At 68.8% G+C, this 57,229-nt stretch carries 43 protein-coding genes and 1 tRNA gene; 20 read left to right on the top strand and 24 right to left on the bottom strand.

Annotated elements, in window-relative coordinates:
* Window positions 1-647 precede the first annotated feature (647 nt).
* The 4 genes from ACXJY8_RS07730 (at window position 648) to ACXJY8_RS07715 (ending at window position 3,277) form a co-directional block, all read left to right on the top strand.
* Window positions 648-827: a hypothetical protein gene (locus ACXJY8_RS07730; RefSeq protein WP_463778329.1), complete on the top strand. Its 180-nt coding sequence runs from the start codon at window positions 648-650 to the stop codon at window positions 825-827.
* 193 nt (window positions 828-1,020) lie between these two features.
* On the top strand, window positions 1,021-1,449 hold the full coding sequence (locus tag ACXJY8_RS07725; RefSeq protein WP_463778327.1) for a MarR family winged helix-turn-helix transcriptional regulator: 429 nt from the start codon (window positions 1,021-1,023) through the stop codon (window positions 1,447-1,449).
* A gap of 758 nt (window positions 1,450-2,207) precedes the next feature.
* Complete coding sequence (locus ACXJY8_RS07720) at window positions 2,208-2,528, top strand: hypothetical protein (protein WP_463778325.1); 321 nt, start codon at window positions 2,208-2,210, stop codon at window positions 2,526-2,528.
* Window positions 2,529-2,665: 137 nt separating this feature from the next.
* Window positions 2,666-3,277 (top strand): recombinase family protein, encoded by a 612-nt coding sequence (locus tag ACXJY8_RS07715; RefSeq protein WP_463778322.1) that lies wholly within the window; start codon window positions 2,666-2,668, stop codon window positions 3,275-3,277.
* Window positions 3,278-3,482: 205 nt separating this feature from the next.
* Here the strand turns inward: ACXJY8_RS07715 and ACXJY8_RS07710 are convergent, their stop codons facing one another.
* Complete coding sequence (locus ACXJY8_RS07710) at window positions 3,483-3,725, bottom strand: hypothetical protein (RefSeq protein WP_463778318.1); 243 nt, start codon at window positions 3,723-3,725, stop codon at window positions 3,483-3,485.
* A 542-nt stretch (window positions 3,726-4,267) separates the two neighbouring features.
* Between ACXJY8_RS07710 and ACXJY8_RS07705 the strand changes: the two genes are divergently transcribed.
* The 5 genes from ACXJY8_RS07705 (at window position 4,268) to ACXJY8_RS07685 (ending at window position 11,531) form a co-directional block, all read left to right on the top strand.
* Window positions 4,268-4,714 (top strand): hypothetical protein, encoded by a 447-nt coding sequence (locus tag ACXJY8_RS07705; protein ID WP_463778315.1) that lies wholly within the window; start codon window positions 4,268-4,270, stop codon window positions 4,712-4,714.
* Window positions 4,715-4,803: 89 nt separating this feature from the next.
* Window positions 4,804-5,508, top strand: a complete 705-nt coding sequence (locus ACXJY8_RS07700; RefSeq protein WP_463778311.1) for a hypothetical protein — start codon at window positions 4,804-4,806, stop codon at window positions 5,506-5,508.
* Between the two features lie 43 nt (window positions 5,509-5,551).
* Window positions 5,552-9,982 carry a D-alanyl-D-alanine carboxypeptidase family protein gene (locus ACXJY8_RS07695; RefSeq protein WP_463778308.1) on the top strand — a complete coding sequence of 1,477 codons (4,431 nt, stop codon included), beginning with the start codon at window positions 5,552-5,554 and terminating at the stop codon, window positions 9,980-9,982.
* An 85-nt stretch (window positions 9,983-10,067) separates the two neighbouring features.
* Window positions 10,068-10,535, top strand: a complete 468-nt coding sequence (rnhA, locus tag ACXJY8_RS07690) for a ribonuclease HI (protein WP_463778305.1) — start codon at window positions 10,068-10,070, stop codon at window positions 10,533-10,535.
* Window positions 10,536-10,562: 27 nt separating this feature from the next.
* Window positions 10,563-11,531, top strand: a complete 969-nt coding sequence (locus ACXJY8_RS07685) for a DUF4238 domain-containing protein (protein ID WP_463778302.1) — start codon at window positions 10,563-10,565, stop codon at window positions 11,529-11,531.
* A 272-nt stretch (window positions 11,532-11,803) separates the two neighbouring features.
* Here the strand turns inward: ACXJY8_RS07685 and ACXJY8_RS07680 are convergent, their stop codons facing one another.
* The 6 genes from ACXJY8_RS07680 to ACXJY8_RS07655 all read right to left on the bottom strand — a co-directional run bounded on the left by ACXJY8_RS07680 (window position 11,804) and on the right by ACXJY8_RS07655 (window position 19,569).
* Window positions 11,804-13,135, bottom strand: a complete 1,332-nt coding sequence (locus tag ACXJY8_RS07680; protein ID WP_463778299.1) for a hypothetical protein — start codon at window positions 13,133-13,135, stop codon at window positions 11,804-11,806.
* A gap of 78 nt (window positions 13,136-13,213) precedes the next feature.
* A complete protein-coding gene (locus ACXJY8_RS07675) occupies window positions 13,214-13,522 on the bottom strand; it encodes a hypothetical protein (protein ID WP_463778297.1) in 309 nt (102 codons plus the stop codon).
* 170 nt (window positions 13,523-13,692) lie between these two features.
* Window positions 13,693-15,402 (bottom strand): DUF6538 domain-containing protein, encoded by a 1,710-nt coding sequence (locus ACXJY8_RS07670; RefSeq protein ID WP_463778292.1) that lies wholly within the window; start codon window positions 15,400-15,402, stop codon window positions 13,693-13,695.
* 97 nt (window positions 15,403-15,499) lie between these two features.
* Window positions 15,500-15,589: transfer RNA gene (locus ACXJY8_RS07665), tRNA-Ser, on the bottom strand.
* Between the two features lie 210 nt (window positions 15,590-15,799).
* The gene (gene mdoH / locus ACXJY8_RS07660; protein WP_463780468.1) at window positions 15,800-17,947 is read right to left on the bottom strand and encodes a glucans biosynthesis glucosyltransferase MdoH; all 2,148 of its coding nucleotides are present in this window, start codon (window positions 17,945-17,947) and stop codon (window positions 15,800-15,802) included.
* A gap of 44 nt (window positions 17,948-17,991) precedes the next feature.
* Window positions 17,992-19,569: an OpgD/OpgG family glucan biosynthesis protein gene (locus ACXJY8_RS07655; RefSeq protein ID WP_463778290.1), complete on the bottom strand. Its 1,578-nt coding sequence runs from the start codon at window positions 19,567-19,569 to the stop codon at window positions 17,992-17,994.
* Window positions 19,570-19,818: 249 nt separating this feature from the next.
* On the opposite strand from ACXJY8_RS07655, the gene glmU reads away from it, so the two are divergent.
* Together glmU and glmS are read left to right on the top strand one after the other, a co-directional pair.
* Window positions 19,819-21,213: a bifunctional UDP-N-acetylglucosamine diphosphorylase/glucosamine-1-phosphate N-acetyltransferase GlmU gene (gene glmU / locus ACXJY8_RS07650; protein WP_463778288.1), complete on the top strand. Its 1,395-nt coding sequence runs from the start codon at window positions 19,819-19,821 to the stop codon at window positions 21,211-21,213.
* A gap of 232 nt (window positions 21,214-21,445) precedes the next feature.
* Complete coding sequence (gene glmS / locus ACXJY8_RS07645; protein WP_463778286.1) at window positions 21,446-23,272, top strand: glutamine--fructose-6-phosphate transaminase (isomerizing); 1,827 nt, start codon at window positions 21,446-21,448, stop codon at window positions 23,270-23,272.
* 142 nt (window positions 23,273-23,414) lie between these two features.
* On the opposite strand, the gene ACXJY8_RS07640 is transcribed toward glmS, so the two are convergent.
* Complete coding sequence (locus tag ACXJY8_RS07640) at window positions 23,415-24,758, bottom strand: dicarboxylate/amino acid:cation symporter (RefSeq protein ID WP_463778284.1); 1,344 nt, start codon at window positions 24,756-24,758, stop codon at window positions 23,415-23,417.
* A 359-nt stretch (window positions 24,759-25,117) separates the two neighbouring features.
* Here ACXJY8_RS07640 and ACXJY8_RS07635 point away from each other — a divergent pair, with 359 nt between their 5' ends.
* Both ACXJY8_RS07635 and ACXJY8_RS07630 read left to right on the top strand, forming a co-directional pair.
* Window positions 25,118-26,992 carry a sensor histidine kinase gene (locus ACXJY8_RS07635; protein ID WP_463778282.1) on the top strand — a complete coding sequence of 625 codons (1,875 nt, stop codon included), beginning with the start codon at window positions 25,118-25,120 and terminating at the stop codon, window positions 26,990-26,992.
* The gene (locus ACXJY8_RS07630; protein ID WP_463778280.1) at window positions 26,989-28,347 is read left to right on the top strand and encodes a sigma-54-dependent transcriptional regulator; all 1,359 of its coding nucleotides are present in this window, start codon (window positions 26,989-26,991) and stop codon (window positions 28,345-28,347) included. Before ACXJY8_RS07635 ends, ACXJY8_RS07630 begins: the two co-directional genes overlap by 4 nt.
* A 28-nt stretch (window positions 28,348-28,375) precedes the next feature.
* On the opposite strand, the gene ACXJY8_RS07625 is transcribed toward ACXJY8_RS07630, so the two are convergent.
* Both ACXJY8_RS07625 and ACXJY8_RS07620 read right to left on the bottom strand, forming a co-directional pair.
* Window positions 28,376-29,980, bottom strand: coding sequence for a PepSY-associated TM helix domain-containing protein (locus ACXJY8_RS07625; RefSeq protein ID WP_463778278.1), 1,605 nt, complete (start codon window positions 29,978-29,980; stop codon window positions 28,376-28,378).
* Between the two features lie 46 nt (window positions 29,981-30,026).
* Window positions 30,027-32,333 (bottom strand): TonB-dependent siderophore receptor, encoded by a 2,307-nt coding sequence (locus ACXJY8_RS07620; protein WP_463778275.1) that lies wholly within the window; start codon window positions 32,331-32,333, stop codon window positions 30,027-30,029.
* Window positions 32,334-32,863: 530 nt separating this feature from the next.
* On the opposite strand from ACXJY8_RS07620, the gene ACXJY8_RS07615 reads away from it, so the two are divergent.
* Window positions 32,864-33,610, top strand: coding sequence for a Crp/Fnr family transcriptional regulator (locus ACXJY8_RS07615; protein WP_463778273.1), 747 nt, complete (start codon window positions 32,864-32,866; stop codon window positions 33,608-33,610).
* Window positions 33,611-33,632: 22 nt separating this feature from the next.
* On the opposite strand, the gene ACXJY8_RS07610 is transcribed toward ACXJY8_RS07615, so the two are convergent.
* From ACXJY8_RS07610 to ACXJY8_RS07595, 4 genes are all read right to left on the bottom strand, one after another.
* The gene (locus tag ACXJY8_RS07610) at window positions 33,633-33,935 is read right to left on the bottom strand and encodes a hypothetical protein (protein ID WP_463778269.1); all 303 of its coding nucleotides are present in this window, start codon (window positions 33,933-33,935) and stop codon (window positions 33,633-33,635) included.
* Window positions 33,936-34,001: 66 nt separating this feature from the next.
* Window positions 34,002-34,265, bottom strand: coding sequence for a DUF6894 family protein (locus ACXJY8_RS07605; protein WP_463778267.1), 264 nt, complete (start codon window positions 34,263-34,265; stop codon window positions 34,002-34,004).
* A 260-nt stretch (window positions 34,266-34,525) separates the two neighbouring features.
* A complete protein-coding gene (recD2, locus tag ACXJY8_RS07600) occupies window positions 34,526-36,838 on the bottom strand; it encodes an SF1B family DNA helicase RecD2 (protein WP_463778263.1) in 2,313 nt (770 codons plus the stop codon).
* A 58-nt stretch (window positions 36,839-36,896) separates the two neighbouring features.
* A complete protein-coding gene (locus ACXJY8_RS07595) occupies window positions 36,897-37,589 on the bottom strand; it encodes a trna delta -isopentenylpyrophosphate transferase (protein WP_463778261.1) in 693 nt (230 codons plus the stop codon).
* 207 nt (window positions 37,590-37,796) lie between these two features.
* On the opposite strand from ACXJY8_RS07595, the gene ACXJY8_RS07590 reads away from it, so the two are divergent.
* Window positions 37,797-38,132 (top strand): hypothetical protein, encoded by a 336-nt coding sequence (locus ACXJY8_RS07590; RefSeq protein WP_463778259.1) that lies wholly within the window; start codon window positions 37,797-37,799, stop codon window positions 38,130-38,132.
* 53 nt (window positions 38,133-38,185) lie between these two features.
* Here ACXJY8_RS07590 and ACXJY8_RS07585 read toward each other — a convergent pair whose 3' ends face one another.
* Entirely contained in the window at window positions 38,186-38,449 is a 264-nt protein-coding gene (locus tag ACXJY8_RS07585; protein ID WP_463778257.1) for a hypothetical protein, read from the bottom strand.
* A gap of 208 nt (window positions 38,450-38,657) precedes the next feature.
* Here ACXJY8_RS07585 and ACXJY8_RS07580 point away from each other — a divergent pair, with 208 nt between their 5' ends.
* Window positions 38,658-39,428, top strand: a complete 771-nt coding sequence (locus ACXJY8_RS07580; protein ID WP_463778254.1) for a DUF502 domain-containing protein — start codon at window positions 38,658-38,660, stop codon at window positions 39,426-39,428.
* A 13-nt stretch (window positions 39,429-39,441) separates the two neighbouring features.
* Here ACXJY8_RS07580 and ACXJY8_RS07575 read toward each other — a convergent pair whose 3' ends face one another.
* Together ACXJY8_RS07575 and recG are read right to left on the bottom strand one after the other, a co-directional pair.
* Window positions 39,442-41,955 (bottom strand): putative bifunctional diguanylate cyclase/phosphodiesterase, encoded by a 2,514-nt coding sequence (locus tag ACXJY8_RS07575; protein WP_463778251.1) that lies wholly within the window; start codon window positions 41,953-41,955, stop codon window positions 39,442-39,444.
* Window positions 41,956-42,103: 148 nt separating this feature from the next.
* Window positions 42,104-44,251, bottom strand: a complete 2,148-nt coding sequence (recG, locus tag ACXJY8_RS07570) for an ATP-dependent DNA helicase RecG (protein ID WP_463778248.1) — start codon at window positions 44,249-44,251, stop codon at window positions 42,104-42,106.
* A gap of 214 nt (window positions 44,252-44,465) precedes the next feature.
* Here recG and ACXJY8_RS07565 point away from each other — a divergent pair, with 214 nt between their 5' ends.
* Window positions 44,466-44,729, top strand: a complete 264-nt coding sequence (locus tag ACXJY8_RS07565) for a CCDC90 family protein (protein ID WP_463778245.1) — start codon at window positions 44,466-44,468, stop codon at window positions 44,727-44,729.
* A 100-nt stretch (window positions 44,730-44,829) separates the two neighbouring features.
* Window positions 44,830-45,123, top strand: coding sequence for an FAD assembly factor SdhE (locus ACXJY8_RS07560; RefSeq protein ID WP_463778243.1), 294 nt, complete (start codon window positions 44,830-44,832; stop codon window positions 45,121-45,123).
* 122 nt (window positions 45,124-45,245) lie between these two features.
* Here ACXJY8_RS07560 and ACXJY8_RS07555 read toward each other — a convergent pair whose 3' ends face one another.
* The 4 genes from ACXJY8_RS07555 to ACXJY8_RS07540 all read right to left on the bottom strand — a co-directional run bounded on the left by ACXJY8_RS07555 (window position 45,246) and on the right by ACXJY8_RS07540 (window position 48,554).
* On the bottom strand, window positions 45,246-46,655 hold the full coding sequence (locus ACXJY8_RS07555) for an amidase (protein ID WP_463778241.1): 1,410 nt from the start codon (window positions 46,653-46,655) through the stop codon (window positions 45,246-45,248).
* Window positions 46,656-46,781: 126 nt separating this feature from the next.
* On the bottom strand, window positions 46,782-47,465 hold the full coding sequence (locus ACXJY8_RS07550; protein WP_463778239.1) for a type 1 glutamine amidotransferase domain-containing protein: 684 nt from the start codon (window positions 47,463-47,465) through the stop codon (window positions 46,782-46,784).
* A 107-nt stretch (window positions 47,466-47,572) separates the two neighbouring features.
* Window positions 47,573-47,815, bottom strand: a complete 243-nt coding sequence (locus ACXJY8_RS07545; RefSeq protein ID WP_463778236.1) for a hypothetical protein — start codon at window positions 47,813-47,815, stop codon at window positions 47,573-47,575.
* Between the two features lie 124 nt (window positions 47,816-47,939).
* A complete protein-coding gene (locus ACXJY8_RS07540) occupies window positions 47,940-48,554 on the bottom strand; it encodes a TetR/AcrR family transcriptional regulator (protein ID WP_463778234.1) in 615 nt (204 codons plus the stop codon).
* A gap of 1,109 nt (window positions 48,555-49,663) precedes the next feature.
* Here ACXJY8_RS07540 and mfd point away from each other — a divergent pair.
* The gene (gene mfd, locus ACXJY8_RS07535; protein ID WP_463778231.1) at window positions 49,664-53,272 is read left to right on the top strand and encodes a transcription-repair coupling factor; all 3,609 of its coding nucleotides are present in this window, start codon (window positions 49,664-49,666) and stop codon (window positions 53,270-53,272) included.
* Window positions 53,273-53,407: 135 nt separating this feature from the next.
* Here mfd and ACXJY8_RS07530 read toward each other — a convergent pair whose 3' ends face one another.
* Together ACXJY8_RS07530 and ACXJY8_RS07525 are read right to left on the bottom strand one after the other, a co-directional pair.
* Window positions 53,408-53,752 (bottom strand): hypothetical protein, encoded by a 345-nt coding sequence (locus ACXJY8_RS07530; RefSeq protein WP_463780466.1) that lies wholly within the window; start codon window positions 53,750-53,752, stop codon window positions 53,408-53,410.
* A 306-nt stretch (window positions 53,753-54,058) separates the two neighbouring features.
* Entirely contained in the window at window positions 54,059-55,369 is a 1,311-nt protein-coding gene (locus ACXJY8_RS07525) for an AMP-binding protein (protein ID WP_463778227.1), read from the bottom strand.
* Between the two features lie 540 nt (window positions 55,370-55,909).
* On the opposite strand from ACXJY8_RS07525, the gene ACXJY8_RS07520 reads away from it, so the two are divergent.
* A complete protein-coding gene (locus tag ACXJY8_RS07520; RefSeq protein ID WP_463778223.1) occupies window positions 55,910-56,701 on the top strand; it encodes an invasion associated locus B family protein in 792 nt (263 codons plus the stop codon).
* 124 nt (window positions 56,702-56,825) lie between these two features.
* Here the strand turns inward: ACXJY8_RS07520 and hspQ are convergent, their stop codons facing one another.
* Window positions 56,826-57,152 carry a heat shock protein HspQ gene (hspQ, locus tag ACXJY8_RS07515; RefSeq protein WP_463778219.1) on the bottom strand — a complete coding sequence of 109 codons (327 nt, stop codon included), beginning with the start codon at window positions 57,150-57,152 and terminating at the stop codon, window positions 56,826-56,828.
* Between the last annotated feature and the right edge of the window lie 77 nt (window positions 57,153-57,229).

The following is a 57,229-nucleotide window of genomic DNA, read 5'->3' as shown; positions in this document are numbered from 1 at the left end:
GGAGGTCTTGCAGCTCATCGCCCTGGACTGCCCGCACCGGGACCACCCAGGGAGGCGGAAGGGGAACCAGTACGTGCCCCGCTGCCATGCCCACTTCCCGGACTTAGAGCGAGCACCCACACCGCCAGATTTGCCGCCGAGCTTGATGGGGCTTCGAGTTATCCAGGGCGGGAAACGGTGAGGAGACCGGCTTACAGGTCCCATGGGTGGGCGGTGAGGGGCTCTAGATCACTACCGAAGCGCTGGGCTGGGGATCGGCGTAGCTGAATCGTTCGGCTGTGGTGATGGCGCCCTGGGTGCCTGCGGAGCGGGATTGGAAGGCACCTGTTGCTGCGGAGTTTGAGGCTGCACGCCCTGATCCTCCGCTATGGCTTGATTGGCCTTGTCCTGAAGGCCGTCAGCGGTCTGTTGGGTGATGAGCCCGTAAGACACCGCGATTGCCAACGCGATGGCGATGACCGCCCCGAGTATCGTCCTCTTGAGCTTGTCCGTCATCGGTGCAGCCTTTCGGGTTCGATACGTGCCGAAGCGACCAACGAGCCGCACCAGCAACAAGTGGCGTCCTTCGTCTCAGGATTACCTAGGTCGCGGAGTTGCATGTGGCGAGGCCGCTCCAGGGCGCGTTAGGCGACCCTCAGGAGCACATCATGAACATGCTGACCACCATTCCGAACGCGCTCACGATGTCGAGCCTGGAGATCGCAAACCGCACCGAGAAGAAGCACTTCAACGTCCTCAATCAGACATCCAGCTTGGTTAGAGATAAGCCGAGCGATTCTTACGCGAATTATTTTCGACAGCCACACGCACCGCCACACGGCCGATAATGGCCGCGAGTAGGCATCTCATGGTTCAGGTAAATCAGTGAGTTAAGTGTGATCGACTCGTATGCACACAGGGACTTAAAGTCTTGTGTAGTGAGTTAGAGGCGCATTCGTCCTGCTTAGCGCGCTTGACGTTGTTGTAAGTTGCTGCGACAGATGCGCCTATCCGAGGCATTTTATGCATAGTTGCGCCAGCGTGAACCAACCGACTCCATCCCAAGAGATTGCAAAGCTCATCAAAATCATCCGGCTTTCACGGCATGTTGGCAACGTTAAGCGGCCAGATGGCAAGTGGGTTGATCTGATGACTCCTCAGGCGCTCCAAATCCTCTTCGAGATAGCTGTGCATCCCGGCATAACTATGAAAGAGCTTGAGACCGCATCTGGTGTCGCTCTTGGTTCAGTATCGCGGAACCTCATGGCACTCGGTAAATGGCATCGCCTACAAACGCCGGGTTTGGAGTTGATCGAGACGATAGATGATCCGCGTGAGTACCGCAGGAAGGTGGCGTTTCTCACGGTCAAAGGGCGCAAGTTTGTTTCTGACGTGCTGACGATCCATTCAGGCGCAAAAGCTTCATTTTCTGTGCCAACAGCTAAGGAATTTTTATCTCACTCTCGGTAATAAAACCGGGGGTGGATAGTATTTGCTGATAATCGCACTGATTATCTTCGCTATCAAGACTGGCATCTAGCCGCGTAGACGCTATGGAACTTATCTAGGATAAGCGTCGCCGTTCGCAAGAAACCAATTCCGGTGAGCGACTGAGACCACAACAATGACGCGCGTTAAATTTCCCGGCTGTGAAATCGATCTAAGCCTGACCTACTTTTATGGAAGCTTTTGCCTAATAGGCGAGGTGTGCGTTGAGACGCGGTCGGTGGTGAAGGGTCGTTGGTGGCTCGACTACATGTACGAGAAGGGCTGCCTAGAGCTGTTCGTTGGGCGAACCCACATTATTCTTTGTCGTCCGTATCAGCCTACCAGCAACCGGAATGACCTCTCTGCTGCCTGACTATTTTAGCGCATAGAAGGACGGCTAGAAGTCGCTACGTTAATGGTGGGACTGGGTTATTTGCGTTGGTTGCCCAGGCCCACCAGCTAATTACCCGACACACAGGCTAAACTCGCACTCACAGCGAAAGGCTCAGACTGGTCGCTGACGCCTGCAAAGCAAACTCCACGAGAGGCAGAATGTTTATTGAGAATTTGCGAGACGGCATCGACTAATTCGAGTTCGCCAGTTTCCCCCTCGGCACCCCTCGCGCGGTATGGCGTGGTATCGCCCACAAGTATCGCGCCCAAGCGCACGAGAGAAGCACGCTCGCGTTGCAGTCGCCCACGATCCCTGACAGCATAGCTTTACGTTGGAGAGTGAGCCGATGGGTTTCGTGGGCTTCGTGCTTTGGCTGGTGTTCGCGGTCGCCCAGTTCTTCGCCTTCGGTGATGGGGCCAGAGACTGGTGGCACTTCGGTGGCCTCGGAATCGGCATCACATTCGTTGTGTGTCTCGTCCTGGGGCCGTTGGGTGGACTGGTGATGGCTGTTGTCGGCTTCCACGGTGCGACTGCTGTCTGGGGGTGGCCCTGGTGGCAAGCTCTGCTGCTGGTCGCTCCTGGGCTGGTCTTTTCGGTGATCGCTACGGGCGCAAGTGGTCTCGGTGCCCTCATCTCGATGGTATCGAGGCCTAGCAGACGCCGTTGATAGAGCAGTTCAATTTGGGTGTGCTCCTAGCAGACTGGTTCAGCATGCCCTTGGGAGTGGTTCAGTAAACCTTCTTGACTAACCAAAATAGACTGTCGTACTGTGAACCATCCAAAGCAGACTGGATGGGGTTTCCGATGTTCGTTAGAGCCTACCTTCGCGCCAGCACCACCGAACAAGATGCAGAGCGTGCAAGAGGGCAGCTCGAAGCCTTCGCAGCCGAACGCAGTCTCACTATCGCAGCTTGGTACGTCGAGAACGAGAGCGGCTCAAAGCTGACCCGTCCAGAGCTGTTCAGGCTTCTGAAGGATGCCCGTCCGGGCGACATGCTCTTGGTCGAACAGGTAGACCGGCTGTCTCGGCTGACCTCCGCTGACTGGGAGAAGCTGAAAGCTGAGATCGCATCTCGCTCCATCCGTGTCGTTGCACTCGACCTACCCACATCATGGATGATGGCGACCACCAACCCTGACGAGTTCACCGGGCGCATGTTCGCTGCCATTAACGGCATGATGCTCGACATGCTCGCTGCCGTGGCTCGCAAGGACTATGAGGATCGCCGCAGACGACAGACTGAAGGCCAGCTCAAGGCGAAGGAAGCAGGCGTCTACAAGGGCCGTCCTGAGGACAAGGAGCGCAACGCTGGTATCGCTGACCTCCTCGCCAAGGGCGTGTCGTGGTCTCAGATACAGGCTGCCACCGGATGCAGCCGTGCGACCATCGCAAAGGTCGCCAAGCGGGCCGCGTGACCGCACCATCACCAAGGCTCCTGGGAAACCTTGCTGCCGCTCAGGCGCTTGTCAGGCATGTTCTTTTTCTTTTCCAACCGCCTGGGCTGCCTGGGCTCTATCATTATCTCGGCGGTGCTTACGCTGATCGTGCTCGCGCTCATTCGAGGGTTCTAGGCGGCAGCTCTCTAGGTTTACCCCGCACACAGGCTAGAGGACGTCGTTTTCAGACGGCTGCTTGTGCACCCAGTTCGGCCTGCACCTGTCTGTACGCCTGCTCCAGCACGCCGCAGGGGTACTTGCCGACCTTATTGCGATGCGCACCTTCGACGTTCGGTCGGACCTTCTTCGGCTTCGTTCCGAGGATTTCCTGATGAAGGGCTGAGGCTCTCAATCCAACGCGGATGATGAAGCCTCGCTCCCAGTTCTCACCGCCCAAGCGCATGAACTGCCGGGTGGTCAGCAGCATCACTCGACAGGGTTTGCACGCCGTGCAGTCGGCAGGTGATGTGGTCACGACAAGGCCCTTGAACGTACCTACCAACTATACGCACGGACCTGCGTCCGCAAGCGCGTAAAAATCCAACTAGCTCAGTGCCTTGAGTGAAATTCGGCTTATTACCCCACTCTCTCGGAGAAACGGGCATCATCCGTCGTTGGTCGTTCACCTCTCGCACTCGTCTTCCGTCTCAGCGTCTGTCCCTCAGAGGACGGGCTCAGTTCCCCTTCTAGGCCAACCTAACGCCGCCTCTCGCGGCCCTTACGGCCTCCTACCCAGGATCATCACACATGACAGTCCGATCTTGCCGTGCGCCCGGCTGTGGCGCGCGAACGTCCCGCTATGGGGCGTTCTGCCAGACCCATCGTTCCCGCTCTCGTCGTCACGGTCACCCGGAGCAAGAGAGCGTCACCAAGGCCGACCTCACCCAACACCTAAAGCTCGTCCGAGCACGCATCGCGAGGAACGAGACAAGCCCGCTATGGGCTGAGTGCGAGGCTCGATGGAACGCGGTGCTGGAACACGCTCGCCGCGTCCTGGCAGCCTTCCAACGTGGTCAGGCAGGCTATCGCCCTGACCGGATCGCAGCCCAGGAGGTGGTCCAGCTCGCAAGCAACGTGGAGCCATCGACGGTGGTCGAGACGACCTTCGCCATGTTCCTCCTGCAGGATCGTCAGCCTCGACGGTTCCGCTCGGACCAAGCCTTCCGCTTCCAGCTCGTTAGACGCTTGCGCGGGCTGACAGAGCTGAACGCGGGCTCTTGGTACAACCACAAGACCGGGAAGACCCACAAAGCCTATCGGGAGCTGACACCGCGTGCGGTGATGGTGTTCGGTCAATGGGTGGCCGATGCCCTTGGGGGTGTCGGCTTGTACCTCGCCAAGCTCGAACGAGAGCAGGAGGAGGCGAAGCACCAGAGCATGAGGTCTTTGGCGGGAGCCCTGGAGGCGCTTCAGTGAAGTCTATGCCTGCTCATAAAGCCTGCCTTGTCATCCCTCCGGGGGAGCAAGGTCTATTACCCACGTTCACAACACGCTCGAAAACATAAATGGAATACACCGACACCGTTCTCGACCGGAGAACCGGCGAACTCGTAACCGTAAGCGCAGGAGACTGGATCACCCTCACAGAGCTAGGAGACCGATACAGCGTCAGTAAGATCAAGGTGCGCGCTGTTTTACGGAAGATGGGTTTTCTCTACGTCACGGGAGGAAGATCACATAACCGTCATCACCTCATGCCTTGGGTCATCACACAGGGTCTCGGTAAACACGTCCCCGCAAAGCGCAAGGGCCAATACCCCTTCGATGTCGTAGGCCCTGAGGGCCAAGAATGGGTTTCCAGCCGGTGGTCTGCGACCATCGAGACTATGGAGGCCGAGCAAGGTAGCTCCGCTGTCATGGACGCCCGTCTGGCACTTCAGGCTTTCAAAGACAATCGTGGTCGGCATGACCTGAACATCCAAGGAAGTGTTCTCTGGCTTCTCGATCACTGTCCTGCTCTCACACACACAGAGATCGCAACGGCACTCGGGGTGACCCAGCAACTTATCAGTCGCTATGTGAGCCTTCGCAGTCGGCAGCTACAAGGTGCCAGACTTCGCCGTGACATGTCGCCCGATGTGTTCACCAAGGATCTAGTTTCACTAAATCATCCAGCTGACTTGATGCCTTTGATACCCTCCGGGGGAGCAAGGTCTATTACCCACGTCCACAACACGCTCGAAAACGTACCCACGCATCGCCCAAGCTGAACGCTAGGGCTTTCTCCGTTTCATCCAACATCACGAGAACCACATGAACGATCCCGTCCCGTCACAGGGCGCGAGCGAAGGCACACCTGTGTCCGCTCCCCAGAGCATCACACCTACGTCACAGGAAGCCACCTCAGGGGCCGTTACGCTTCCAGAGCAGAACGTAACGGTTCCTTCCGCGCCACCTACAGCCCCACAGACGGGCACCAAGCCTGCCCCGGTAGTTGCCCAGCCTCCGGCTCCCATGCCCGCTCCTGAGGCTCCTACGGGCATCCAACCGCCCCGCATCACCCAGCCCATCGTGGCCCCGGTATCGAACGGCCCATGGGAGCCCGAGCTGGAGCGTTCATCCGCCTCAGCGGGTGTTGACGTGAACCTCATGCGCCGCGTGGCGACCACTGAGAGCACCGATAACCCCGGCGCTCGTGCCCGTACCTCCAGCGCCAAGGGCCTGTTCCAGATCGTGGACGGGACGTGGAACGACCTCTCGGCCCGCTACCCCCAGCTCGGCCTGAACAACCGGTTGGACCCCATCCAGCAGGCCCGTGTCGCCCCGTACTACATGCGGGAGATCAACGAGAACCTGACGCGCGTCCTTGGGCGTGCGCCTACGGCCTCTGAGAGCAAGTTAGGGTGGGTCTTCGGTCCCACGGGTGGTGCCATGATCCTGAAGGCGTCCCCTGACACTCCGGTGGATCGCGTCCTCGACACGGCAGCCATCGCCTCCAACCCCGGCATCTTCAAGAACGTGCGGACGGTCGGTGACCTCTACACCTGGGCCGGTGGGAAGATGGGCGAGGAAGGGGCTCACCCGAAGCCCCGTATCGACCTCAAGCCCTTCCTGGCTCCCGGTCACGATGCCGAGCACCTCGACAAGATGGACTGGGACCTCAAGTCCCGCCTCGCGAACATGGTCGCGGACATGCCTGAGAACCTTCGGGCCAAGTTCCAGATCAACTCTGGCTTCCGTTCCCCGGAGCGTCAGGCCGAGCTGTTCGATGCTGCCGTGAAGAAGTACGGCTCGGAGGAGGCTGCCCGTAAGTGGGTCGCTCCTCCCGGCAACTCGATGCACAACCACGGCAAGGCTGCCGACCTCAACATGAACGGCGACCCTGCCGTGAAGGAGTGGCTCCACGCCAACGCAGCCAAGTACGGCCTTGGGTTCCCCATGAGCCACGAGCCGTGGCACATCGAGGCCCTGGACGCGCGCGCCTCCAAGATCGCCCGCATGGGCATGACCAGTGACCCGGCCAGCACCTCTCAGCGCATCCCCTTCTCCCGTGAGGATGACCGTCAGCGGGTGAAAGCCGAGGAGGACCGGAGCTACTCCCTCGTCCAGGCTGCCCAGGCTTCGGCCACGCAGGACTGGATGATCGCCAATGCCCTGAAGTCCAACAACAAGGCCGTCTACGATCCCGCGTTCAAGGTCACAAAACAGCTCCTTCAGCAGGACGAGATCAAGGCGCTGGACGCCCGCTATCTGCCTTACCTTTCGATAGCGTCGTCTGAACAGGACTGGGACTTCCGCGTAAGGCAGGCTCAGGCCGATGCGGAACGAGAGCGTAGGCTTGCCGCCACGAAGTATGGCTCTCTCGTCCGCATGGCAGTCGGACTGGCTGATCCTGCGGGCCTCGCCATCTCCTTCCTGGCACCTGTGGGTGCTGTGGCGAAGCTCGCTGGTGCAGGTCGTGTGGCCCGCTTTGGCGCAGCGGCTGCTGATGGTGCTCTGGGAGCGGTCGCCTCGGACATTCCCGCGATGCTCAACAAGCCCGGTTACGAGACGCAGGACGCCCTCTGGGCTGGCGTGATGGGCACTGCGGGATACCTGGCTCTCAACCGTCATGCCTGGAAGGGCACCCACATCGAGGAGACGGCAGAGCAGGCCGTGAAGTCCATGCACACCCTCCGCACCGAGCTGGAGAGTGGAACAGCGTTCGACAACAAATCTGCCGGTGCTGCCTCAGTGCCCTGGCAGCGGGATGCCGTCCGCTCTGACACCTACGAGATGAGCTTCCTTGAGACGGAAGCCACGGGAGACGCCTTCGTGAACCCGATGCGGTTCGACATGGCCCGTCACAAGAACTCAAAGAACCCTCTCGTTGCCGCTCTGACCGACACCCTGGTGCAGGATACAGTGGGCAACAAGAACACCTCGAAGGCTGTCTCGATCCCCGTGGAGGCCCAGGCACGGCAACTTCAGGAGCAGGCCAACACGGCTTGGTCGCGTGAGTACGAGGCCGCTACGGGCGACTACCGGAAGCGGAACAACATCTCATGGTACGACTGGGAGTTCGGGGGCAAGGAAGTGGAGTTCCAACGCTCCATCTCCTACGCCGTCCGCAACTCTGACCCTCTGGCCCAGGTCGATCCTGCTGTGAAGCAGATGGCGACCGCGTGGCAGAAGCAGTCCGAGAGCTGGCGCGAGTACGCCCGTAACCCTGGCTACAAGCGCGGTGAGACCATGCGTCCCTTACCGGGTGCCGAGGACTGGGCCGACAACCCGAACTACCTCCCTCGGTACACCAACTGGGGCCGCTTCAACGAGCTGAACATGGAGCACGGGAACGAGCTTCGCAGGCTCATCGGCACGGCCATCGAGCGGAAGAACCCTGACCTCGATCCGAAGTTCGCCGCCAAGTTGGGCTCCTACTACTACGACCGCCTCGCAAAGGTGGATGCAGGGCAGGAGATGACCACCATGAAGGCCCTCTCAGGGTCTGACGTGGAGACCTTACGGGCTGATCTGGTGCGCTACGGGCTCGATGAGGTGGAGGTGAACAAGGCCCTCTACCAGCTCGATGAGAAGGCCAGTGCTGAAGGGAGCAAGTCGATGACGAGCCGTCAGAAGCGCCGGACGGTCATGGACGAGAACTTCTCAATGACCCTGGAGGGACGCAACGGGGCCCGTGAGGTCGCCATAGCAGACCTCTGGGAGGACAACATGCACGCCATCGTCCACGCCTACAACAAGCAGATGTCGGGGGCTGTGGCCTTCGGTCAGATGCGGATCGAGAACCCGAAGTGGCACCCTGACGGGGACGCTCCGAAGTACCTCGTGGACGGCATCCATTCCGATGGCGACTGGCAGAAGCTCATGGCCCAGGCACGCGCTCTGGACAGTGACCTTCGCCCCCAGGATCGCGCCAAGACCCTGGAGCGGGAACTGAACGACCTCCAGTTTGCCTACGACACGATCCGTGGAGTGCCACAGAGCGTGGACCGGACGCGGCTCGGCCAGGCCATGAGGGTGGTCCAGAACGTCAACTTCGTGCGCCTGATGTCCCAGGCCGGATGGTCGTCGGTGGCTGAGTTCGGTCGCATCCTGGGTGAGTTCGGCGTGAAGCACATGCTCCAGACCATCCCTGGCTTCCGTGACTTCATGCGAGACGCCAAGACCGGCAAGCTCCTTCGGGACGAGCTGGAGGACTGGGAGTACGCCTTCACCAGCGGCACGGACCATCTCCGTGGCTCTGGGATCACTTGGCAGGGCAACGACGTGGCCTCTCAGATGGCTGACGGTGCCTCCAGAAGCTCCCGTCTCGATGCCGCTGAACAGATCACCAAGAAGGCTTCACGCTACACCTCGATGGTCTCCCTGGCCCCCATCACCACGTTCCAAGAGCGTTGGGCGATGAAGGCTGCGGTGTCGAAGTTCCGTGCGGCTGCCCTGGAGGATGGTGCCCTCTCCGAGAAGCGGATGCGCCTTATCGGCCTCGATCAGGACATGCAGAAGCGGGTGCTGAAGGAGATCAAGACGCACAGCGCTACCATCAAGGGTGAGAGGGGACGCGACATTCAAATCCTCGGTCTGGAGCAGTGGGAGCCCCAGGCTCGCTCTGCCTTCGAGCACGCGATCACAACGTGGACCCGCAGGACCATTCAGCAGAATGACCTGGGGCAGATGAACGCGATGCTGGGTTCGCCCTTCGCCAAGATACTGTTCCAGTTCAGGAACTTCGTTATCGGCGCTTGGTCGAAGCAAACGCTCTCAGCGGTTCATAATCACGAGCTGAACGACCTGTTCGGGTTCATGGCTTCGATGATGTTCGGGGCCATGGCGTACACCGTCCAGACCAACCTCAACCTCCTTGGCATGTCCGAGGAGGACAAGAAGAAGGCTGCGAGCGACCGCCTGTCGGATGCCAAGATCGCTATGGCGGGGTTCCAGAGAGCGGGTGCTTCGTCCCTCATCCCTGGTGCCTTCGACTTCGGAGCGGGGATCGCGGGCTTCGACCCGTGGTTCAACACCCGATCCACTCAGAACCCTTCAGCAGGCTTGCTCGCCAACCCCACTGCCGGGCTAGTGGACGACTTCATGAAGGGGGTCGGCGGGGTCACCAGCTCCTTCCACGAGGGCGGCAAGCTGGTCAGCGGGGACGTTCGCAACCTCTCCAGGGCACTGAACGTGCTGCATAACTACCCGCTGATGCTCCAGACCATCAACGCCACATCATCGCTCCTCCCGGCCAAGTAACCGGGAAGGGCACATCACAGACAAACAACCGGGAGGGGCTCGCAAGGGCGCCTCCCTTTTTCGTTTCAGAACAGGATCACGAACGATGTCAGACGAGACCATCAAGAGCACACCACGCGAGATCACCATTGCCTTCGACGGGGCCTGTAAGGGCAACCCTGGACGGGGTGGCTACGGGGCCATTCTTGTGAACACCCGCACGGGCGCGGAGAAGATCGTGAAGGGCCGCGAGGCCAGCACCACGAACAACAAGATGGAGCTGACGGCAGCCATCGCGGGCCTCGGTGCCCTCAGCCCTGGCGCTGTGGTCACCATGCTGGGTGACAGCAAGTACGTCATCCAGGGGATCACCGAGTGGCTTCCCGGCTGGAAGGCCAAGGGATGGAAGGCAGCCGGGGGGAAACCTGTGGCAAACAAGGAGCTATGGCAGAACCTGGAGATGGCCGTAGCGCGGCACGAGAGCGTCACCTGGGTGTGGGTGAAGGGGCACGCTGGACACGAGCTGAACGAGCGCGTGGACGGGATCGCGAGCGGGGAAGCCGTGATGTGCTAAGATCAATCACCGAATGAAGGAGAGTGCATGAGTACGGCTCGGCGGCACCACTACGTGGCGCAGTGCTACTTGAGGGCTTTTGCTGTTTCGCGTGGCAAAAAGCAGCAAACGCTTGTCTTTGATGCCAGGACAAGAAAGTCATACCCAACATCATTAGCAAACGTTGCCGTCGAACAGGATTTCAACCGCATCGACGTTGATGGTCATCCACCGGATGCTCTTGAGAATGCCCTAGCAGATTTCGAGTCCGAAGCTGCGCAGGCTTTGAGAAGTATCATCGCTGCGCGTTCGCTGAGCAACGAGAGCGATCGTGCTACGCTCTTGAACTTCATGTGCCTCCTCGCGATAAGAAACCCCCGTTTTCGAGAAAACTTCCGTCAATTTCACTCGCGTGTCGCACAGGCAATCATGGGCACCTCGCTTGCTACACCGCAAAGGTGGGCTGGGCAGATTGCAAAAGCTCGCGGTGCCGGCTTTATTACTGGGTCGGATGTCGCTTACGATGAAATAAAAAACTTCGTAGCAAGCGGGGCATATGAATTCAAAACGACAACAAGCTATCACTCTGAATTAGAGTTTTCGGCATTCGATAGTACACTTGCTACGTTCTTCCGAAGACGATGGATGCTGGTTCAAGCACCGTCCAAATCAGGTGGTTTTGTAACAAGCGACCATCCCGTCTGTCTCCTTGCGACAGAACAACTGCCGCAACCTATGCGCTTGGGGTACGGGATGACAGGCACCGAGGTGCTATTTCCAATTTCGCCTGAGTTGGGCTTAATAGGCGCGTTTGACAATGCCGATTCAAATCGTGAGCCTACAGAACATAATGTGAGCGAGGCATTCGTTGCGAACTTCAATCGTGCTGTTATTCGAGGTTCGGAGTGGCATGTTTACGCACGAGATCACCATTTTGTGTTTGTTGGACAGTCTGGCTTGGCGCGTAAAGCTAGTCGCCTTTTGGATGACCCCCTATTCAAGCGGCCTCGCAGATAGAGATAGGCAATTATCTCGGTTTGAACAAAGGCATAATAATATTCCTATTAGTGCCGAGCCCTGAGAATCGGGTGAGGAGCGTCACCGCTAGGGTGAGGATAAATGCTGCGCTTGTCAGTAGAGCTGCAGGATGCGCTGTCGGGCACAGCAGGGCCAACAGGAAGTGGTAGCCAATGACCGGTGGGCACATCGCAAACGACTAACCGGAGTGGCTTGCAAGGGCTCATCCCTTTTTGTTTCTCTTGCCGCAGCAATACAGACATAGAAAGGGGTTAGGCTGGTTTGTCTCCGGCTGGTTTAGTATCAAATCTCGCGGCTGAAAAATCGAAATCCAGATTAAAAACTACATAATCGTCATCTTTGTCTAAGCCGCAACTTTCTACCTCGGTACTTTTGATTGTCAATCCGCTATTAAGCGCATTTTCAAACAAATTCTTTTCGCCAGAAAACGCGCTTTCTTTGAAATCAGCAGCTGACATGCGGCCAGCAAGCAGCTCTTGGAGCATCCTTGCTGAGATTTTTACTTGTGTCATAACGCCGTACTCCGATTTCCACTTTGTGCCTAACCATCCACCTGACGCTTGTGGATCGAAATGTCCGTCTTTGTGCCGCGCACGTGCGTTGTAACCCTCAGCACGAGGAGGAGGTAATACAGAGGCGATCTCTAATAGTTTACTCAAATCAGCCGCGCTAATGCTTTCTTGATGGTAGAAGGAGATGGTCCAGTTAAGTGGATTATGCATAGGAACAAAGCCGTGCCAATCTCTTTTGCATGAGAAGATGACCACAACTTCTATTTTTGATTTACGCAAGAAATGAAGAATAATTTCTTGGCCTGAGTATGAATATGCATCCTTATTAGTAATATTTCGCAGTAAGCCTGATCCAACGTCCATAATAAAAATACACGGACATACCTCTGTAGATTTTGTCGGTAGTTGCCCCTCTTTGTTCCGAAGGGCTTTGTAAAGGCTATTATCCTCTAGGGAGCCTGCAACTGGCGGCATGCTTGAAAAAAAGTTATGTCCGACGTAGGTGCGTTCACGGTATTCTACAACGACGTCAATCTCCTTATTAGACAAGCGAACGGACTGTGATTGGCTTGCGGGCCAACCTTTGATCCACGCAGTTAACTTGGCTTTCACGTCCGCGTCTGGTTGGAAGTCTCTGCTGATACATCTACGCCTAAAATGACCTTCTGCTCCCCATCCAGAAACTTCTTGAAATCTAAAGAACAAGTTGAAGCGTGCGCGTTTTCGCGTTTGGTCGGCAACCGCAGACAGAAGCTCGACAGCCCGCTTCATTTCTGGCTCACCGGACATCCCCTCATCTGATAGAGCGGTTACCTCGATTACTGAGACGCGCCCAGGTATGACATTCCGAGCGAGCGCTTCGGGTTTCCTACCGTTAAATTCAGGCTCTATTTCGATATCGTCCAGTTTTGACAAGGCCCATAGCAGGCTTAGTTCTGCTTCGGCGGCTAAGGCCTGATCGGTTTTTCTGTGATCTAATCGGGCGATCAGGTCTCTGCGTTTCTGGTTATTCAGCTTGCTATCAATTTCTGAGAGCATGGCTGCCAATCGCCGCCGAGTAAAAATGGGCATTTAAACTCTATCCAGTCCTGCCGTTGTATCAGAAAGTTTGCTTTAGGTGATCTTGCCGGATAGCAGACCCCAGTGAAGCTAAGTCTCCACGCCACCCTTCCAGGCGAACTTGATCTGCCCTCCAGGTCGCCGTCTGCACGCGCTTCGGTCAAACAGGATCACGCAGTGATCCACCAATTGGCGCAGCAGGACGTTCGATCTGCCAACGTCAGTGGCTCCTTCAGCTTTCAGAGCGGCTTCCAGATCATCCAGCCTCTTGGACACCACTGGCTTGGCAGTATCGCGTAGAGCCGTCCCCACAGCCTCTTGTTGCTGGGCCAGCTCCGCAAGTGACACCTCCATCTCACTGAACGTCGTGATGAGGCTCGGCAGGGGCTTGCTGGCCATGGCTCTCACAAGGGCCTCTACCTGGTTCCGTCGGTGGCGCTGAAACAGTGCTGTAGATTGTAAGCCACTACAAAGGCCGCTACAAAGCCCTCCGAAGTCGCCTGAAAAACGTCAACACTTATAATCATCTGGAGTGGTACGGAGGGTCTCCCGCCGTCCGCACTAGAGGCTCACTCAAGGCTGGCGGCATGAAGGTGTGTCAGATCGAGTTCCGCATACCGGACCTTCTCAATCTCTCGATACAGCGTCGCAGCCTTCAAGCCCTTCCCGTAGATCGACTCTTCCCCATCGCTGTCTCTTCGCCAGCCACCCAGCGCACGGACCCGCTCAAGACCAATCTCAGCCTCCCGAAGCGCGTCCCGATAGTTGTGCCTGAAGCTGTGGAACGAGACCCCCGTTACGGCCATGTCGAGCTTCCCTAGGAAGCGGCGCTTGTCGTTGAACCACTTCGAGAACGGCCCTGAGAGGTAGCCCAGCGCATCTGGCTTTAGCTCTGGGAAGAGACGCCTCTCGCCCTTCGCGCGCATCCTCGCGGTAAACTCCAGGAACCCGATACGCTGAAGCTCGGGGTGGACCGGCACGAACCGCTTACCGGCCTCGGTCTTCACCCGCTTCTTGTCAGCCTCATCGGCCCCAGGCTCCCCAGCATCGTCAATGAGGATGACTGGGATGCCCTCCAGCTCCGTAACGTCCTCCACCCGGAGCTGGCAGCATTCGCCCAGACGCATGCCCGTCCAGAGTGATAAGAGGGGCACCCAGAAGCGGCCCCTACGAATCACGTTCGGTCCCGGCTTGGCGTAGCCCTCCTCATCGTCCTGGCAGCCCGTGTAGAGCGGGGAGTTGAAGATGGCCTGGAGCTGCGCCGTGCTGAACGGCTGACGGAGGTCCCGCTGGTCTCGATCATCAGGCAGCGCGAGGCCCTCGGCTGGGTTACGGACCACACGCCAGTTCTTCACGCCCCACTTGAACAGGGCCGAGAGGTTGTGGAGGTAGTTGTTGACTGCCGCGACACCCAGGCGCTCCAGCTTCTCCGCATCAGCCACCTTGGCAGCATCCTCCAGGGACAGCTTCGGGAACCGCTGCGTGGCATTCCTGGGCAGGCGCATGACGACGTTTCGGATGCGCTCACAGTCCACCCGGTGAACGCTGTCCACGGGCGTGTCAGGGCCTAGCAGCTCCCGCATAGCCCGGAACACGGTCTGATAGGTCTTCAGTGTGCCCGCTGTGCGGCTCCTCGTGGGGTCCGCGAGGTAGGCGGTAATCAGCTCCTCAACGGTGCAGGAACGGGGCGCTGAGGCTGCCTTGGGCGGGGCAGGGGTGTCCACCACCTCGCCTTGGTTCCGCTGGAGCATGGCGTCTGCCCAACGTTTCTGAGCCTTCAGCATCGCAAACCCGAGACGCCTCCAGTCCTCCGAGCCCTCAGGCGCAGCCAGACCATTGGCCTTTAGGACGCCTTCGACCTCCATCCAGATCGTGTCCATGCTGCCGGTGGCAAGTTCCTTAGCAACGAGGGGAGCCACGTACTCGGCTGCCTCCACCATCCGCTCAAAGCGGTCGGAGGGGACTCCCTGTTCGCGGTTCTTCTCGTCCTCCTTCAGGAGCTTCGAGAGCCACGCAGCAGCCAGCCTATCGGCCTCCGCTTGTGAGATGGGGTCAACGGCACCAGACAGGCGACGACGGGCAGCTTCCAGCTCCCGGTCGAACTCCACGGACCTGAGGCGTGCCCTACGCACCGCTTCAGCCCTGTCCGAGGTCCCTAGGGCGATCCACTTCTGACCGCTACGGCCACCAGGGATCACCTCACGAAGCTCAGGGGGCACCCAAGCGCGGAACGAGTAGGTGCCGGTCTTGCGTCGAACGAGGCGGGTCTCAAGCCCCATCTGGGAGGGTCACCTGTAGCAACAACCTGTAGCAGGGATGCCGCCTAACCCTCTGAAAGTCAACGCTTCTGGCCCTATCAAGGGCTTAGGAATATACTGGCGGAAGGGGTGGGATTCGAACCCACGGTGGGCTTGCACCCACGGCGGTTTTCAAGACCGCTGCCTTAAACCACTCGGCCACCCTTCCAAGCCCTTGCAGAGGCAGGCGGATCTGCCTCTGCCGAAGCGCCGGGCCGGGACCCGCCGCTTCCGGTCGACAGCGCGACCGGCGGATCCTGTCTATGGCTGCCCGGAGGGCGGCGTCAACCGCCGCGGCAAAGTCCGGGCAAAGGCCTCGGGCAAAGGCCGAGCCCGCGCCGGGTCCGGTCGCCGAGGCGGCGCGTCGGCGGCGCGGGGTTCAGGGCGCGAGGCGGCCGAGCCGGTCGAGGAGGGCGCGGTCGTGGAGGAGGGCCATGCGCTCCTTCGGGGTCAGCCAGGCCCGGGCCTCGGCGATGCCCTCCGCCTCCACCACCTTGGCCTGGGCGAGCGCCCGGTCGGGGTCGATGACCCCGCGCGGGCGCGGGGCGGTCTCGGGCAGCATCGCCGCATGGGCCGCGGCGAGGCCGGCATCGGCGTGCAGGGCGCCGAGCGCGTCCGCGTCGTCGAGGCCGGCCTCGGCGTTGCGGCGGGCGAGCACCCCGGCCTGCGCCGCGATGGCGGGGGGGGCCCGCTCCTCCGGGGTCATCAGCAGGCCGAGGCGCTTCAGGGCCAGCCCGAGGCCGAGCTGGCCGCTGGCCCAGGAGATCGGAATCGCGAGCACGAGGCCCAGGATGGTGGGCGACATCCAGAGGAACAGCGAGGTGGCGATGGCGAAGGCCGCCACGCCCGTCACCAGCCCCAGCGCCATGTGCCAGCGGTGGCGGCGCACGATGTCGGACCAGGGGATCGAGCCGTCGTCGCGCCGCTGCGGGTTCCAGCCGGTGTCGCGCCCGAGCAGGATCTGGAAGACCGAGCCCGACTGTATCAGCATCGCGATGGGGGCGATCAGCGCCGAGAGCAGGATCTCGATCAGGCTCGACAGGACGAGGCGGACCGCGCCCCCGCAGGCCCGGCGCACGGGGCCGTCGATCAGCGCCAGGATCAGGCCGAGGAATTTCGGGGCGAGCAGGATGCCCATGGTCAGGCCGAAGAGCTGGAGCGCGCGCACGGGATCGAAGCGCGGCCAGACCGGGTAGAGCCCGAACTCGGAGGTGAAGTATTCCGGCCGCACATAGGCGGTCTGGAGCACCAGGGCGATGCCGACCACGAGCTGGGCGAGCCAGAGGGGCGAGGCGACGTAGCCGGCGATGCCGGTGGCGAAGTGCTGGCGGGAGGCGAGGGCCAGCCCCGCCGTGCCGATGATGCGGCTGTGCTGGAGGTTGCCCTGCGCCCAGCGCCGGTCGCGCACGGCGACGTCGATGAGCGAGGGCGGGCTCTCCTCGTAGGAGCCGGGCAGGGCCGGCAGCATGGTCACGCTCCAGCCGGCCCGCCGGATCAGGGCCGCCTCCACGAAGTCGTGGCTGAGCACGTGGCCGCCGAAGGGCGGCTTGCCCTTAAGGTCGGGCAGCCCGCAGGACGCCGCGAAGGCGCGGGTGCGGATGATGGCGTTGTGGCCCCAGTAATTGCCGTCGCGGCCCGACCAGACGGACAGGCCCGTGGCGATGACCGGCCCGTAGATCCGCGCGGCGAATTGCTGGACCCGGGCGAACAGGGTGTTGCGGTTGATGATCAGCGGCAGCGACTGGATGATGCCGGCATCCGGGTCCGCCTCCATGGCGGCGGCGAGATGCACCACGCAGGCGCCGGTCATCAGGCTGTCGGCGTCGAGCACCAGCATGTGGTCGTAGGCCCCGCCCCAGCGCGAGACGAAGTCGCCGATGTTGCCGGCCTTGCGGTGGTGGTTCTTCGGCCGGTGCCGGTAGTAGAGCCGGCCCTGCGCCCCCCAGCGGGCGCGCAGGGCCAGGAAGGCGCGCTCCTCGGCGATCCAGGCATCCCCTTGGGTCGAATCCGACAGGACGAAGTAGTCGAAGGCCGCGCCGTGGCCGGTGGCGTCGATCTCGGCCCGCATCGCCTCGACGCCCGCGAAGGTGCGGGCGGTGGCCTCGTTGTAGACCGGCATCACCACCGCGGTGCGGGTGGTGAGCCGCGCCGGCAGGGCCGGGGTCTTCAATCCGCGCAGGAGCACGAGGAACCCGAGGATCGCGCCCGTGAAGGCGAGCGCGATCCAGGAGAAGTTCAGGGTGAAGAGGGCGAGGAGCACGTATTGCAGCGCCGTGGTGCCGCCGGAGACCGCCACCACCTCGTACATCTGCAGGGCGCCGTAGGCGGTGAGCAGGGCCGCCCCGCCGAAGACGAAGGCGCGGGCGAGCCACGGCTTTCCGTGGCGCGCGGCCGGCCGGTGGCCCTCGGCCGGGTCCCAGCGCTCCAGGTCCTGCACCGGCATCGGCAGCGGCGCCTCGGGGGGCATCGCGGCGGCGAAGGGCCCGGGGGCCGGCCCGGCCGCGGGCGCGGTCCCGGCCGGGGGCATGATCTCGGCCGGGGGAGCGATGTCGGGGGAGAGCGGGGATGCGGTCACGGGGTCCAACGGTAGAGCCAGGTTTCGGTGAGCGGGGCGCCGGCGCGCTGCAGGTTGAGCCGCAATTCGCAGGATTTCTCGCCCTTCGGATCGAGCTCGAAGGCCACCCGCAGGGTGTCGCGCTCGGGGTAGCGGTAGAGGGTGCTCGACGGGATCGCCCCGGAGGCGGCGCTGAGCTGGGTCTGGAGGTCCCCGGGGGCGGCGATGCCCTCGCCGGTGAAGTCCACCAGGAACAGGCGGCGGTTGTCGGGCCCGCGCCCGCTGCGCGTGCCCGAGACCTGGGCCACCTTCGGCGGCTCGGGGGGCTGCCAGCACCAGTGCTGGCGGTAGCTGAAGGGCATCTCGGCCCCGGCCGCCAGGGTCGCCTTCGGGCGCCAATAGGCCAGCACGTTCTCGTTGAACTCGGAATCGCTCGGGATCTCCAGCAAGGTCACCGCCCCCGGTCCCCAGGCGCCCAGGGGCTCGAGCCAGAGGGAGGGGCGCCACTCCCAGTGCTGCACGTCGTCCTGGAAGGCGGCGTAGTCCCGCGCCCGCTGCATCAGGCCGAAGCCCTTCGGGTTCTCGTCCACGAAGGAGGAGATCTGCAGGGTCTGGGGGTTGCGCACCGGGCGCCAGATCGCCTCGCCGAACCCGGTCCGGATCTGCAGGCCGCCGCTGGCGAAGGCGCCCGCGCGGGCGTCGTCGGCCCCGCGCCGGTCGTGGGGGCCGAACAGGTAGCTCGTAGTCATGCCGCCGAGGCCGAGATGGTCGATGGCCGCGCGGGCGAAGACCGTGCCCTCGACGTCGCAGAGGGAGGCGTCGCCGGGGCGCAGGCTCATGCGCAGGGCCGCCGCGGCGGAGGGCGAATCGACCAGGGCGTGCAGGACGAGGGGGCCGCCGGGGCCGGGCCGCTCGATCCAGATCGCGCGGAACTCGGGGAATTCCTCGCCCTTGGCGTCGGCCGGGCGCAGGGTCAGCGCCCGGGCCGTCACGCCGAAGCCCTGGCCGGTGGCCAGGAGGCGGAAGAACGACGCCCCCTGAAACATCGCGAAGTCGCTGAGTTCGCCCCCGCGGAAGCGGGCGCGGACGCGAAAGCCCGAATAGCCGGGGTCGTCCTTCAGGGTGGGGAGAGCGATCCCGTCCGTCTCGAACCGGGCCGGGTCGTAGGGCAGGGCGCGCACGACGCCCTCCTCCACCAGGGCGAGCGCCACGCGGGAGCGGAACACCGAGCCGCGATGCAGGGGCTCGAGGGTGAAGCCGAGGCCGGCCTCGGCCCAGACCGCGCTGCCGGGCCGGGTCCGGATCGCGGCGTATTGCTCGCGGTTGAGGCCGGTCAGGGCGTCGGGCAGGTCGTCGGTGCGGGGCGCCGCGTAGGGGCGCTTGGCCAGGGCCCGGGCGAGGTCGGTGACGAGGCCGGGCTGGAACGGCGTGCCGTCGGCGGGCAGGGCCGGGGCCTCGTCGGCGGCGGCGGCGGCGCGGGGCAGGGCGGCGAGGCCGACGGCCAAGGTGGCGAGGCCGGCCTGCCGCAGCACGGTGCGGCGGCTGGGATCGCCGGCGGTCGGGTCGTCGGGGAAATCCGGGTTCGGCGGCGTCATCGGGTCCGTCTGGTCGGCGCGGGCTGCGCGGAGAAGGCGAGGGGCTGCGGGCGGTCTACCATGCGGAGCCCTGAACCGGTGCTTAAGCCGTCCCGGACCACGGTGGTCAACGCCGGAGGGTTCCGGACCGTTCGTTCGGGGCGCGGTCGAAGCGCGGAAACGTGTCCGGCGCGGGATCCGGACTTGAAACGGCCCCGTCCGCGCTTTAGCCGGCGGGAAGCAACAGCTTGGGCAGCGGCGGAACGCGCGATGACGGACCAGACGACCGGGAAGACGGGGCGCAGCCTCACCGCCATCGTGCTCGCCGCCGGCAAGGGCACGCGGATGCGCTCGGACCTGCCGAAGGTGCTGCACCGGGTCGCCGGCCGGACCATGCTGGGGCACGTGCTCGCCGCGGCGCAGGGTGCCGGGGCCGGCCGCATCGCCGTGGTGGTGGAGCCGGGCCAGGAGGCGGTCGCCCGCGAGGTCGCCGCCCTGGCGCCCGGCGCCGCGACCTACCCGCAGGCCGAGCGCCTCGGCACCGCGCACGCGGTGCTGGCCGCCCGCGCGGCCCTGGAGGCGGGCGACGACGACGTGGTGATCGCCTTCGGCGACACGCCGCTGATCACCGCCGCGACCCTGTCGCGCCTGCGGGCCCCGCTGGCGGAGGGGGCGGCCGTCGCGGTGCTGGCGTTCCGGACGCCGAACCCGGCCGGCTACGGCCGGGTGCTGACGGACGGGGACCGCGTGCTGGCGATCCGCGAGGAGAAGGATGCGAGCGCGGCGGAGCGCGCCGTCACCCTGTGCAATGCCGGCCTGATGGCCCTGTCGGGTACCCGCGCGCTCGCCCTCCTGACCCGCATCGGCAACGCCAACGCGGCGGGCGAATACTACCTGCCCGACGCCGTCGGCCTCGCGGTGGCGGACGGGCTGCCCGTGGCGGTGGTGCCGGTGTCGGAGGCCGAGGCGCAGGGGGTCAACGACCGGATCCAGCTCGCGGTCGCCGAGGCCGAGATCCAGGGGCGCCTGCGCCGGGCGGCCCAGACGGCGGGCGCGACCCTGATCGCGCCGGAGACGGTTTTCTTCCATGTCGACACGGTGTTGGGGCGGGATGTTCTGGTGGAACCTCACGTGGTGTTCGGGCCCGGCGTGACGGTGGGCGACGGCTGCGTGGTGCATGCCTTCTCGCATCTGGAGGGCGCCACCCTGGCGGCCGGCGTCCAGATCGGCCCCTATGCCCGCCTGCGCCCCGGCGCCGTGCTGGAGACGGGCGCGCGCATCGGCAACTTCGTCGAGGTCAAGAACGCCCGGATGGGGGCGGGCGCCAAGGCCAACCACCTGACCTATGTGGGCGATGCCGAGGTCGGGGCGGGCGCCAATCTCGGGGCCGGCACCATCACCTGCAACTACGACGGGGTGAACAAGCACCGGACGCGGATCGGGGCGGGGGCCTTCATCGGCTCCAACACCGCCCTGGTGGCCCCCGTCAACGTCGGGGCGGGGGCCATCGTGGGCGCCGGCTCGGTGATCGCCGGCGACGTGCCGGAGGACGCCCTGGCGGTCACGCGGGCCCGCCAGCGCACCCTGCCCGGCTGGGCGCCGGGCAAGCGCGCGGCCCTGCAGGCGGAGAAGGCGGCGCGGGCCAAGAAAACGCAGGACCTGTAAGCGCAGGACCTGTCGGCACAGGACGTGGGGGCGCTCGCCGGAAGGTCGGGGCGTCCCGGCGCCGCAAGCCCGTGTTCAGGATTGCCGGGGCAGACTGGCCATGGGGGCGGATGTCGCCCCCGGCCGGCCTTCGGGCCGGGTGGCTGGCGCCTGCCCGTCCCGATCCGGTACAAGCCCGGATGGGCCCGTGCGTGCCCGACCCCAGTGCCGGACTCCTGAGAGACCCAGACCCATGTGCGGAATCGTTGGTATCGTCGGACGGGACGCCGTGGCCGGGCAGCTGGTGGAAGCCCTGCGCCGGCTCGAATATCGCGGCTACGACTCGGCCGGCATCGCCACCCTGACGCGGGGGCACCTGGAGCGCCGGCGGGCCGAGGGCAAGCTCGGAAACCTCGAGATGCGCCTGCGCGACGCGCCGCTCGGCGGCAGCATCGGCATCGGCCACACCCGCTGGGCGACGCACGGGCGCCCCAACGAGACCAACGCCCACCCGCACGCCACCGCCCGGCTCGCGGTGGTCCATAACGGCATCATCGAGAATTTCCGCGCGCTGAAGGCCGAGCTCCAGGCGCAGGGCGTGCGCTTCGAGAGCGAGACCGACACCGAGGTGGTGGCCCAGCTCGTCAGCCACGCCATGGACCAGGGCCTCGGCCCCGTCGAGGCGGTGGCCGCCTGCCTGCCGCGCCTGCACGGGGCGTTCGCGCTGGGCTTCGTCTTCGCCGGGCACGACGACCTCCTGATCGGCGCCCGCCACGGGGCGCCGCTGGCCATCGGCTACGGCGAGGGCGAGACCTATCTCGGCTCGGACGCCCTGGCGCTGGCGCCCTTCACCCAGGAGATCACCTATCTCGACGAGGGCGACTGGGCGGTCCTGTCGCGCGACGGCGCCGAGATCCGCGACCAGGCCGGCCGGCCGGTCACCCGCGAGCGCCAGCGCATCGTCGCCCAGGCCTTCCGGGTGGAGAAGGGCAACCACCGCCACTTCATGGCCAAGGAGATCCACGAGCAGCCCGAGGTGGTGGGCCGCACGCTGGCCCACTACGTCGACCTCGCCCAGGGGCGCGTCGCCCTGCCCGAGGCCCTGCCCTTCGACTTCGCCACGCTCTCGCGGATCTCGATCACCGCCTGCGGCACCGCCTATTACGCCGGGCTCGTGGCCAAGTACTGGTTCGAGAGCCTGGCGCGCCTGCCCGTCGAGATCGACGTCGCCTCGGAGGCGCGCTACCGCGAGCCGCCGCTGGACCGGGACGGGCTCACCCTGGTGATCTCGCAATCCGGCGAGACCGCCGACACCCTGGCGTCGCTCCGCTACGCCAGGGCGCAGGGCCAGCACACCCTGGCGGTGGTGAACGTGCCGACCTCCACCATCGCGCGGGAGGCCTCCGCCACCGTGCCGACCCTGGCCGGCCCCGAGATCGGGGTCGCCTCCACCAAGGCGTTCTCGTGCCAGCTCACCGTGCTGCTGTGCCTCGCCATCCATGCGGGCCGGGCGCGCGGCACCCTGAGCCCGGAGGCGGAGCGCCGCCTCGTCGACGCGCTGATCACCGTGCCGGGCCTGATGGCCGATGCGACCAAGCTCGAAGGGTCGATCGAGATCCTGGCCCGCGAGGTCGCCAAGGCCCGCGACGTGCTCTATCTGGGGCGCGGCACCAGCTACCCGATGGCGCTGGAGGGCGCCCTGAAGCTCAAGGAAATCAGCTACATCCACGCGGAAGGTTATGCGGCGGGTGAACTCAAGCACGGCCCCATCGCCCTCATCGACGAGAGCGTGCCGGTGATCGTGATCGCCCCCCACGACGCGATCTTCGAGAAGACGGTCTCGAACATGCAGGAGGTGGCGGCGCGCGGCGGGCGCATCATCCTGATCGGCGACGCCAAGGGCGCGGCCGCGGCCGGCCTCGACACCATGGCCACCGTGACGATGCCGGACCTCGACCCGGTGGTGGCGCCCATCGTCTACGCGGTGCCGATCCAGCTGATCGCCTACCACACCGCCGTCTTCATGGGCAAAGACGTCGACCAGCCGCGCAACCTCGCCAAGTCCGTCACGGTGGAATAGGCGCCCAACCCTCCGGGCCTCGAACGAAAAGGGGGCGCGGACCGGCCGGTCCGCGCCCCCTTTTCGTCGTTCGCAGGTTCGTCGTTCGCAGGGATATGTCGTTCGCAGGGACCGGGCGCGGCGCGCCCGGTCCGGTGTCGGCTCACTCGGCCGGCTGCAGGGCCGGGAGCTCCGAGTCGAGGGGCATCGGCTTGCCGCCGAGGGCGGCGGCGAGCTTGACCTCGTCGACCTCGCCCTCCCAGCGGGCGACCACGATGCAGGCCACCGCGTTGCCGATGAAGTTGGTGAGCGCGCGGCACTCGGACATGAAGCGGTCGACGCCGAGGATCAGCGCCATGCCGACGACCGGCACCGAGGGGACCACCGCCAGCGTCGCCGCCAGGGTGATGAAGCCCGAACCGGTGACGCCGGCCGCCCCCTTCGAGGACAGCATCGCCACGAGGAGCAGCAGGCCCTGCTCGCCGTAGGTGAGCGGGGTGTCCGTCGCCTGGGCGATGAAGAGGGCCGCCATCGTCATGTAGATGTTGGTGCCGTCGAGGTTGAACGAGTACCCGGTGGGGACCACGAGGCCGACGACGGGCTTGGAGCAGCCGGCGCGCTCCATCTTCTCGAGCAGCGAGGGCAGGGCGGACTCGGACGACGAGGTGCCGAGCACCAGCAGCAGCTCCTCCTTGATGTAGCGGATGAGCTTGAGGATCGAGAAGCCGTTGTAGCGGGCGACCGCGCCGAGGACGCCCAGCACAAAGATCGCCGAGGTCAGGTAGAAGGCGCCGACGAGGTAGGCGAGATTGGCCAGCGAGGCGATGCCGTACTTGCCGATGGTGAAGGCCATGGCGCCGAAGGCGCCGATGGGGGCGACCTTCATGATGATGTTGACGACGCCGAAGATGGCTTCCGACAGCACCTTGATGATGTCGAGCACCGGCTTGCCGCGGTCGCCCAGGAAGGCGAGGCCGAAGCCGAACAGCACCGAGAAGAACAGGACCTGGAGGATCTCGCCGCCCGCGAACGCGCCCACCGCCGTGGACGGGATGATGTTCATCAGGAAGTCGGTGATCGTCTGCGTCTTCGCCTTGTCGGCGTACATCGCGATCGACTTCGGATCGAGGGACTTCGGATCGATGTGCATGCCCGAGCCCGGCTGGACCAGGTTCGCCACGATCAGGCCCACGATCAGGGCCAGCGTCGAGAAGGTGATGAAGTAGATCAGCGCCTTGCCGCCGACGCGGCCGACCTTCTCGAGATTGGTCATGCCGGCGATGCCGGAGACCACGGTGAGGAAGATCACCGGCGCGATGATCATCTTGACGAGCTTGATGAAGGCGTCGCCGAGCGGCTTCATGTCCGCGCCGACCTGCGGATAGAAGTGGCCGAGGGTGATGCCGATCGCCACCGCGACCAGGACCTGGAAATACAGGGTCCGGTAGATGGGCTTGGGCTTGGGCGGCGCGTGCGGCGCGGTGAGGGGCAGTGGTACAGCGGCCATGGTGGCGTTCTCCCGATGGATCTCTCGAAGGGTGTCGGTTCGGCCCCGGGGCGTCGCCCCGGTCTCCGTCCGCTCTTGGTCTCGCGTCCGTCGGCCTCCGCCCTCCCGTCCGTGCCCGGCAGGGGCGCGGAGGCGGGGCGTCGGCCCTTCGGCGGTCAGACCTGCGATGGGTGCAGGGCTGCCTTACCCCCTCGGAATGGCAACCGGCGTGCCAGCGCCGGAACGATCGAAACTTTTCGTTAAACACCTGAAATCAGGATCGTTTTTCCGATGAGCGCGCGGCCTCCGGCGCGGCGCCGGGCGAAAACCCGGACCTGGCCGGGAAATCCTTTCCGGAAATTCGCAGAGGCGCGGAGGGTATGAGGCCGGTGTCCCGACCGATCGAGGCGCATCGCGCGCGAGTGCACGTGCCGAGCCCCCGGAGCCTGGCGCTGCTCGCCAGCGTGGTGGCGATCCTGCTCGCCGCCTGGGTCGCCGGCGGCGTCGCCGAGCGCTGGGCCCTGGCCGACCTGCGCCGCACGGCCGAGGCGACCCTGGGGCTGCAGGTCGGGGTCCTGGCGGCCGAGATGCAGAAGCAGACCTCGCTGCCCCTGGCCCTGGCGGCCGACCCGGAGATCGCCGCCGCGGCCGAGCCCGCGCCCTCGGAGGCCCTGATCGGCCGGGTGAACCGGCGCCTCGCCGCGGTCGCCGAGGCGACGGGCTCGGCGGTGATCTACGTGATCCGCCCGGACGGCATCACGGCGGCGGCGAGCAACGCGCAGGGCCAGGGCAGCTTCCTCGGCCGGGACTACGCCTTCCGGCCCTATTTCCGGCAGGCGATGCGCGACGGGGCCGGCTCGCAATTCGCCCTCGGCACCGTCAGCGGCCGGGCCGGCTTCTACCTGTCCCGGCGGATCGGCGCCGCCGGCGGCGTCGTGGTGGTCAAGATCGAGTTCGACGCGGTCGAGTCCGGCTGGCGCGCGGCGGGGGGCGGGGTGTTCGTCGCCGATGCGCGCGGCATCGTCCTGGTGGCGAGCGAGCCGGCCTGGCGCTTCACCACCCTGCGGCGGATCGACGAGGCCGAGCGCCGGCGCATCCGCGAGGCCCTGGAATTCGGCGCCGCCCCCCTCGACGACATGCCGCTCTATCCCGTCGCCGGCTCGGCGGACCTCGTGCGCGTCGGCCAGGGCGCACGGCCGGCCTGGGCCGCCCTGCGCCTCGACGCGCCGATCCCCGGCACTACGTGGCGCCTCCATACCCTCACCCCCCTGGGCGGCATGGTGGAGCGCGAGCGGGTCCAGGCCTGGATCATCGCCGGCCTGGTCACGGGGCTCGCCTGCCTCGGCCTCACCGCCCTCGCGGGCCGGGGCCGGCGCAACCGCGAGCGCCTCGCCCGCGCCTCGGCCCAGCGGGACGCCCTCGAGGCCCGGGTCCGGGAACGGACCCTGGCCCTCACCGACGCCAACCGGCTGCTGCGGCTCGAGATCGACGAGCGGCAGCGGGCGGAGGCCGAGCGCGAGCGCCTCGGGCGCGAACTCGCCCAAGCGGGGCGCCTGGCCGCCCTCGGGCAGTTCGCCGCCAGCATGGCCCACGAGATCAACCAGCCCCTCGCGGCCATCCGCTCCTACGCCGACAACGCCGCCATCCTGGTCCGGCGCGGGCGGATGGAGGAGGCGGCGGAGAACGCCTTCGCCATCGGCCGCCTGACCGACCGCATCGGCGGATTGACGCGCCAGCTCAAGGGCTTCGCCCGGCGCTCCTCGGCCAAGCGGGAGCCGGTGGCCCTGGCCGAGATCCTGCGCAACGGCCTGGAGCTGGTGGAGGCCCGGGCGGCGGCGGCCGGCATCCCCCTGGCGGTGGAGGCGGGCGCCCCCGGCCTGCAGGTGCTCGGCGACGGGCCGCGCCTCGAACAGGTCGTGGTGAACCTGCTCCAGAACGCCCTCGACGCCGTGCAGGGCCGGCCCGACCCCCAGGTCGGCCTGGAGATCGTGGAGGGGCCGGAGGAGGTCGCCGTCGAGGTCCGCGACAGCGGGCCCGGCATGCCCGAGGCGGTGCGGGCGCAGGTCTTCGACGCCTTCTTCACCACCAAGTCGGACGGGCTCGGGCTCGGGCTCGCCATCGCCCGCGGAATCGTCGAGGATTGCGGCGGCAGCCTCACCGTCCGGGACGACCCGGCCGGCGGCACGATCTTCCGGATGGCGCTGGCCAAGGCCCCGGCCCGCGGGACGGCCGGGGTGGCGGAGACGACGACGTGAGCGAGAGCATGGATGGGGCAGCCTCGGCCGAGCGGGTCGTGTTCATCGACGACGAGGCGGATGTCTGCCGCGCCAACCGCCAGAGCCTGGAACTCGACGGGTTCACGGTGGAGACCTTCGGGGCGGCCGGGCCGGCCCTGGCCGCGATCCTCGCCGATCCGCCCGGCCTCGTCATCACCGACGTGCGCCTGCCCGACCTCGACGGCAACGCGCTGTTCGCGCGCCTGCGGACGATCGACCCGGACCTGCCGGTGATCCTGATCACCGGCCACGGCGACATCCGCATGGCGGTGGCGGCGATCCGCGACGGCGCCTGCGACTTCCTGGCCAAGCCCTACCCGGTGGAGGCGCTGCTGGTCTCGGCCCGGCGCGCCCTGGAGCGGCGGCGCCTCGTCCTCGAGAACCGCCAGCTGCGGGCGCGCCTCGACGCGGCCCTGGAGGAGGACCCGGCCTTCCTCGGCGTCTCGCCCGAGATCGTGCGCCTGCGCCAGCTCGTGCGCGAGGTGGCCCATGCCGACGTGGACGTGCTCGTGTTCGGCGAGACCGGCGCGGGCAAGGAGGTGGTGGCGAGCGCGCTGCACCGCTGGGGCCGGCGGGCCAAGCGCAACTTCGTGGCGATGAATTGCGGCGCGCTGCCCGACAGCGTCGCCGAGAGCGAGCTGTTCGGCCACGAGGCCGGGGCCTTCACGGGCGCCGTGAAGCGCCGGGTCGGCCGGATCGAGCACGCGCAGGGCGGCACGCTCTTCCTCGACGAGATCGAGAGCATGCCGCTCAACCTGCAGGTGAAGATGCTGCGGGTGCTGCAGGAGCGCAAGGTCGAGCCCCTGGGCAGCAACGAGACGCTGCCCATCGACATGCGGGTGGTGGCCGCCACCAAGGTCGATCTTGGCCAGGCGGCGGCGCAGGGCACCTTCCGCGACGACCTCTATCACCGGCTCAACGTGATCACGATCGCGATCCCGCCCCTGCGGAACCGGCGCGAGGACGTGATCCTGCTCTTCCAGGAATTCCTCCGGCGCGCCGCGGCCCGCTTCGGCCGCGAGGTTCCGGCCATCACCGGCCCGGTGCTGGAGCACCTGCGCCGGCACGACTGGCCCGGCAACGTGCGCGAGCTCGGCCACTTCGCCGAGCGCTACGCCCTGGGCCTGGGCGCCCTCGACCTCGCCGCGCCCGAGATCGTCACCGCCGGCACCCTGGCCGAGCAGGTCGACCGCTTCGAGCGCAGCCTCATCCGCGAGGAGCTGATCATGGCGGGCGGGGATGTGCGGGTCGCGGCGGAATCCCTGGGGACGCCGCGCAAGACCCTCTACGACAAGATCGCCCGCCACGGGCTCACGCCCACCGACTACCGCTGAGGCCCGGAAGACCTCGTCCGCACCGGGCTCAGGGGGCCGACGGCACCGCCGGCGCGAGGGGACCGAGGCCGGCCTGCGCCGCCGGGGCGGTGCGGGGCGCCCGCCGCGGCCCGGCATAGCGGGCGAGCTTGCGGGCCGCGAGGGCGAACAGGCCCGCCAGGGCGAGGAGGGTCGCGTCGAACCCGAGGAAGCGCGCCGTCCCGGCCGTCAGTCCCGCCCAGCCGTGATCGACCAGGGCGAGGTCGGCCGCCACCACCGCGAGATAGAGGCCGGCTGTCGCGGTCAGCGCCAGGCCCCAGGCCCGGCGCCCCGGGCCGGGCAGGACCGCGAGGGTGAGGAGGAGCCAGGTGCCGAAGAAGGCGCCGATCTCCCAGTCCGCCCGCCCGGGCAGGGCGAGGGGAAGGAGGCGGTTGGCCAGGAGGTAGGCCGCGATGGCCGCCGGGAGCCCGGCGACGGCGCCGATGTTCAGGGCCTGGACGAGGCGCAGGCCGAGAAAGCCCCGCTCGCCCGGCCCGGGCAGGCGCGCCACCGACCAGAGCACCAGGCCGGTGGCCACCATGGCCGAGCCCATCAGGCCGCAGAGGAAGAACAGCCCGCGCAGGGCCGACCCGGCGAAATGCGCCTCGTGCAGGCCGACCATCGTGGTGAAGGTCCGGGTCGCCGGCTTGAGGCCGCCCTGCCGGACCTCGCGCACCGCGCCCGTCACCCCGTCGAAGGCGACCTGCGGATGGGCGTGCGAGAGGCCGTGCGGCTCCTCGAACACCGCCGTCACCACGGAATGGGCGTCCCGCGGGTTGGCGATGGAGAGCCGCTCCAGGGGCTCGGGCACCCGCGCCATGGCCGCGCGCACCATCGGGCCGATGGGCGCCAGGGTGCCGGGCTGGCCGGCGGCGGCCCGGGGCGCCGGGATCTGGCCGCTCTCGGCGAAGAAGGTCTGCGCCTCGCCCCGGTAGGCCGTGGTGATGCCCCAGGGCATGTACATCACGCTCAGGGTGACGAGGCCCGTGTAGGTGATCATCAGGTGGAACGGCAGGGCGAGCACGCCGGTGACGTTGTGCGCGTCGAGCCAGCCGCGCTGGGGCGCCTTGTCCCGCCGCAGGGTGAAGAAGTCCGCGAAGAGGCGCCGGTGCGTGATCACGCCCGAGATCAGCGCCACCAGCATGATCATGGCGCAGATCCCGACGATCCAGCGGCCCCAGAGGGGCGGCATGTGGAGTTCGAAGTGGAAGCGGTAGAGGAAGTCGCCGCCCTTCGTGTCGCGGACCGCCGCCGGCGCGCCGGTCTCCGGGTCGAGGCGGGCCTGCCCCGGCGGGGTGCCCGGCCTGGTCCGCCAGAACAGGTCGACCACCGGGCTGTCGGGCGTCGGCAGGCCGATGAACCAGGTCCGCGCCCCGCCCGCGTGCCGCTGCAGGTGGGCGACGCCGAGTTCGGCCGCCCGCGCCAGGGCTTCGGGAGAAAAGGCTTCGGGCGAGAGCGCCCCGGCCTGCCGCAGTTCGGGACGCATCCAGCGCGAGACGTCGGCCCGGTAGTAGCTCGCCGTGCCGGTGACGAAGACCGCCAGCAGGACCCAGCCGACGACGAGGCCGGACCAGGTGTGGAGCCAGGCCATGGCCTGGCGGAAGCTCGTTCCCATCGCGTCCTCCGGGGGGATGTGGGCGGCGGCGCGCGAACCCCGGCGCCTACCAGCGGTAGCGCAGGGTGGCGTAGACGGTGCGGGGCAGGCCGTAATAGCAGTTCGAGTAGCTGAAGCAGCCCGTGACGGTGCGTTGGTCGAGGAGGTTCTGCGCGTTCAGCTGCATGGTGAAGCCGTTGAGCGTCGCGTCGAGGTTCTTCAAGTCGTAGGACAGCACCGCATCCACCAGGACGCTCTCCGGAACCTTGAAGGTGTTGGCCGGGTCGCCCCAGGACGAGCCGAGGTAGCGCACGCCGCCGCCGAGGCCGAGGCCCGACAGGGGGCCGCCGGTGAAGCGGTAATCGGCGAACAGCGAGATCGTGGTGTCGGGGATCTGGACCGGCACCCGTCCGAGCAGCGGCACCGGCTGGTTGGTGACCTGGTTGAGCGTCGTGGTGATGTCGCCGACGACGCGCGCGTCGATGACCGAGACGCCGCCGACGACGTTCAGGTTCTCGGCCAGGGCGACCCGCGCCTCGAATTCCAGGCCCTGCACGCCGACCGCGCCGGTCTGCACCACGAAGTTGCCGCCTCGGTTGACCGGATCGGCGTTCGTCGCGTTCGAGCGGCGGATGTCGAAGGCGGCGGCGGTCAGCAGGATGTCGGTACCGGGCGGCTGGTACTTGATGCCGGCCTCGAACTGGTCGCTGGTGATCGGATCGGGGATGCGCCCGGTCGAGCCGAAATTCGGGTCGAAGATCCGCCCCGCGGTGATCGGCTCGAAGGCTTCGCTGTAGGAGACGTAGGGCGCGAAGCCGTTGTCGAAGAGGTAGAGCAGGCTCGCCCGGCCGGTGAAGGCTTCCGACGGCACGTCCTGGTTGGTCACGACGTTCGTGGCGAGGTTGCGGGTCGGGCCGGAACTGCTGGCCCAGTCGTAGCGGCCGCCCAAAGTCAGGACGAGGCGGTCGAACTTGACCTGATCCTGGACGTAGACGCCGGTCTGCTCGGCGGTGATCCGCGAGTCCGTGGTGAAGGGCGGCGTCGGGATGGTCATGCTGTAGTTGGGCGCCAGCACGTTGAGGCTGGGGGCCGCCGGGAAGGCCGAGGACAGCGTCCGGGTCTCGAAGCTCCGGTAGTCGACGCCGACGAGCGCGGTGTGGGCGAAGAGGCCGGTGTCGAACTTGGCCGTGAGGTTGTTGTCGATGGTGTAGGCGTCGATGCCGACCCGGGTGGCGATGCGCGAGCGGTCGATCAGCGGCCCGCTGGCGAAGGGGCCGGTGCTGTCGGTGAAGGCGCCGTAGACGCTGCGGTAGCTGCCCTCGGTGCGCAGGTAGCGGGCCGCCGAGTGGATGTGCAGGGCCCCGTCGATATCGTGGTCGAAGATGTAGCCGATCGAGGCCTGGGTCCGGTCCGAGCGCTCGAAGTTGCGGTCGCCGTCGTAGAAGTCCACCGGGAAGCGGCCGGTGACGCCGTTGCCGAAGTTGCGCGGGAACACCGTGCCGACGGCCGGAAAGCCCCCGTAGAAGCCCGAGAACGGATCGCGCTGGTAGTTGCCGATGATGGTCAGCGAGGTGTCGGTCGAGGGCCGCCAGGTGATGCTGGGGTTGATGAAGAAGCGCTCGACCTGCGTGGTCACCGCCGGGCCGTCGCCCTTCCAGCCGAGGCCGATGACCCGGTAGGCGAACTGGTCGGCGAGCGGGCCCGCCTCGGCGGGCAGGGGGCCGCCCACGTCGAAGCCGCCGCGCACCTCGTTGAAGCCGCCGCCCTGGACGAAGATCTCCCCGTGCTGGACGAAGCGCGGCACCTTGGAGACGAGGTTGACGATGCCGCCCGGGCCGGACTGCCCGTAGAGCACCGAGGCCGGCCCCTTGATGACGTCGACGCGCTCCAGGCGGTAGGGATCGATGCTCGGGGCGGCGTCGCGGCTGCCCGGCAGGGCGAGCCCGTCGAGGAACAGGGGCGCGGCGAAGCCGCGGATGTAGAACTGCTCCAGCCGGGTCGCGCCCGAGCCGCCGCGCTGCTCCGTCGTGACGCTCGGCGTGTAGCGCAGGGCCTGGTTGAGGGTGAGGGCGTTCTGGTCCTCGATCTGCTGGCGGCCGATCACCGAGATCGACTGCGCGGTCTCCAGGATCGGCGTGTCGGTCTTGGTCGCGACCCGGCTCCGGGTGGCGACGTAGCCGCGCACGGGGCCGACCGCGCCGCCGGGCTGGCTTCCGGAGGCGTTCCGGCCCGTGCCGGCCCCCTCCACCGAGAGGGTGTCGAGGGTCACCGTCTCGGTGCCCGCCTGCGCCCGCGCCTCCCGGAACGGGAGACCGACGGCAGCAACGCCGGACAACAGCGTTGCAACCAGACAGCGTTGGGCTGCTCCGATCATGACACGGGACCTATCATTCAACGCAAAACGGATCGCAGCCGAAGATCACTTCAGGCAGCGTTCGGAGTCGATGCCACGAACTTGAATTGACTTACTGTCGGTGGCGCGAAAACGTCTTGGCAGAATTCATAATTCGACGGCAAGAGATATGTTTTCGACTTATTCCAGCTTAGAACTGGCATATGATCGCTATTCGCACGCAGCGCTTAATCCCGGCCCGCGCGAAAAAACCCGCCCTGCGGCCCGAAGCGCACAGGTCCGGCGTGCCGAGCGGTCGCGGGCGCCCCGGGGAGGGCGGCCGCGACCGGGACGCGTCGGTCACCCGATCGGCCCGCGGGATGATCTCGATTTCACCCCGAAAAACCGCGCCTTTTTCTCAAGTTTTGCTCATCGATCCTGCGAAGATCCCGATCACAACCTGGCGTATACTTGTTTCTTCAAGGAAAAATCCCATCTCGGGACGGTCGCCCGCGATCCCCCGCGGGCGGTGGGGTGACCGCGCACGCTCCGGCCTGTCCGGGAGGAGCGCCATGCCGAAAGCCCCACCCAGCCGCGCGCCGGCGCCCGATCCGCTCCGGCAGTCGGAGATGCGCAACCGGCTCCTCCGGGCGATGACGCCGGAGGATTTCGCGCGGCTCGCGCCGCATCTGGAACCGGTGCCGGGGGGGCTTCACCGATCCCTGATCCGGCCGCACCAGCCGGTGGAGCGGCTGTACTTTCCCGAGAGCGGGTTCGTCTCGGTCGTCACCGAGGCCTCGGCCGGCCGGGTCGAGATCGGGATCATCGGGCGGGAGGGCCTGGTCGGCGCCACGCCGGTGCTGCTCGACAGCGACCGGACGCCGGACCACGCCTACGTGCAGCATTCCGGGCACCTGCTCGCCGTCGACGCCCCGGCGCTGCGCGCGGCCGTCGCGGAGAGTCCGTCCCTGCGCAACCTGCTGCTGCGCTACGTCCAGGTCCAGATCGTCCATCGGGGCCAGACCGCCTACGCCAACGCCACCTACGTCATGGAGGTGCGCCTCGCCGCCTGGCTGCTGATGTGCCACGACCGCATCGAGGGCGACGACATCGCCATCACCCACGCGTTCCTGGCCCTGATGCTCGGCGTGCAGCGCTCGGGCGCGACCCTCGCCGTGCAGGTCCTGGAGGGCCAGCACCTGATCCGGGCGCGGCGCGGGCACATCGTCATCCTCGACCGCCCGACGCTGCGGGCCCTGGCCGACGGCAGCTACGGCATCACCGAGGCCGAGTACGCCCGGCTGATCGGCTCGGCCTGACCCCCGCCCGGGAGGTCAGGGCTCAGGCCGCCAGGGGCAGGGCCTCCGGTGCCGCCGCGCGGAGGCCCAGGAAGGTCTCCACGGCCGCCAGGGAGTCGAAGGCCATGAATTCCGGGCGCAGGGGGGCGGGCAGGCCCGCGAAAGTCAGGCTCCGGAACGTGTCCGGATGGGGATAGAGCTGGTAGGGCCCGCCCGGCTCCAGGGGCGGGAACAGGATCGCCACCTTCCGGCCGCCCAGCCGGACGAGGCGGGTGCTGCTGTAGGACAGGGTCTCGATCGTGTAGGCGGCCCGCTTGGCCGTGATCTTGGCCGTGATCTTGGTCATGATGCCTCTCGTGGTTCCTCGCCGGTTCCGTCCTCGCAGGTTCCGTCCTCCGGACCCCGCTCGACCTCAGGCCGCCCGCGCCAGGGGCATGAGCTCGCGGAAGGCGAGGAGGAGGACGCGCCGGCCCTGCGCGTCGTGGACGTCGACGATCCAGTCCGACCAGTCCAGCCCGGCCCCGACCCGCTCCATGGCGTGCAGGGCCACCTCCGCGGCGTGGAAGCGGACCTGCGCCCGGTCGGCGAGGGCGAGGCCCGTCGGGTCGATGATGGCCACGTGGCCGTCGGTGCAGTGGAACCGGTACCGGGAACGGGGATCACGCGGGACGGTCATGTCCGGGCCTCCAAGGCCCGGGACGCCCCTGTCGGACACGTCACCCGGGCGGTTGTCCGGTCTTCGATGCCGGATCGTGCAACGTCGTCCCGAGACTATAAGTTCTTCTTTTGTTCTCATCAAGATTCCGGCGGCGCGCGTTCTGACGCGGGCGCGCGGCAAAGCTTGGTCCGGGGTGTCCGGGGGGCGGGCGTTGCTGGTGAATCGCTCCGCCGGACCCGGTGCACCGCGGGCCGGCATCCACCCCGCTCGAAGAGGCTCTAGCCGCGCTCGCGCAGCCACTGGCCGAGCTTGGTCCAGCGCCGGGCCTGCCGGCTGCCGGACACCGCCGTCCGGATCGCCCGGGGCTGGCCGACCAGCACCACGAGCTGCTTGCCCCGGGTCACCGCCGTGTAGAGGAGGTTGCGCGCCAGCAGGGTGAAGTGCTGGTTCACGATCGGGATCACCACGGCCGGGTACTCGGAGCCCTGGCTCTTGTGGATGGTGGTGGCGAAGGCCGGCACCAGGGTGTCGAGCTCGCCGTACGGGTAGGCGACCTCGCGGCCCTCGAAGGACACGATCACCGCCTGGTCCTCGGCCTCGATGCGCAGGACCCGCCCGAGATCGCCGTTGAAGACCTCGCGGTCGTAGTCGTTCTGGGTCTCCATCACCCGGTCGCCGGGGCAGAAGCGCCAGCCGAAGCGCTCCACCGCCGTCTCCGGGGGCGGGTTCAGCACGCGCTGGAGCTCGTGGTTGAGGTTGCGGCTGCCCAGCACCCCGCGCAGCATCGGCGTCAGCACCTGGACGTCGCGGAGGGGGTCGAGGCCGAAGCGGGCCGGGATGCGCCGGGTCACCACCTCGATCAGGCGGGCGAGGCCGATCTCGGGATCGTCCACCGCGATCCAGTAGAAATCCGCCGCCGCGTCCGGGGACGCGCCCTCCGGCACCGGCGGCACGGCCTCCGGCATCAGGCCGCGGTTGATGCGGTGCGCGTTGACGATGATCCGGCTCGCCGCGGCCTGGCGGAACACCTCGGTGAGGCGGGCGACGGGGATGCGCTCCGAGGCGATGAGGTCGGCCAGGACCTGGCCCGGCCCCACCGAGGGCAGCTGGTCGACGTCGCCCACGAGGAGCAGGGCCGCCCGCTCCGGCACCGCCTTCAGGAGGGCGTTCATCAGCGGCACGTCGATCATCGAGGCCTCGTCGACCACGAAAAGGTCGCCGTCGAGGGGGTTGTCGGCGTCGCGGGTGAAGCCGCCCCGGGCCGGGTCGACCTCCAGCAGGCGGTGGAGGGTCTTGGCCGGAAGCCCGGTCTGCTCGGTCATGCGCTTGGCCGCCCGGCCGGTGGGGGCGGCGAGACGCACCTGCACGCCCTTGGCCGCGAGGATGCGCAGGAGCGAATCCAGCGTGCTGGTCTTGCCGACGCCGGGCCCGCCGGTGAGGACGCAGAGCCGGGCGGCGAGCATCGTGCCGATGGCGGCGGCCTGCGAGGGCGACAGGGTCTTGCCCGTGCGGGCCTCGACCCAGGGGATCGCCCGGGCGGGGTCGATGGCGGGCCAGGGCGGGGGCCCGTCGCGGCGCGCGATCAGGCGCTCGGCGATGGCGCGCTCGGCCCCGTGCAGGCCCTTGAGGAACAGGCAGGTCTCGAAGCCGGGCGTCTCGAAGCCGGACGTCTCGGAGCCGGACCTCTCGGAGCCGGACGTCTCGGACCCGGACCTACCGACCTCGATCGTGTCCGCCACCACGTCCGCGCCGCGCAGCTCGAGCGCGACGGCGAGGCGGATCAGGTCGGGCTCGACCTCGAGCAGGCGCTGGGCCAGGGCCACGAGGCGCTCGGTCGGCAGGCCGCAATGGCCCTCGTCGGTGGCGGTCTGGAGCGCGAAGGTGATCCCGGCGCGCAGGCGCTGGGGCGCCTCCCGGGCCAGGCCGAGCCGCATCGCGATGGCGTCGGCGGTGCGGAAGCCGATGCCGCGGATGTCGCGGGCGAGCCGGTAGGGGTCCTGCGTCATCACCGCGATCGCGTCGCGCCCGTAGGTCCGGAAGATGCGCACGGCCCGGGCGGTGCCGACCCCGTGGGCGTGCAGGAAGATCATGATCTCCCGCACCAGCTTCTGCTCGGCCCAGCCGCGCAGGATGCGCTCGGCCCGCTTGGGGCCGATCCCCTCCACCTCCGTCAGGCGGCCGGGCTCGGCCTCGATCACCGCGAAGGTGTCCTCGCCGAACAGGGCCACGATGCGCTGCGCCATGGCCGGGCCGATGCCCCGCATCGGACCGGAGGCGAGGTAGCGGGCGATGCCTTCGCGGCCCGTCGGCGGCGTCACCCGCAGGGTCTCGGCCCGGAACTGCAGCCCATGCTGGCGGTCGCTGGTCCAGCGGCCCGAGGCGGCGATCCACTCCCCGGCCGCGATCGCCGGGGCGTGCCCGATCACCGGCACCAGGTCGCGCTTGCCCGAGGCCTGGATCTTGAGCACGCAGAAGCCGGTCTCGGCATTGTGGAAGGTGACGCGCTCGATCGTGCCCGCGAGGGTGTCGCGGGGCTCGCGACCCCGGGCCTGCCCGCATCCGTCGGCTTCGAGATCTCCCGGGCGGATCATCCTGTTCACGCCAGCGGCCCCACGTCACGATCAGGCCGCGCGGCGGCCCGGCTTCTTCTCAGGCCACGCGGCGGCCCGGTTTCTTGGGAGGCCAGCCCAGGGCGACGAGGCGGGCGCGGGCGTAGTCGCGGACCTCGTCGCGGGTGCCCGGCGGCATCCGGGCGAGCACCTGCTGGGTCTCGGCGTCGAGCATCAGGTCGGTGACGGCGTCGATGCTGTCCTGGTCGTCGATGCGGCGCTTCAGGTCGGCCTCGGCCTCGGTCACCGCGTCGAAGGGGTCGGATTCCGCGAAGGCGTCGTCGACGGCCCGGATCGCGGCCGGGGACCCGGCCCGGAACTCGTCCGCCTCCTCCTCGGAATAGACGAGGCCGTGCAGTTCCAGGAGCTTGAGGATGACCCGGTCCTTGGCGCGCTTCTCGGCCATGGCGTAGACGTAGCCGGCCTGCTTGCCCGAGACCCGGTAGTTCACGTTGACCAGGGCCTCGCCGATCGACCACTCGACCCGCTCGGTCCCGGCCTTCGCCCCCGCCGCCCGGTCGGCGGCCATGCGGCCCGTCACCAGGATCACGGCCTCGTCGCGCTCGGCCCGCACCAGGGTCGGCGGGTCGAAGGTGATGCCGGCCTGGGCGGCGATGCGCTCCAGGGTCCGGTGGTAGATCACCGCCGTGCCCTGCACCCGCCAGACATTGCCGCCGAAGGGTTCGCCGTAGCGGACCAGGATGTCCGCGATCTGCTTGTCCGCCGTTCTCATCGGGCCTTCCCGTCGAAGCCGCCCAGGGACTGGGCGCGGGCCGCGACCCACGGTCGCGTTCCTGATATGTTCCGAAAGATGTGATGTGGTCCCTGGGCCGCCGCGTGACAAGTGCGGACCGAACGGGTGTGTTGAATGCGAACACGCCGTAGAAGAGATGCGGGAGATCCGGTGTCCCTCGGGGCCGGAGCGCGAACAGGAGCGTCGATGACTTCGCTGATCTTCTCGGTGTCGAGCCCCGACGGCGACGGCGTCTACCGGATGGAGGCGACGAAGACCGCGCGCGGCGTGCGTTTCACGTGCACCTGCCCGGAGGGCGTCGCGCAGGCGCATTGCGAGCACCGCATCGCCCTGCTGCTCGGGGAGGTCGGCCACCTCGCCTCGGTCGATCCCGCGACGGTGGCCGCGCTCTCCGCCCTGACCCGGGGCTCGCCCCTGATGCACGCCGTCCACCGGCTGGCGCAGGCGGAGGCCGCCGAGGCCGAGGCCCGCGCCGACCTCGAGCGGGCCCGGCAGGTGCTCGCCACCATCCTGGGCGGCTGACGCCGCCATCCTGGGCGGTCGAGAGGCCTGGGCGGCCGAGGGGTGCGCCCGGCTCAGCCCCGGTCGGGCCGCGCTTCCCAGATCGCCGCCTCGACGAAGGGGCGCTTCAGCTGCGGTCCGGCGCCGCTGCGCAGGACGAAGTCGTTGGCGCCGGGATGGTGGCGGATCGCCTTGGCGAGGTTGAGCCGGTAGCCCGCCCCGAACACGTAGGGGGGCGCCATCGGGTCGGCCATGTAGGCGTCGACGGCCGCCGTCACCTCGGTGGCGGGGATGAGGCCCAGGTCGCACAGGGCGCGAATCGTCAGCTTCTCGGTCATGGGCTCCTCCATAGGCCCCCGGGCGCCGCCGCCGCAACGCGGCCCGTCGCCCGGGGCGCGGACGCGGTCTTGAGCCGCGGGGGCGCAGGGGCTACCTCTGGGGACGGGGCCAAGCTTGCCGGAACCCCGGCTCCGCGCCGCGCGCGGGGCGGGGGCGGTCCGAGCAGAGGCGTTCCGAGACGCCGTCCCCCCGGCCGAAAGTGCATCCGTGGCGCCCACCCTTCCCCCAACGCTCCCCCCACCCGAGCCCGAGGCCGGCGCCCGCCCCCGGGTGAGCGCGCGGGGCCGCCTGCGGACCTACTTCCTCACCGGCATCATCGTGTCGGGGCCGCTGGCCATCACGATCTACCTGACCTGGTGGTTCATCAGCCTCATCGACGGCTGGGTGAAGCCCCTGGTGCCGGCGAGCTACCTGCCCGACCACTACCTGCCCTTCTCGATTCCCGGCCTCGGCCTCCTCATCGCCTTCGTGGCGGTGACGCTGCTGGGCTTCCTCACCGCCAACCTGGTCGGGCGCAGCGTCGTCGAGTTCGGCGAGGTGCTGCTCGCCCGCACGCCGGTGATCTCGGGGCTCTACAAGGGCCTGCGCCAGATCTTCGAGACGCTGTTCTCCGCCAACGGCACCTCGTTCCGCACCGTGGGCCTGGTGGAATTCCCCGTGAAGGGCACCTGGTCGGTGGTGTTCCTCTCCGCACCGGCCGCCCCGGACGTGCAGAACGCGCTCGCGCCGGGCGGCGACCATGTCGGCGTGTTCCTGCCCTGCGCGCCCAACCCCACCACGGGGTTCTTCTTCTACCTGCCGCGCGCCGACATCGTGGAGATCGCCATGAGCGTCGACGACGCGGCCAAGCTGGTGATGTCGGCCGGGGTGATCCAGCCCGACGACCACCCGGCGAAATTCCAGGCCATGGCGGCGAGCCTGCGGGCCGCCCAGGACGCGCCGGCCGCCGGCCCGGCGCCCCACCGGGAAGAGGTCTGACACCCCGGTCCGATCAGGCCGCCAGCCGCCGCCGCGCCTCCGCCACCGGCATGGGGCGGCCGAACAGGTAGCCCTGGACCTCGTCGCACGCGGTCGCGCGCAGGCGGGCGCGTTGCGCCTCCGTCTCGATCCCCTCGGCGGTGGTGGCGATGCCGAGGCTCGTGCCGAGGCCGATGATCGCCCGGACGATGGCCGCCGCCTGCGGGTTGGATTCCATCTCGCGCACGAAGGAACGGTCGATCTTGATCCGGTCGAACGGGAAGGCGCGCAGGTAGCTCAGGGAGGAGTAGCCGGTGCCGAAATCATCGAGGGCGATGCGCACCCCGAGGGCGCGCAGGCGGTGCAGGGTCGCCAGATTGGCCGCGTTCTCCACGAGCAGGACGGTCTCGGTGATCTCGAGTTCGAGGCGCCCGGGCGCCAGCCCGGCCTCGGCGAGGACCCGGGCCACCATGTGGGCGAGGCGGCGGTCCCGGAACTGCAGCGGCGAGAGGTTGACGGCGACCCGGAGGTCTCCGGGCCAGCCCGCCGCCTCGGCGCAGGCCTGCTGCAGGACCCATTCGCCGATCGGCCCGATCAACCCCGTCTCCTCGGCCAGGGGCACGAACTCGGCGGGGGCGATGAGGCCGCGCTCGGGATGGCGCCAGCGCAGCAGGGCCTCGAAGCCGGTGAGCGCTCCGGACTTGGCTCCCAGGATCGGCTGGTAATGCACCTCCAGCGCACCGGCCGCGAAGGCGGCGCGCAGGTCCTGCTCCAGGGCCCGCCGCAGCTGGGCCCCCGCCTCCATCGCGGGTTCGAAGACCCGGTGGGTGTTCCGGCCCGCCGCCTTGGCCCGGTAGAGGGCGAGATCGGCGTTGCGCAGGAGTCGGTCGGGGTCGGTCCCGTCCGGCGGCAGGCGGGCGAGGCCGATGCTGACGCCGATCCGGACGTTCTGGCCCTGGATCGGGAAGGGCTGGCCGAGGCTCCGGATCAGCGCGGCGCAGAGCGCCCGCACGCGCTCGGCCTGGACCGGCTCCGGCCGGGAATCGTCCCCCACCAGGATGGCGAACTCGTCGCCGCCCATGCGGGCGACGAGGACGCCCTGTCCCGGAACCTCTTGTCCCGAAACCTCCCGTCCCACCACGTCCTGCCCGGCCCGCAGCAGGCGTTCGGCGACGCCGCGGAGCAAGGCGTCGCCGGCGGAATGGCCGAGGGTGTCGTTGACGGACTTGAAATGGTCGAGGTCAAGGCAGAGCAGCCAGGCTCCGGTGCCGCTGCGGCGGCGCTCGGCGATCGCCGCCTCGAGCCGCTCGCGCAGGAGCACGCGGTTGGGCAGGTCCGTCAGGGCGTCGTGATGGGCCATGTGGGCGATGCGGGCCTCGACCCGGCGCCGCTCGGTCACGTCCACCACGGCCGCCAGCACCGCCGCGCGTCCGTGGAAATCGAGGATGCGCTCGAACAGGTTGACCTCGATCCGGCTCCCGTCCGCCCGGAGATGGATCCGGGGCAGGCCCGGCCCCGCGACGGCCAGGGCCGCGGGCTCGAGGTCGCCCTGGATCATGGCGAGGAAGCGCTCCCGGGCGTAGCCGTAATGGACCAGGGCCGCATCGTTGACCGCGAGGAAGCGGTGGGTGTCGCGGTCGACCAGCCACATCGGCAGCGGGTTGTTCTCGAAGAGGAGGCGCGCGGACGCCTCGCGGGCCTTGAGGTCGCCGACGTCGACGAAGGTCAGGGCGAGGAGGTCGCCGATGCAGCCGGCCTCGATCTTCAGGTGGCGGGTGCCCCCGTCCGGCACGGGAATGCTGAGCTCGAAGACCGCCCGGCGTTCCGCCTCGATGATGCGGAACAGGCGCCGCAGGGCCTTGGTCTCGACGAGGCCCGGGACGATGTCGGTGAGGCGCCGCCACTGCAGGTCCGGGATGGCGCGGCCGAGCATCCGGGCCGCCCCCTCGTTGGCGGCGACGATCTTGAAATCGCTCGCCCGCCCGTCGTGGCCGCGGACCGTGCTCAGGGCGAGCATGCCCTGGTCGGTGGCGCCGAAGATCGCCTTGACTAGGTCGTAGCGGGAGGGCTGGCCCGACAGGCTGAGCAGGACCAGGGGCTGCCCGGCGCCCCAGGACAGGGGCAGGGCCAGGAAGGTGGTGCCGGTGACGATGCCGTCGCTGACGCAGTCGCACCGGGTCTGGGCCGGGCCGCCCTGCTCGAGGGCGCGGGCGACGACCTCGTTCAGGGGCTGGCGCACGTCCTCGCCGAGGTCCGAGACGGCGCAGCCGATCTCGCCGGGCGCCGTCTCGCTCCGCTGGAGCCAGGCGGCGAAGCGGCTGCCGCTCCAGAGGATCCGGGTCGGCAGGCCGTCCGCGGTGGCGATCAGGGCGGCCTGGTCGGCATGGCGCCCGAGGGTGCCGAGCACGACGGCCTCGTAGCTCGGGATCGCCTCGCCGGCGCGGCGGGCGGAGCGCCAGTGATCGATCAGCGTCGCCGGCCGCGGGCCGCCGGGGCGCACCCCGTCGCGCGACAATCCCTGGCTCTCGCGCTGGCTCTCGCTCGGCATCGGCTCCCGCTCCCGTGGTCGTGGGCGGACCCTGCAACCGGAGAGATTGACGCCAAGTTCATGAGCCGTCTCAGGAAATCGCTTCCGGACCCGTCGTCCCCGAAGGCTCGGAGGGATCGGAAGGATCGGAAGGATCGGAGGGGTCCGCTCAGCCGGCCCCGAGCAGCCGGATCGCGGCCTCGCGCTCGAACAGGTAGAGCAGCACCCGGAGGGCCTGGCCCCGCGCGCTCCGCAGGCCGGGATCGCGCTGGACCACGAGCTGCGCGTCGTCGCGGGCCACCTGCAGCAGCTCGGCGTCGCTCTCCAGGCTGGCGAGGCGGAAGGCGGCCATCCCCGATTGCCGGGTGCCCAGCACCTCGCCCTCGCCGCGCAGGCGCAAATCCTCTTCGGCGATGCGGAAGCCGTCCTCGGTCTCGCGCATCATCTCGAGGCGGGCCCGCGAGACCTGGCCCAGCGGCCCGCGATAGAGCAGGAGGCAGCTCGAGGCCTTGGCGCCGCGCCCGACCCGGCCGCGGAGCTGGTGGAGCTGGGCCAGCCCGAAGCGCTCGGCATGCTCGATGACCATGATGGTGGCCTCCGGCACGTCGACGCCGACCTCCACCACGGTCGTCGAGACCAGGATCTTCGTCTCGCCGCGCTGGAAGCGCTCCATGGCGGCGTCCTTGTCGGCCCCCGGCATCTTGCCGTGGATGAGGCCGACCGCGTCGCCGAAGCTGTGGCGCAGGTCCCCGAACCGCTCCTCGGCCGCGGCGAGGTCGACGAACTCGGATTCCGCCACCAGGGGGCAGATCCAGTAGACCCGGTCGCCGGCGGCCAGCGCCCGCCCGAGGCCCGCCACCACCTCGTCGAGGCGGTCGGTGGAGACGAGGCGGGTGGCGATCGGCCGGCGCCCGGCCGGCTTCTCGTCGAGCACCGAGACGTCCATGTCGCCGAAGCAGGTCAGCGCCAGGGTGCGGGGGATCGGGGTCGCCGTCATCACCAGGATGTCGACGGCCGCGCCCTTGGCCCCCAGCGCCAGGCGCTGGTGCACGCCGAAGCGGTGCTGCTCGTCCACCACCGCCACGCCGAGATCGGAAAAGACCACGCTGTCCTGGAACAGCGCGTGGGTGCCGACCACGATGTCGACCTCCCCGGCGGCCAGGGCCGCCAGGGTGGCCCGGCGCTCGGAGGCCCTGTCGCGCCCGGTGAGCAGGCGCAGGCGCAGTCCCTGCGCGAGGGGCGCGAGGCGCTCGAAATGCTGGCGCGCCAGGATCTCGGTGGGGGCCATCAGGGCCGCCTGGCGCCCGACCTCCACGGCCGAGGCCATGGCGAGCAGCGCCACCGCGGTCTTGCCGGAGCCGACATCGCCCTGGAGCAGGCGCAGCATGCGCCGGTCGGAGGCGAGGTCGCCCCGGATCTCCGCCACGGCGCGGCTCTGCGCGCCGGTGAGCGCGAAGGGCAGGGCGGCCTCGATCCTTCGGCTCAGGGTCCCGTCCCCCGCATTGGCGCGCCCGGGGGCCCGGCGGTTGCGGGCCCGCATCAGGGCGAGCGCCAGCTGCGAGGCCAGGAGCTCGTCATAGGCCAGGCGCCGCCGGGCCGGGGAGCGCGGCGGCGCGGCCGCCCCCTCGGGGAGGGGAGGCGGCGCGCGCTCGGGCCGGTGCTCGGCCCGGAGGGCGTCGGCGAAGGCCGGCAGCCCCTCGCGGGCGAGCCAGGCCGGGTCCTGCCATTCGGGCAGCACCGGCAGGCGCTCCAGGGCGCTGTGCGCCAGCTTGGAGATCGCCCGCGAGGTCAGGCCCTCGGTGGCGCCGTAGATCGGCTCGACGGCGGGCAGGGCGGCCAGCCCCGCCTCGTCGACGACGCGGGCGGGATGCACCATCTGGCGGTGCCCGTCCCAGAGGTCGATGCGCCCGGTGATGTAGCGGTGGCTGCCCAGCGGCAGCATCTTCTCGACCCGGGCCTGGGGCATGCCGAAGAACACCAGGGTGATGTCGCCGGTGGGGTCCTCCACCAGCACCCGGAAGGGCCGCCGGCCCGCCCCGGGCTGGGGCGCCCGGTAGCCCGTCACGGTGACGCCCAGGGTCACGGGCTCGCCCGGAGGGGCCTCGGCGATGGAGCCCATCAGGCGCCGGGCGACGCCGCCCTGGGGCAGGTGGAACAGGAGGTCGACGATCCGGGCCGGCTGCTCGGGGGTGCCGAGCAGCCGCTCGATCATCGGCGCCATCTTCGGCCCGATGCCGGGCAGGCCCCGCGCGGGCGCGAACAGGGCATCGAGGACGCTCGGGCGGAGCAGGGGCGGGCGGGACGCGGGCTCGGTCATGCGGCCGCTCCGGCGCCGCGCGCAGCAGGGCGGACCAGACCAGATCTGTGAACCGGGACGGTGGACATGCCTCCCGCCATAGAATGCGGAACGTGGCCGGAGCAACGCCCGCATTGCCGCTCCCGGCTCACGCGATCGTTGCAATGGCTCCGTCACCGGCCATATGCGATGATCATCCGCCTCGGAGCAGGCAGGAGAGCCGGACGCCCGCGCCATGACGACAGCCACGCTCGACACGCTCGCCATCGCCCGCCGCTTGAAAGCCGCCGGCTTCTCCGAGGATCAGGCCGAAGCCGTCACGGGCGTGATCCGCGAGGTCCGGGACGGCGACCTGTCCGCGCTCGTGACGACGGCCCACCTCAAGGCGGAACTCTCGGATGCGAAGTACGATATCCTGAAATGGGTCCTGTCCGCGATCGGGTTTCAGACCATCGTGGTGGTGGGCGCCATCATCACGTTGACGAAGGGCCTGCGCTGAGGGCAGGGCGCCCGATCCTCCGACCCCGAATCCCTTAATCCCAAATCCTTTGATCCTTGGATCACGGCATCCCGGGATCACAGCATCATAGGCTGACCCCATGTCCGGCACCACCCGCACCAGCGCCGACCTCGATCCGCGCCGCCGCCGCACCCTCTTCCGGGCCTGGCACCGCGGCATCCGCGAGATGGACCTGATCATGGGCCGCTTCGCCGATGCCGAGATCGGCACCCTCACGGAGGAGGAGCTGACCACCTTCGAGGCGCTGATCGAGGTGCCCGACCGCGACCTGTTCCGCTGGCTCACCGGCGAGGATCCGACGCCCGAGAACTACGACACGCCGGTCTATCGCCGCCTCAAGGCCTTCCACAAGCACGACGCGCCGATCCACTAGGGCGATCCGACAGGGGCGTCCGGCCGGTCCGGCCGGGCACGGGAAGCGGGGGTCGGCCGCCCCCGTCTCGGTCTCGGTCTCGGTCCCGCGATGCCCGCCGGTGGGCCGGGGACCCCGCGCCGTCAGAGGCTCGGGTGCAGGCCCCGGACCGGGCTCACGCCCTCCAGCACCGCGGCGGCGTGCAGGATCGTGCTCTCCGCCTGCCAGCTGCCCACCAGCTGCACGTTGATCGGCAGGCCCTCGCGGCTCGTCCCGAAGCGCATCGACAGCCCCGGCAGGCCCGTCACGTTCAACGGCACCGTCGCGCCCTGCAGGTAGGTCAGGTCGACGGTCTCGCCGTTGACCACGAGTTCCCGGATGCCGTGCTCGTGCGCCGGGACCGGCAGCACCGGGGTGAGGAGCACGTCGTAGTCCCGGAAATAGGCGGCATAGCCGTCCCGGAGCCGCTCGGCCGCCTGCTCGGCCGCGACGTAATCCTCCATCGACGTGTCGGGCAGCGACAGCATGGTCCGGGCCATCCGGTAGATCTCGTCCTCGGGCCGGCCCGCGACCGCCTCCCGGAAGGCCGGCTTCATCTCCATCACGTGGAGCGTGTTGAAGACGTCGAGGGCGAAGTCGCGCTCCAGCGCCGGGATGCGCACCTCCTCCACGTGGTGCCCCTCGCCCGCGAGGGCCTCGGCCGCCGCCTTCACGGTCGCGGCGACCTGCGTGTCGATGGGTCCGAAGCCGGGCCCGACCATCCAGCCGACGCGGAGCTTACGGTCCGGCGCGGCGCCGAGGCCGGCGTCGAACGGGACGGTGCTCGACGCGAAGGCGTCCTGCCCGTCCGGGCCGGCGAGCTGCGCGAAGGCCAGCGCGAGGTCGCGGATCGAGCGCGCCATCGGTCCGACGTGCCAGAAGCGGCGCGGGGCCCGCGGCCAGATCCCCGTCATCGGCACGCGCCCGTGGGTGGCCTTCAGCGAGACGATGCCGGTCTGCGCGGCCGGCCCGCGCACCGAGATGGCGAGGTCGGTGCCGAGGCCCAGCGGCGACAGGCCCGCGGCGATCGCCGCCGATTCGCCGCCGCTCGAGCCGCCCGGCGTGCGGTCGAGGTTCCAGGGGTTGTTCGAGCGGCCCGAGAGCAGGTTGTCGCTCTCGATCCAGTAGGAGAATTCCGGCAGGTTGGTCTTGGCGAGCAGGATGCCGCCGGCCCGCTTCATGCGGGCGACGCTGGTCGCGTCGGCGTCGGGCCGGCGTCCCCGGAAGATCGGCGAGCCGCGCTGGGTGAGGACGCCGGCCGTGTCGATGGAATCCTTCACGGTGAACGGCACGCCGTGCAGCGGTCCGAGCTCCCCGCCCGCCATGACCGCCGCCTCGGCCTGCCGCGCGGCCGCGAGCGCCCCCTCCGCGACGGTGACGATGGCGTTGACGCGGGGGTCGACCGCCGCGATCCGGTCGAGATGCGCCTGCACGACCTCGACCGGCGAGAGCTGGCGGCTGCGGATCAGTTCGGCGAGCCGGGTCGCGTCCGAGAAGACGATATCGGTGGTCATGGGCCGGGTTCCTGCGGGGTTGGGCGGATGCGGGCGGATCGCCCCGGCTCGGCCGGGCGGATCACGGATCGGGCGGAGGGTAGAGGGGGCGAAAGGCAGGGGGCGCCCGTGCGGGCGCCCGCTTCCTCAGCGGTTCGCCAGCTGGGCGAGGAGACGCTCGGCGGCGGGGCCGGAGGAGGCCGGGTTCTGGCCCGTAATGAGGAGGCCGTCGGCGACCACGAACGGCGCCCAGTCGGCCCCCTGGGCGTAGAGGCCTCCGTTGCGCTTGAGCGCGTCCTCGACCAGGAACGGGACCACCTCGGTGAGGCCGACGGCCGCCTCCTCGGTGTTGGTGAAGCCGGTGACGGGGCGGCCCGCGACGAGGGGCGTCCCGTCGGCCGCCCTGGCCCGGCGCAGGACGCCGGGGGCATGGCAGACCAGGGCCACGGGCTTGCCGGCAGCGAGCGTCGTCTCGATCAGCCGGATCGAGGCCGGGTCCTCGGCGAGATCCCAGAGCGGGCCGTGCCCGCCGGGATAGAAGACGGCGTCGAAGCCCGCAGGGTCGACGGCATCGAGCCGGCCCGTCTCGGCCAGCGCCGCCATGGCCGCCGCGTCGGCCTCGAAGCGGCGCGTCGCATCGGTCTGGAAGTCCGGCTCGGCGCTCTTCGGATCGAGCGGCGGGCGGCCGCCCTTCGGCGACACCAGGACCACCTCGGCCCCCGCATCCCTGAACACGTAGTAGGGGGCCGCGAGCTCCTCCAGCCAGAAGCCGGTCTTCCGGCCGGTGTCGCCGAGGCGGTCATGCGAGGTCAGCACCATCAGGATCTTCATCGTCGGTCTCCGGGTCTGTCGTAGGCGTGAGGGGGATGTTTCGGGTGTTGGATTTCGGGCCGTTCGCCGGGGCCGCGGACGGCGCCGGGTCGCGGCGGGGAACGGCGCTAGCGCGCCTTCGCGGTGCGTCCCGCGGCCGGGTCGCGGGCGGGTGCCGCCTGCGCGGGTCGGAGCCCGGGCCCAGTGGCGCGGACCTCCTCGAACCGGACCATGCGGACCGCGCCGATGGCCTCCAGGGTGATCCGCTCCTGCGCCGCGGCGTCCGGCGCGCTCAGGAGCGTGATCAGCCCGGCGGCGAGGGGCGCGGCGAGGGCCGGCCTCGCGGGGTGGAACAGGGTGGGGTGGACCATGGACTGTCTCCGTCTGGGTTCTGGTCCCCGCCGGCCCGGGGAGAGTGAGCACCTGTCAAAAAGTAGACCGGTCGTCTTTGATCCGGGCACGGCATACCGACGGGCCGGCCCGGAACGGGGTGGATCAGGAAGCAGGGAGGCCGAGGATGCGCCGGGTCGTGCCGATGGCGGCCTCGAACGGTGCGTCGGTCCGGACGATCTTGGCCATCAGGCTCGCGCCGAGCCAGACGTGGTAGAGATCCTCGGCCGTCGTCTCCGGCGCGCTCCCGATCGTGAGCGAGCCCTCGGCCACGCCCGCCGCGATCGCCCGCGCCAGGCGCTCGATGATTCCGGCGGTGCCGGCCTTGAGGGCGAGGCGCATCGCCTCGGACAGGTCCGAGACCTCCGCCGCGAGCTTCACCGCCAGGCACTTGCGCTGATCGTCGATGCTCCCCTGCGTCGCCTGCCACTTGCGCCAGTAGTTCATCAGGCGCTCGGCCTGGCTCAGGCCCGGCTCGGCCAGCGTCGCGTCGAGATCGGCCAGGTAGGTCTCGAAGTAATCCGCCAGGAGGGCTTCGCCGAACGCCTCCTTGGAGCCGAAATAATGGTAGAATGAACCCTTGGGCACGCCGGCCGAGCTCAGGATCTCGTTGAGCCCGACCCCGGAGAACCCCTTCGCGCCGACGAGGCCGTAGGCGGTGTCGAGGATCCCCTGGCGGGTGTCGGGGCGGGTGTCGGTCTGTGCGCTGAGGCGTGCCATGAGGCTGAGATAGACCGGATTAGACCGGTCGTCTAGTGATCGTTCGCATTTTTTCTCGGCGGATGTTTCGAACGCCGGATGGAGACGCGTAACCCTCGGCACGGGCCGGATCATGTCGCCTCCAGGGCGCGGCGCGGCGTAGACCCCGGCGGGCCCGGGCCCATGGGACCGGCCGGCCCGTCCGCCGTCGAAAAACCTTGACAATATTCCTATCGCGTGCCATCGTCCCCAGACCTGCCGCCCGGACGAAACGGGAGCCCGACCGGAGACCGACCGGGCGGGCTGATGGGCGGCGGGGCGGTGCCCGCGTCGGTGGCTTCGGTCGCTGCCGCCCCGGGCGACGGCTCGCTATGACCGCGGGCTCGGCACAGGGCGGCGCGCCGGGGGAGGAAATGCCCCCGCCGTCCGACCCGTCGCTGGGTCAGCGGGAAGAAGCTGCGGCGCCGCCCATGACGAGGCGGCGTGCGACGAAGGCTCGCTCCGAAGCGTGCGGGGTCTCCCCAGAACCCGCCGAACTTAGCGCCAGCGCGAGACCCGTCGGAGACACCGCGACGCCAACGGCCCCGGCGGCGACGCCGGAGCCCAGGGACGCCGGGGAACCGGCACATCACTGAAGCGCAACACTGGGTTCCGCGGCGTCCCGCGTCCCCGTCCGCGCATCGATTTGGGCCATGCCCCCGGCGCGGAACCGCGCGCGGGGGCGAAGCCGCGTGGGGATGAAGCCGCTTGGGGGATGAAGCCGCTTGGGGGATGACGGCACCGAGGCCGACCCTCCCCCCTCTGCGGGGAAGGGTGGTCGCGGAGCGACCGGGAGAGGGGCGTGCGCTGTCCGGAGAGTTCGCCCCCTCGCCCGCAGGGGGGAGAGGGTTCGGGCGGCCCGCGCGGCGCTGGATCAACGCGGCGGCGTGCGGTAACGCCGGTACGCCGTCGCGCGGGGGCCGGCACGCCGTCGCGCGGGTCTGGTCAGGCGCGGGCCCACGGTTACATACGGTCCGGTCCCGCGCATCGCTTCCCCCGGTTCGCGTCCGGGGCGGTCCTTCAGACGAACGAAGCCGGACGGACCCGCCAGGGTCCGACCCGGCGCAGCACGAGTGCAAAACCCCGACCCGATGGCCAAACCCCAACCCAAAGCCCCCGCGCCCGCGGCGAAACCCCAGACGGCGCGCTTCGCCCTGCCGAAATCCGGCGCCCTCGCCCGGGCCCTGGAGGCGCTGAAGCGCGGCGACAGCCCGACGCTGGCCAACGTGCCGGAGGGGTTCGACGCGGTGGTCGTGGCCGATCTCGCCCGGGCGCTGAGCCGCGACGTCGAGGGGCCGGCGGTGCTGGTGCATGTCGCCCGCGATTCCGGGCGCTCGGCCGCCTTCGTCGGCGCCCTGAAATTCGTCGCCCCCGAGATCGAGGTGCTGAGCGTGCCGGCCTGGGACTGCCAGCCCTACGACCGGGTCTCGCCCAACGGGGCCATCGCGGCCCAGCGCATGACGGCCCTGTCGCGGCTCGCCCGCTCGCGCTCCTCGGAGGAGCAGCCGCGCATCCTCTGCACCACCGTCAACGCTCTGATCCAGAGGGTGCCTCCCCGAGAGAAGATCGCGACCGAGACCTTCTCGGCCGCCATCGGCAACGTGGTGCCGATGGACACGGTGACGGCCTGGGTCGAGGCCAACGGGTTCCTGCGCACGGGCACCGTGCGGGATACCGGCGAGTACGCGGTGCGGGGCGGCATCCTCGACCTGTCGCCGCCGGGCCTGCCCAACCCGATCCGCCTCGACTTCTTCGGCGACACCCTGGAATCGATCCGCGCCTTCGACCCCGAGACCCAGCGCACGGTCGGGCAGCTGCGCTCCCTCGACCTCGTGCCGATGAGCGAGGTCCAGCTCACCACCGAGACGATCCGGCGCTTCCGCCAGGGCTACCTCTCGGCCTTCGGCGCGGCCAACCGCGACGACCGGCTCTACGAGACGATCAGCGAGGGACGGCGCTATGCCGGCCTCGAGCACTGGATGCCGCTGTTCTACGACCACCTCGACACGCTGTTCGACTACGTGGCCGGCGTGCCGATGGTGTTCGACGCCCAGGTGGACGAGGCGGCGGGCGAGCGCCTGACCCTGATCCGCGACTATTACGACGCCCGCGCCGAGGCCATGAAGGCGCCGTCCCCCGGGGTCGCGCCCTACAAGCCGCTCAAGCCCTCCGCCCTCTACCTCACCCCCAACGAGTGGCGCGACCGGGTCGCGGCGGCCTCGGTCGCCCGGCTCTCGCCGTTCTCGATGCCCGAGAACCCGGAGCTCACGAGCCCGGAGCGGGCGACCATCGACTGCGAGGGCCGCCAGGGCCGCAGCTTCGCCGCCGAGCGCGCCGACGAGGCCGCCAGCGTCTTCGACGCGGCGGTGGCCCACGTGAAGGACCTGCAGGGCTCCGGCCACCACGTGATCCTGGGTTCCTGGTCCGACGGCTCGCGCGACCGGCTCTGCTCGGTGCTGGCCGATCACGGCCTGAAGAAGCCCGTTGCCATCAACACCCTGGCGGCGGTGAACGCGCTCAAGCGCGGCACCGACGTCGCCGTGGCGGTCTGGGGGCTGGACTCCGGCTTCGTCGTCGACCGGCTCGCGGTGATCTCGGAGGGCGACATCCTCGGCGACCGGCTGGTGCGCCAGAAGCGCAAGGCCAAGCGCCCGCAGGACATCATCCTGGAGGTGCAGGCCCTCCAGCCCGGCGACCTCGTGGTCCATGCCGACCACGGCATCGGCCGCTTCGTCGGCCTCAAGACCGTGACGGCGGCGGGCGCGCCGCACGACTGCCTGGAGATCCAGTATGCCGGCGGCCTGCTGCTGCTGCCGGTGGAGAACATCGAGCTCCTGACGCGCTACGGCTCGGAGGATGCCGAGATCGCCCTCGACCGTCTCGGCGGCGGCGCCTGGCAGGCCCGCAAGGCCAAGATGAAGAAGCGCATCCTGGAGATGGCCGGCCAGCTCATCCGGGTCGCGGCCGAGCGCTTCGTGCGCCAGGCCCCGCGCCTGCACGCGCCCGAGGGACTCTACGACGAGTTCGCGGCCCGCTTCGCCTTCGAGGAGACCGAGGACCAGGCCAACGCCATCGACGCGGTGCTCACCGACCTCAATGCGGGCCGCCCGATGGACCGCCTCGTCTGCGGCGACGTCGGCTTCGGCAAGACCGAGGTGGCGCTCCGCGCCGCCTTCGCGGGGGCGCTCGGCGGCAAGCAGGTGGCGGTGGTGGTGCCCACCACCCTCCTGGCGCGCCAGCACTACCGGACCTTCGCGGAGCGCTTCAAGGGCCTGCCCGTGGAGGTCGCCCAGATGTCGCGCTTCGTCTCCAGCACCGAGATGAAGCGGGTGCGCGACGGCCTCGTCGCCGGCACCGTCGACATCGTGGTCGGCACCCACGCCCTGCTGGCCAAGAACGTCGCCTTCAAGGATCTCGGCCTCATCATCGTCGACGAGGAGCAGCATTTCGGCGTGGCCCACAAGGAGCGCCTCAAGGCGCTCCAGGCCGACGTGCACGTGCTCACCCTCTCGGCGACGCCGATCCCCCGCACCCTGCAGCTCGCCATGACGGGGGTGCGCGAGCTCTCGATCATCGCGACGCCGCCGGTGGACCGCCTGGCCGTGCGCACCTTCGTGACGCCCTTCGACCCGCTCCTGATCCGCGAGGCCCTGCTGCGCGAGCGCTACCGCGGCGGCCAGTCGTTCTACGTGGTGCCGCGCATCGAGGATCTTGCCGAGGTCAAGCGCTTCCTCGACCAGGAGATGCCCGAGACCAAGGTGGCGGTGGCCCACGGCCAGATGGCGGCGGGCCAGCTGGAAGACGTGATGACGGCCTTCTACGAGGGCAAGTTCGACGTGCTGCTCTCGACCACCATCGTCGAATCCGGCCTCGACATCCCCACGGCCAACACCCTGATCGTGCACCGGGCCGACATGTTCGGCCTCGCCCAGCTCTACCAGCTGCGCGGCCGCGTCGGGCGCGCCAAGGCCCGGGCCTACGCGCTGTTCACCACCCCGGCCAACCGCACCCTCACGGTCCAGGCCGAGAAGCGCCTGCAGGTGCTCCAGACCCTCGACACTCTCGGCGCCGGCTTCCAGCTCGCCTCCCACGACCTCGACATCCGCGGCGCGGGCAATCTGCTGGGCGACGCCCAGTCCGGCCACATCAAGGAGGTCGGCTACGAGCTCTACCAGCAGATGCTGGAGGACGCGGTCACGGCCCTGAAGGCCGGCATCGACGAGCCGGTGGAGGAGGCTTGGTCGCCCACCATCGCGCTTGGCGCGCCGGTCACGATCCCGGAGGACTACGTCGAGGACCTCACCGTCCGCCTCGGCCTCTACCGCCGGCTCTCGACCCTGGAGAACGACGCCGAGATGGAGAGCTTCGGCGCCGAGCTGATCGACCGCTTCGGCCCGCTGCCGCCGGAGGTGGAACAGCTCCTCAAGATCGTCACCATCAAGATCCTGTGCCGCGACACCAACGTGGAGAAGGTCGAGGCCGGCCCGAAGGGCGTCGTCGTGCATTTCCGCGACAAGGCCTTCGCCAACCCGCAGGGGCTGGTGGCCTACGTCGCCGAGCAGGCCTCCTTCGCCAAGGTGCGGCCGGACATGAGCATCGTCTTCATCCGCGAGCTCGACACCATCCCCGAGCGCCTCAAGGTGACCACGACGATCCTGCGCAGCCTGTCCACCATCGCCCGCCGCAAGAAAGCGGCGTGAGCCGGCAAAGAGGCGGCGGTGTGAGGCCCGGAAAGGGAGGCGGCGTGAGGCCGCAGAACGCGAAAAGGGCGCGCCGTCGGCACGCCCTTTTCGCAAACGAAGCAGAGGGTTGGTCCGGTCTCTTCGACCGGCGCGTCAGAGGTCGGGCTCGTTGAGGACGTAGGGGCCGATCTGGCTCTGCAGGTCGATGCAGGTGCCGGACCGGCGGCCCATCGCCTCGTCCACCACGATCACCGGGATGCCGGCCTGGCGCATCTGCTCGCGCAGGCGCTCGGAGAGCTGATCGTAGGCCGGGTCGTTCCGGGACGAGGCCTGGAGCAGGATCGCGGCCGGGCGCGCGATGACCGCGAGCACGTCATGCGCCGCCTCGAGCGAGGCGGTGACGCTAGCATAACCGAGCTCGGCGAGCTCGGCGGCCAGCGAATGATCGATGGCGCGGTGGCCATCGTCGACAACGAGAACTTGTTGCAGCGCACCCATGAGCATCAGTGCTAGCCCATCCTTCGTCCCTTGGAAAGGGACTCGTGTGACAACACACATGTGGGCGGTTGGTTCGCCGGCCACGTTGTTAACGTGACCGTGCCGCCGGCCCCCTGAGCGCAGGATGAACCGGATCGATGCGGCGCATCATCCCGCCGTGGGGAGACCGGACGGGCCGGGCGCAAACCCCTCGGGCGAATCGACAATCCGGGTTTCACCCCGGCCTGTGCGCCGCGGCGGCGGGATCGTGCCCGGACGCCGGGGGAGCGACCGGCCCCCCGGCCGCGACGACGGCCGGGCCGGCGTTCAGGCGCGCCGGATGGCCAGGGTGCGGTCGTCCGCGATGCCGGCGGCGAAGGGCGAGGCTGCCCAGGCATCGACCGTCTCGGGAATCGCGATGTCGCGCTGCAGCGCCTCGGCGTGGCAGGCGCGTCCCCGGAAGGCGAGGCGGCCGTCGGGGTCCCGGCGCAGGGCCATCAGGGTCGAGAACAGGTGCGCGCGCTCGGGATGGGTCAGGGACAGGGCGACGTCGTTGGCCTCCCGGGCGCCGGTCAGCAGCGCGGTCTCGCCGAAGGCGATCACGTCGATGACCGGGCGGTGCTCCGAGGATGCCAGGCTGCGCGGTCCGAGCTGCCCCGGGGCGCGATGCGCGAGCACGACGCCGTGCAGGCTCTCCGGCAGGCGGCTGGCGGAGAGGTTGCGCTCCAGGCGGGCGGGCACCACGAGGCGCGTGGGCAGGGGCTGGTCGAGGGCGGCGGCGAAGCTGCGGGCCTCGAAGACCGGCAGCGTCTCGACCCCGGCTCCCGCCACCAGGGCCGCGCCGAGCCCGGTCACGAGCCCGCGCAGGTCGCTCTGCGGCACCAGGCTGAGGATGCGGTCGCCGGGCTGGACCCGGGCGGTGACGAGGTAGACGGCGATGGCCGCCAGCAGCGCGTCGCCGCTGCGATGGACCGGACGCGCGGGGTCGCCCTCGGCGAAGCTGATGAATCCGCCGGGGCCGGCCGCGAAGGGGCCGCCCGTCTGATCGAGGGCCATGGCGTCGAGGCTGATCACCCCGTCCGGAACGTCCGGACCGAAGGCGGCGAGGTAGCGCAGGCCGAAATAGCGCACCGCGACCCGGCACAGGCGCTCGGCGAGGGCGAGGGGGCCGAACCGCGTCTGGGTGATGACGGCCGGGAGCGCGGCGTGCTGGACGGCGGCGAGGAGGCCCTCCTCGTCGAGGGTGAGGGGCAGCAGGCAGGGGATATGGCCGGCGGCCTCCACCGCCAGATAGGCGATGAAGCTCTCGGAGCTGCCCGGGAGGGCGATGCCGATGCGGCTGCCCGGGGCCAGGCGCCAGCTGCGCAGGCCGTTGGCGAGGCGGGCCACGATCTCGGCCGCCGAGGCGTAGGTCCAGGTGATGGCGGCCCGCCCGCTCCAGAGCGGCTTGTGCGGCGGGTCGACGAAGGCGACGCGCCGCGGATGGGCATGCGCCGTGCCCGCGAGCAGGGTGCAGAGGCGCTGCGCCCGGGGTGGAACCCGTGCGCTGTCGGGGCCCTCGCCGGAGGCGCTCGCCGGCGCGGGTCCGGACCCGACCTGGGCCGAACGGCCGGGACCCGTCGCGGAAGCACCATTCATGCGGAGACTGGCCTGAGACAGTGGAATCCCTGCCCGGACGGAGTCCAGGAGGTGGGCGGCTTGAAGATGGGCTGCTTGCTGCGCCGGCACGTGCGCTGACTCCCGCGACCCACCGTTCATGAAGGCTTAGGGTTAAGCCCGGCTTAACCGCCGGACCCCGCTCATGACGCCGGTGTCATGTCTTCGCCGCATTCGGGGGGAAAGCAGGCCGCCCTGTCGTCGGGGCGGGACCGTGCCGTCGAGGGCGCGGTCCGGGGGGGTGCCGCGCGGTGGCGGAGGGACTCGTCCGCCGCGCCGCCGCGATCCGGCCCCGTCATGATCCCGGCCCAGGGGCGATGTCGGCTTCGAAGCGATGGCGGTCGAAAGGGGCCTGTCCGGCAGGTCCGGTGCGATGAATGCGCCGAACCGGTACCGAACGGGCCTCCCAAGCCCCGAAGCGCCCTTGAAGTCCGAACCGTTCGATGCGAATCCGCGCCCCAGTTTCAAGGCGCATCCCGCGAGCCGAATCCGTTACGCCGTCATCTTAAGGGGTCAGAGCTGATGTTCTTCGCCAACCGTCCCGCGCGCCCGCTGCGCGTCGCCGCGTTCCTCGCCCTGGCCGGCCTCACCGGCGCGGCGGGGGTCGCCGGACCGGCTCTCGCGCAGGCGCCCAAGGGCAAGGCCGCGCCGGCCCCGGCCGCCCCCGCGCCGACGGCGCCCCCGGCCGCCGCACCCACCGGTGCGGCCCAGACGGGCCCGCAGATCGTCAACGTGAAGTCCGATCCGGCCCAGACGGAATGGACCAAGGTCTGCGGCAAGGACCAGGGCAGCGGCACCGACGTCTGCTACACCACCCGCGACTTCGTCTCCGATCAGGGCCAGCCCGTCCTCGCGGTGGCCGTCTACGAGATGAAGAACGCCGCCCAGAAGCAGGAAGTGCGGGTCATCCGCTACCTGCTGCCCCTCGGCCTGCTGCTGCAGCCGGGCATCCGCTTCACCATCGACGGTCAGCAGGGCACCGCCGGCAAGTTCGCGGTCTGCTTCCCCAACGGCTGCTTCGCCGAGGCCGGCAATGTCGGCCCCGAGCTGATCACCGCGATGAAGAAGGGCACCACCCTGAACGTCAGCGTCCAGAACCAGACCCAGCGCGAGGTCACCTTCGCGGTGCCGATCGCCGGCTTCGGCAAGGCCTTCGACGGTGCGGCCATCGACCCGAAGGTGCTCGAGGAGCAGCAGAAGAAGCTCCAGGCCGAGCTCGAGAAGCGCAGCGAGGACATGCGCAAGAAGCTCGAGCAGCAGAATGCCACCGGCGCCGCGCCGGCCGCCGGTGCGCCGGCCGCGCCGAAGCCCTGAGACCGCGAACCCGGCCGGCCGCTCGCGCGGCCGGCCCCTGAAACGAAACGAGGCCGGGCGCGATGCCCGGCCTCGTTTCGTTTCAGGGGCCCTCCCGACTGCCGGGGCGGGTCTCACCGGAGCGTCAATTGGCGTGGGCGGCCCCGCGCATCCGGTAGCTGCCGTCGGCGTCGCGCTCGAACACCTCGGCGATGCCGGTGTGGCGCAGGGCCTCGCCGGAGGTGTCGGGCACGAGGTTCTGCTCGGAGACATAGGCCACGTACTCGCTCTCCGCATTCTCGGCGAGCAGGTGGTAGAACGGCTGGTCCTTGCGCGGCCGGACCTCCTCGGGGATCGCCAGCCACCATTCCTCGGTGTTGTCGAACACCGGGTCGATGTCGAAGACGATCCCGCGGAAGGGATAGATGCGGTGGCGCACGACGGCCCCGAGGCCGAACTTGGCGGTTCTCATCACGAATTCAGCGGTGATCGTATCGGTCATGCGACAGAAAATAAGCGGCCCCGGCCCACTTGTCATCGGCGGCGCCC

Source organism: Methylobacterium sp. TK31, from assembly GCF_055361545.1.
Note: the sequence above shows the minus strand (reverse complement) of the source record. Positions and strands in the feature narration are given on the sequence as shown.

What these genes read in the sequence shown, in the direction of transcription:
- ACXJY8_RS07715 (WP_463778322.1), top strand. Translation starts at nt 2,666, where the DNA reads ATGTTCGTTAGAGCCTACCTTCGCGCCAGCACCACCGAACAAGATGCA.
- ACXJY8_RS07540 (WP_463778234.1), bottom strand. Translation starts at nt 48,554, where the DNA reads ATGGCACGCCTCAGCGCACAGACCGACACCCGCCCCGACACCCGCCAG.
- ACXJY8_RS07675 (WP_463778297.1), bottom strand. Translation starts at nt 13,522, where the DNA reads ATGGCCAGCAAGCCCCTGCCGAGCCTCATCACGACGTTCAGTGAGATG.
- ACXJY8_RS07590 (WP_463778259.1), top strand. Translation starts at nt 37,797, where the DNA reads ATGACTTCGCTGATCTTCTCGGTGTCGAGCCCCGACGGCGACGGCGTC.
- glmS (WP_463778286.1), top strand. Translation starts at nt 21,446, where the DNA reads ATGTGCGGAATCGTTGGTATCGTCGGACGGGACGCCGTGGCCGGGCAG.
- ACXJY8_RS07560 (WP_463778243.1), top strand. Translation starts at nt 44,830, where the DNA reads ATGTCCGGCACCACCCGCACCAGCGCCGACCTCGATCCGCGCCGCCGC.
- ACXJY8_RS07615 (WP_463778273.1), top strand. Translation starts at nt 32,864, where the DNA reads ATGCCGAAAGCCCCACCCAGCCGCGCGCCGGCGCCCGATCCGCTCCGG.
- rnhA (WP_463778305.1), top strand. Translation starts at nt 10,068, where the DNA reads ATGTCAGACGAGACCATCAAGAGCACACCACGCGAGATCACCATTGCC.
- ACXJY8_RS07730 (WP_463778329.1), top strand. Translation starts at nt 648, where the DNA reads ATGAACATGCTGACCACCATTCCGAACGCGCTCACGATGTCGAGCCTG.
- ACXJY8_RS07595 (WP_463778261.1), bottom strand. Translation starts at nt 37,589, where the DNA reads ATGAGAACGGCGGACAAGCAGATCGCGGACATCCTGGTCCGCTACGGC.
- ACXJY8_RS07700 (WP_463778311.1), top strand. Translation starts at nt 4,804, where the DNA reads ATGGAATACACCGACACCGTTCTCGACCGGAGAACCGGCGAACTCGTA.
- ACXJY8_RS07720 (WP_463778325.1), top strand. Translation starts at nt 2,208, where the DNA reads ATGGGTTTCGTGGGCTTCGTGCTTTGGCTGGTGTTCGCGGTCGCCCAG.
- recD2 (WP_463778263.1), bottom strand. Translation starts at nt 36,838, where the DNA reads ATGATCCGCCCGGGAGATCTCGAAGCCGACGGATGCGGGCAGGCCCGG.
- ACXJY8_RS07545 (WP_463778236.1), bottom strand. Translation starts at nt 47,815, where the DNA reads ATGGTCCACCCCACCCTGTTCCACCCCGCGAGGCCGGCCCTCGCCGCG.
- ACXJY8_RS07555 (WP_463778241.1), bottom strand. Translation starts at nt 46,655, where the DNA reads ATGACCACCGATATCGTCTTCTCGGACGCGACCCGGCTCGCCGAACTG.
- ACXJY8_RS07585 (WP_463778257.1), bottom strand. Translation starts at nt 38,449, where the DNA reads ATGACCGAGAAGCTGACGATTCGCGCCCTGTGCGACCTGGGCCTCATC.
- ACXJY8_RS07525 (WP_463778227.1), bottom strand. Translation starts at nt 55,369, where the DNA reads ATGAATGGTGCTTCCGCGACGGGTCCCGGCCGTTCGGCCCAGGTCGGG.
- ACXJY8_RS07640 (WP_463778284.1), bottom strand. Translation starts at nt 24,758, where the DNA reads ATGGCCGCTGTACCACTGCCCCTCACCGCGCCGCACGCGCCGCCCAAG.
- ACXJY8_RS07655 (WP_463778290.1), bottom strand. Translation starts at nt 19,569, where the DNA reads ATGACGCCGCCGAACCCGGATTTCCCCGACGACCCGACCGCCGGCGAT.
- ACXJY8_RS07520 (WP_463778223.1), top strand. Translation starts at nt 55,910, where the DNA reads ATGTTCTTCGCCAACCGTCCCGCGCGCCCGCTGCGCGTCGCCGCGTTC.
- recG (WP_463778248.1), bottom strand. Translation starts at nt 44,251, where the DNA reads ATGACCGAGCCCGCGTCCCGCCCGCCCCTGCTCCGCCCGAGCGTCCTC.
- ACXJY8_RS07610 (WP_463778269.1), bottom strand. Translation starts at nt 33,935, where the DNA reads ATGACCAAGATCACGGCCAAGATCACGGCCAAGCGGGCCGCCTACACG.
- mfd (WP_463778231.1), top strand. Translation starts at nt 49,664, where the DNA reads ATGGCCAAACCCCAACCCAAAGCCCCCGCGCCCGCGGCGAAACCCCAG.
- ACXJY8_RS07670 (WP_463778292.1), bottom strand. Translation starts at nt 15,402, where the DNA reads ATGGGGCTTGAGACCCGCCTCGTTCGACGCAAGACCGGCACCTACTCG.
- ACXJY8_RS07550 (WP_463778239.1), bottom strand. Translation starts at nt 47,465, where the DNA reads ATGAAGATCCTGATGGTGCTGACCTCGCATGACCGCCTCGGCGACACC.
- ACXJY8_RS07620 (WP_463778275.1), bottom strand. Translation starts at nt 32,333, where the DNA reads ATGATCGGAGCAGCCCAACGCTGTCTGGTTGCAACGCTGTTGTCCGGC.
- hspQ (WP_463778219.1), bottom strand. Translation starts at nt 57,152, where the DNA reads ATGAGAACCGCCAAGTTCGGCCTCGGGGCCGTCGTGCGCCACCGCATC.
- ACXJY8_RS07680 (WP_463778299.1), bottom strand. Translation starts at nt 13,135, where the DNA reads ATGCCCATTTTTACTCGGCGGCGATTGGCAGCCATGCTCTCAGAAATT.
- ACXJY8_RS07695 (WP_463778308.1), top strand. Translation starts at nt 5,552, where the DNA reads ATGAACGATCCCGTCCCGTCACAGGGCGCGAGCGAAGGCACACCTGTG.
- mdoH (WP_463780468.1), bottom strand. Translation starts at nt 17,947, where the DNA reads ATGCCCCCGGCCGGGACCGCGCCCGCGGCCGGGCCGGCCCCCGGGCCC.
- ACXJY8_RS07685 (WP_463778302.1), top strand. Translation starts at nt 10,563, where the DNA reads ATGAGTACGGCTCGGCGGCACCACTACGTGGCGCAGTGCTACTTGAGG.
- ACXJY8_RS07530 (WP_463780466.1), bottom strand. Translation starts at nt 53,752, where the DNA reads ATGGGTGCGCTGCAACAAGTTCTCGTTGTCGACGATGGCCACCGCGCC.
- ACXJY8_RS07575 (WP_463778251.1), bottom strand. Translation starts at nt 41,955, where the DNA reads ATGCCGAGCGAGAGCCAGCGCGAGAGCCAGGGATTGTCGCGCGACGGG.
- ACXJY8_RS07710 (WP_463778318.1), bottom strand. Translation starts at nt 3,725, where the DNA reads ATGCTGCTGACCACCCGGCAGTTCATGCGCTTGGGCGGTGAGAACTGG.
- ACXJY8_RS07635 (WP_463778282.1), top strand. Translation starts at nt 25,118, where the DNA reads ATGAGGCCGGTGTCCCGACCGATCGAGGCGCATCGCGCGCGAGTGCAC.
- ACXJY8_RS07625 (WP_463778278.1), bottom strand. Translation starts at nt 29,980, where the DNA reads ATGGGAACGAGCTTCCGCCAGGCCATGGCCTGGCTCCACACCTGGTCC.
- ACXJY8_RS07565 (WP_463778245.1), top strand. Translation starts at nt 44,466, where the DNA reads ATGACGACAGCCACGCTCGACACGCTCGCCATCGCCCGCCGCTTGAAA.
- glmU (WP_463778288.1), top strand. Translation starts at nt 19,819, where the DNA reads ATGACGGACCAGACGACCGGGAAGACGGGGCGCAGCCTCACCGCCATC.
- ACXJY8_RS07605 (WP_463778267.1), bottom strand. Translation starts at nt 34,265, where the DNA reads ATGACCGTCCCGCGTGATCCCCGTTCCCGGTACCGGTTCCACTGCACC.